Raw genomic sequence first — 57,671 nt, 5'->3', positions numbered from 1 at the left:
GCCTTTCACGCCAGTTTCAATGGCATGTAACCAGCGCCAAGATTCTTTGATCGCAAGTTCTGGTTTGTAGTAGCTTGGGTCATACACTTGGTAGAAACGTTGTGCACGGCCTTCTTGAGAGACAACTGTACCATCACCTTCAGCAAATGAAGCAGCAGAAAGTACGATGTTGGCTTTTTTCACAGTTTCAGTTTCAGAATGATCAAGTACGATCACTTCTTTACCAGAAAGTGCAGCATTCACCTGCGCGGCTGGTAAGCGACGATAAAGGTCATTTTCCACCACGATCACGGTATCGTAATCTTGTGCAAATGCTTGTTCTAGACTTTGACCACCAAAGATCGCTAAGCCCATTGAGTTCACTTCAGGAACAGTCAATGTTAAGCCCGCATTACCAAGGTTCTGTGCAACTTGTGCAGCAGCTTCCATGATTGATGCGTCTTGCAAGCTTGTACCCGAAATCACAAGTGGTTTCTTCGCAGCTTTTAAAGTGTCGGCAATGGTTTGTGCAAATGCTTTTGCATCGTCATCCAAACCTAAGATCACTTCACCTTTGACAGCAGCAGCGACCGCAAAACCTAAACGTGCAATGTCGTTAGGTGATGCAACAACTTCACCTGTTGCAACATCAGCTAAACGTGTTTGAGTTGCAGCAAGGATGTAAATCGGAGATTTCGCATCTTGAGCAATACGTTGTACAGGCTCAGCCAACCACTCTTGCGTACGGCGCTCTGCAGCCATTTCTTTGGCTTTATTTTTCGCAGCTTGGCGAACAGATAGAGCCATACGTGGTGCAGTTTGAGTTAAGTCTTCACCCAAAATCAACACAGCATCGTAGCTTTCGATTTCACGCATACCTGGGTTATAAACACCTTCGGTTTGCATAATAGAAGCTGCAAGTTCAACAAGTTTTTGCTCTTTTTGAGCCATACCGGTTGAGAAGTTGTCTTGACCTACAAGTTCGCGAAGCGCGAAGTTTGATTCAAGTGACGCACGTGGTGAACCGATACCCAATACTTTTTTGCCTTGGATATTTTCAATTACGGTATCCAATGCTTGGTCTACAGAAACTGTAGTCACATTTGCACCAGAGCGGAATTGTGGTTGACGTGGACGATCTTCACGGTTCACATAACCTGTACCGAAACGACCTTTATCGCAAAGGAAGTATTGGTTCACGTCACCGTTAAAGCGGTTTTCTACACGACGTAGTTCACCATAACGTTCACCCGGAGAGATGTTACAACCTGAAGAACAGCCTTGGCATACGCTTGGCGCATACTGCATGTCCCATTTACGGTTATAGCGTTCAGAGTGAGTTTTATCTGTGAATACACCTGTTGGGCACACTTCAGTCAAGTTACCAGAGAATTCAGATTCTAAAGTACCTGATTCTGGACGACCAAAGTAAACACGTGAAGCGTTTGCATACACACCAAAGTCCGTACCACCTGCATAATCTTTGTAGTAACGCACACAACGGTAGCACGCGATACAACGGTTCATTTCATGAGAAATGAAAGAGCCTAGCTCTTGGTTGTAATGCGTACGTTTTGTGAAGCGGTAACGACGACGGTCATGCTGAGTCATTACAGTCATATCTTGTAAATGACAGTGACCACCCTCTTCACACACTGGACAGTCGTGTGGGTGGTTGGTCATCAAGAATTCAACAACAGAAGCACGGAAATTCTTTGCTTCGTTATCTTCAATCGAGATGTAGGTATTGTCAGATGCAGGCGTCATACATGACATAACTAAACGACCGCGAGTATCTTCAGGATTCGCGTATTGAGTCACAGCACATTGACGGCAAGAACCGACAGAACCTAAGGATGGATGCCAACAAAAGTATGGGATGTCGATGCCAAGGCTAAGACATGCTTGTAGCAAGTTCTCTGAGCCGTTGACTTCATACGATTTTCCATCGACATGAATTGTAGCCATAGTCGAATTCCTTAAGCTTGTTCTACGTTGCTAGTTTGAGCTGCCGCATTTACGACTTTAGCTTCAAATTCGCCACGGAAATGTTTGAGTGCGCCCATTAACGGTTCCATCGCACCTGGAGCATGCGCACAGAAAGTTTTACCAATCCAAAGCTTACGAGTAAGTTCTTGTAAGTGATCGATATCTTCTTTCTTACCTGTGCCATCTTCCAAGGCTTTAAGCGCTTTAACCGCCCAAGGTAAGCCATCACGGCATGGTGTACACCAACCGCAAGATTCACGCGCAAAGAATTCTTCTAAGTTACGTGTCGCAGAAACCATACACTGAGTTTCATCGACTACCATGAGCAAACACGTACCTAAACGTGAACCTGCTTTCATGATGCTTTCAGCATCCATAGGAAGGTCAATATGTTCAGCAGCAAGGAAGTCTGTAGAAGCACCACCCGGTAACCATGCTTTGAGTTTTAAACCATCACGCATACCACCCGCATGATCTTCAATCACTTCACGCGCAGTTGTACCAAATGGAAGTTCCCAAAGACCTGGGAATTTTACTTTGCCTGAAGCGCCATAAATTTTAGTACCTGGATCTTTCGACTTACCTTCAGATAAACCGATATACCATTCAGGACCACGAAGCATAATTGCGGGTAAGTTGTTGTAAGTCTCTACGTTGTTAACAATCGTAGGACGACCCCAAGCACCTGCAACTTGTGGGAATGGCGGTTTAGTACGAGGGTTCGCACGGCGACCTTCAAGCGAGTTAATCAATGCAGTTTCTTCACCACAGATATAACGACCTGCACCAGTATGCACGTGTAACTCGAAGTTCCAACCTGTACCTAAGATGTTTTCACCCAAGTAACCTTTGGCACGAATTTGGTCCAATGCTTCATTTAAGTATTGAGCCGCTTCGATGTATTCACCACGGATGAAGATATAACCCTGTGTTGCTTCTAATGTATAAGCAGCAATCAACATACCTTCGATCAACTGATGAGGAAGTTTTTCCATCAACAGACGGTCTTTAAAGGTACCTGGTTCCATTTCATCGGCATTACAGATAAGGTAACGAGGGCCTGAGTTATCATTTGGCGCCATAAGCGACCATTTGATCCCTGCAGGGAAGCCCGCACCACCACGACCTTTTACAGTCGCAGCTTTGATCACTTCAAGCACTTCTTTCGGTTGCATGCCAACAGCTTTCTTAAAGCCAGCATAACCTTCAAGTGCTTCGTAATCATCTGCACTGCGTACGTGTTCCTGTTTGCTCAAACGCCAAGTTAATGGGTGAGTTTCTGGGTTACCGTCGCCATAAATTGGTTTTGGTTCAGTATTCATACATACTTCTCCAATAACTGTTTAATTGAAGTCACTTCAACTAGACCGTGAGTGTCTTCGTCAATCATTAACGTCGGACCTTTGTCACAGTTACCTAGGCAGCAAATTGGCAATAAAGTAAAGCGACCATCTGCAGTCGTTTGACCAAATGAAATGCCTAATTCACGCTGGAATGCTTCAGCAAGTGTTTCCGCGCCCATCAAGAAGCAAGCAATCGAGTCACATAATAAAATTACGTGGCGACCAACTGGTTGACGGTAAATACGGTTATAGAAAGTAGCAACACCTTCTAGGTCTGCAAGGCTCATGCTAAGCAATTGAGCAATAGCATTCATCTGTGCATCATCTACCCAGCCATTACGGCGTTGTACACACTTCAACGCATCAAGACATGCTGCGCGTGGGTACGGATAGTGACCAATGTGATGTTCGATATCGTGGATTTCTTCCGCAGTTAAAATCCCTTCAACGTTCACACGTGGTTTTTTGTCAGTCAAAATCATCATAATGCGATTACCCCTTAGCGATCCACGTCAGCCATTACGACGTCAATTGTCGCTAAATAAATGATTAAGTCAGACATTAAGCTGCCGTTAATCACAGAAGGCATTTGCTGTAAGTGCGTGAAGGTTGGTGTACGGATACGTGTACGGTAACTCATCGTTGACTTGTCTGAAGTCAAGTAGTAGTTCGACGCACCTTTTACCACTTCCGCCATTACAGAGCTTTCGCCTGCTGGCATTACAGGACCCCATGACACGCTCAAGAAGTGCGTAATCAATGTTTCGATGTCTTGTAAAGTTTTATCTTTTGGTGGTGGAACAGCCAGTGGATGGTCTGCTTTGTATGCACCAGAAGGCATGTTGTCTAAACATTGCTTGATGATTTTCAGCGATTCTTCAATTTCACGGAAGTGAACAAGAACACGTGCATAAGCATCGCCTTCGTACTCTAAAGGCACATCAAAGTCGTAGTTTTCGTAGCCGCTATAAGGACGGTATTTACGAACGTCGAAATCAATACCTGTAGCCCGTAGACCAGTACCCGTTACACCCCAAGCCAATGCTGATTTTGCATCGTACTGAGCAACGTTACGTGTACGACCGATAAACACTGAGTTTTTCAGTGCTGCAGTGTAGTACTCGTTCATACGCTTCGGCATCCAATCGAGGATTTCGCGAATGAGGTGCTGCCAGTTGTTTGGCAAGTCGTGCGCTGTACCACCGATACGGAACCATGCTGGGTGCATACGGTAACCCGTGATCGCTTCGATCGCGTCATAAATTTTTTGACGGTCAGCGAACATATAGAATACTGGGGTCATACCGCCGGCATCCTGAATCGCAGTACCAATGAACAACAAGTGGTTATTGATACGGAACAATTCAGACATCATGACACGGATACATTGTGCACGATCAGGAACCGTAATCCCTGCCATTTGCTCTACGCCAAGAACGTAAGGCATGTTTTGCGCACAACCACCTAAGTAGTCAACACGGTCTGTATACGGAATGAATGAGTGCCATGTTTGACGCTCAGCCATTTTTTCCACACCACGGTGGTGATAGCCAATGTCAGGTACACAGTCTTTCACTTCTTCACCGTCCAACTGCAAGATCACACGGAAGGCACCGTGCGCAGATGGATGGTTAGGACCCAAGTTTAGGAACATGAAGTCTTCATCATCGTTCCCACGCTTCATACCCCAATCTTCAGGTACGAAACGAAGATGTTCTTGTTCGTAATCCTGTTTCGCTTGGTTTTGGCGATAAGGCGTGTATTCGGTCGCACGTGCAGAATATTCTTTACGTAATGGATGACCTTCCCAATATGTTGGCAACAAGATACGACGGAGCATTGGATGCCCTTCGAAGTTGATACCAAACATGTCGTAAGCTTCACGTTCGTACCAGTTGGCATTCGGCCAAATATTGGTTGCCGTTGGAATGTTTACATCATTCTCAGCTAATGCAACCTTGATACGAATATCACTGTTACGCTCTAACGATAACAAGTGATAGAACACAGTGAAGTCAGATGCAGGCAGACCATCGCGGTGTGTACGTAAACGCTCATCAACCGCAGACAAGTCAAACAGCATCACGTATGGACGTGACACCGTACGCAAGAACATTAAAACTTCTTGTACACGTGCGCGCTCAACCCAGACTGTTGGAAAGTCTTCAAAAGTCGTTTGCACGTAGAAGTTCTCACCAAATTTGGTTTTGAGCTCTTCTACAATTGCAAATGCAGGGCGGGAATCAACTGGAGTTGATTCTGGCATAGCAATGTCAGTTTCAGCCATTGGCTTGGCTTCCTATTTAATACAAATTCAGTCAATCAAAACGACAATTACACCCAGTCCGGGTGTATCAATATTTCGTCGCAGTGATTATTTAATTTCATCCATTGAGCGTAAGTTTTTCACTGCAATACGCTGTGCGTTCTTACGGTCACGTTCTGGCATCATCTTTGGCTTATACACTGGCTTAAGATCATCACCAATCACGGCCGATAAAGGACGGCGCTCAAGTTGAATCTGGTCTTGCAATAACATCAATGCCTGAATTAAAGCTTCAGGACGTGGTGGGCAACCCGGGATATACACATCGACAGGGATGATTTTATCCACACCTTGTACAACTGAATAAATGTCGTACATACCACCAGAGTTTGCACATGCGCCCATTGAGATTACCCATTTAGGCTCAAGCATTTGCTCGTACAAACGTTGAATTACAGGCGCCATTTTCATGAAGCATGTACCTGCAACAATCATCAAGTCAGCCTGACGTGGTGAAGCACGAATAACCTCGGCACCGAAACGTGACAAGTCATGCACGCCTGTTAAAGTCGTTGCATACTCTACGTAGCAGCAAGATGTACCAAAGTTAAACGGCCAAACTGAGTTTTTACGACCCCAGTTTACTGCTGTATGTGCAACATCCTCTAAACGAGTCATGAACACATTTTTATTCACTTCTTCTTCAAGCGGATCGGTAACGATTTGACGCTCTTGAAGTGGATATTGATCAGCATCCGGATTCGCACGGGTTAATGTATATTTCATCCCGTCTTACTCCTTGTCAGATGATGCAGTCGGTGACTTAGATTTCACACGACCAGATGATTGAGCTGGAATTTGACCTGTAGGGTCCATAACCAACTCTTCAATAGAGTTAAAGCGTGTGATTTCTGCGATATCCATATTTGGCGAACCAATTTTAGGTTTAATTCCCGCCGCTTTACGCTTGTCAGAAGGTGACCAATTCAAACCACCAGAAGACAATTCATAAACCAAACCAGCAAGTAAAACTAAAATAAAGACTGCTGCAGCTGCAAAACCAACCCACCCAGTTTCACGAACAGAAGATGCCCATGCATAAAGGTAAAGTGCTTCGATATCGAACACCACGAAGAAGATCGCAACTAAATAGAATTTCGCAGACAAGCGAATACGTGCACCACCAGCACCTACTACACCTGACTCAAACTGCTCTTGCTTAGCACGACCCCATGATTTACCCCCAAGGAGTAAAGGGACGGTCAGCATAAAGACGCAAAGGAATGTAACGCCGATCACGAAGGCAATAATTGCCCAATCGTATGGAGTAATGGCACTCATGCGGGGATAACTCCTGGCAGGCCTATTTATTAACAAAGAATGTATGTATTGGCCTTCAAATACACCAAACACAAAATTAATCCCGCCAATTGTACCTGATTGAGGAGGCTTCTTGCTAGCTTATCGGTATTCGTCTTTAGGATGATTTTTTAATCATTTCAGCATTTAAATTGGGTTTACTCCCTTAAAATTAGGATTAATCGCTTAATTAGATTAGATTGCATTTTTTTATTAATTATTACATTTATGTGATTTTATCAGAAAATTATGACTGTTCAGTTTCATCAACAAACCCTTCATTTCTCAGCATACACGTTCAAATTGGCGTATTTTTATCAACTGTGTCATTTATTAAATAAATACTCCCCCACCTCAACTTTGTTGTTTCTTTATTCACTTCTTTTGCTTTTGATCTTTTCTTCAAATGAAAAGCCAGCTGTATTGGTTCTATGTAAAAAGACATTTTTTTAGCTTCTTGTGGCTTTTTTGCAATTCTTTGACACGACCTATAAAGAGTGTGATATTTGTAGTTAAAACACAAAAAGCAATCACAACGGAGAGACAATAATGACTTTAGAATTTACGCATAAACCTGATTATTTTCTATCTGCGCAATTGGTGATTCACCATATTAAAAACTACTTAGATAAGCACCCTGATGCTCAAAATGCCATTTTTGATTTACGTGATATCTATGAGTTATTACGTCAAGATTTAGCTTCTGCAACCACCAACCTTAGCGGGATTATGAATATTGTAGATGAATATAAAATTGAGACTCTAAACGGCGACCAAAAACTCATTAGCAATTATTCTATCGATGCTAAAAACAACTCTTTACTCATCGATTTCAATGCAGATGCCCTTGCTGCTCTGAAAAATGGCAAACCCATTATTGAACCTGATGCAACGATTACCGAATAAATAAAAACCTGATGTAAAAAAGCCATTCAAATTGAATGGCTTTTTATATGTACCACTCGCTAAATACAGCTGAGTTAGATTTCTTAGGCTGTTTAGCTTTCATTGGCACTAAGCTCTTTACCATCTAGCTTCGGCTTATTCTTCTTAAAACGTGTCGCAGGCCATGTCATGGTAAAACGCGCCCCACCCAATGTTGGACTTCCATCAATACCAACTGTTCCACCAAACCAATAAGCAATACGGCTAACAATCGATAAACCTAAACCATAGCCCCCTGAAGCACGGGTACGACTATCATCTAAGCGTGCAAAGGCATCAAAAATACGCTTACGATCTTCTTCTGGAATGCCGGGGCCATCATCTTCAACACAGATATAAGCCATACCTTCATCATTCACACCACCACTAATCAGCACTTTATCATCACAATATCGCACTGCATTCCCCACCAAGTTTTGTACAACACGGTGTAAATAGCGACGCTCGGTTTCCACAACCACTCCAATTGGTGGTGCTTGCAATTCCAAGGTTTTCCCAGTCTTTAAGGCTTCAGTTTCAATCAGGACCTGATCTAAAACTTCAAACAAGCTGACATCTTCAAACTCTAAAGATGGCATGCCTTGTTCGAGCTTGGCATAAGTCATGATTTCATCAATTAAGGTATTGAGGGCTTCGATATCTTTGTCGATTTGTTCAACTTGCTGCTGACGGTAGTCATAGTCATCTTCATCCGCCATCATTTCTACACCAAAGCGAATCCGCGCCACAGGTGTTCGCAGCTCATGCGATACCGCGCGCATCAACTCACGCTGTGCTTCAATTAAACGCTCAATATGATCTGACATGGAGTTATAGCTCGATGCTAAAGTACCAAATTCATCGGTACTTTCAACAGGCAGACGTACAGATAAGTCCCCACCCTTCATTTTATTTAAAGCATAATTTACTGCACGCAGCTTACGTTGCATCGGCACCAATAGGCCATAAACACCCAAGCTCAAGACAAATAAGCTCAGTAGCGTAATACCTGCTGCCAACTGGAAAGGCATCCAATTGAATAGCGGTACCGGCCCCATGACCAAAACTTCTGAAGTTGAGCTTGGAATTGGCGATACGATCGAAATGGTCGTGCCGCGCTCAGTCGCACTATCACGATACAAAATAATGCTGTGATCTAAGCGTAATCGGCCGATTTGCTCAGGATCTAAAGGCAAACTCTGAACATTTTGAATTGAAATTGGGTAAGAAAAATGATGCTGGATTTTTTCAAGATATTGTTTTTCTTGACCAGGGTAATAAACCAAATAATCCAGTATAAAGACAGGCAACGCCTTCATTTGGCGTTCTGAAATATTATCGGCTTTAATATACAGCAGATGTGCAGGGTCATCTTTTAAGCCAATAATAATGTAGGCTGCCGTCGTTTGTGCGTCCCAACGCACTACAGCTTTACGCTCTTCTATACGTTTTGTTTCCGCTCGGGTTAAATCAACCTGATTAGCTCTTACATAATAAATAGGCAACTCAAGTAGATCGGATGCATCTGACACCCAATCTGACTTTTGTTGTTCATTTGGCTGACGTGCAATACCTTCACTTATAATGAAAGCCAAACCGTCAGTAAGCGACTCACGATATTCTTGCGCGCGCTGGTAGTTGATGATCTGTACCAGCAAATAGCCAAATGTAGCGACTAAGAAGACTAATATCAGTAGTCCCGCGTAGACGCGCAAAAATATACTGTGTTTAAACACGTAAAAAGTGTCCTACTTTGCCAAACTGAGGGACGGTATTTTACATCAAATCCCGTTGGTTTCTTTTACGAATAGATAACCTTTACTACGTACGGTCTTAATACGTTTCGGGTTTTCAGGATCATCGCCAATTTTTGGACGAATACGTGAAATACGCACATCAATTGAACGATCTTGACCATCGTATTCAATACCACGCAGACGCTCAAAAATATCTTCACGAGAAAGAATGCGACCCGCATTAGATGCCAACAACCATAAAAGGTCATATTCTGCACTGGTAAAGTCAACCAACTCATTATTGAGTGTGACAGAACGACCACCATTATCAATTACAAGATCATCAAATTCGATGCGCTGTGCAACCTCATCTTCTGGTGCTTTGTCTGTACGACGTAATAATGCACGAATACGCGCAAGTAAAACGCGAGGTTGAACAGGTTTTGCAACATAGTCATCTGCACCCATTTCTAGACCCAACACTTGGTCCATGTCTTCGGTACGTGCAGTCAACATTAAAATTGGTTGATGGTAGTGTGGACGAACTTCACGACAAATGGTTAAACCATCTGCACCCGGAAGCATCACGTCGAGTAATACCATATCTGGTTGTTCAGCGATAATACGGCGAATCGCACGATTACCGTCTGGTTCTACCCCAACTTCAAGTCCGTTACGGATTAAGTATTCTTGAGTTAAACGAGCAAGACGCTCATCATCTTCAACAATTAAAATTTTAGGTAACTTTTCTTCTTGGCTCATTGATTGCCCCTTATTTGATTGGGCGTATCCTATTTGAAATCCGATAGATACGCTTAAACATAGTTTGCAATATACACACGTTTACATTGTAAACAAGATGGCATTCACCAAACTGATACATCAATATCGTATTTTGTAATAAATTTTAACCTGCTACATTTTTGCAGCCGTATTTACCAATCATTTCCATGCCCTATTGCTCACAATACCAACAATTATAAATTTGGATACATTTTCATCGAATAAAAACTGACTGATTAATTCACAACTTTTTAGGCTTTCTGAAGTTATCCACAATGTTATCTATAAGCACTCTTTTTCGACTTTGCTATGCTATGCCCTTGTCGGATAAGGCATATATAACAAAGATAAAAAATAGGGATTTTTTGAGATGGATTTCTGCCAGAAAAGTTCAAAGCATTTAGTAAAATGTCAATATTGATATACCCTGAATTTTCCCGTATCTTGTGTTCAATAAATTTTTAAACCACTAGGTCTTGTGTTTAAACCTCAAACACTGTGGCATAAAAATTGCCCAGTTCAAACGGTCCTAACATAAAAATAGATGACAAATGGAGCTATGCTAGCATGAGCGTAACGAATTCAACCCCTGGTCAAATTCAGGTGATTAAACGCACCGGTGACGTTGCACCTTTTGATGCAGAAAAAATCTCTGTGGCGATTGGTAAAGCGTTCTTGGCCGTTGAAGGCCAGCAAAGCGCTGACTCCAGCCGTATTCATGACCGTATCTCTCAATTAACTGAGATGGTATTGAATACCTTTAACCGTCGCTTACCTTCTGGCGGTACCATTCATATTGAAGAAATTCAGGATCAGGTTGAACTTGCGCTTATGCGTACAGGTGAGCAAAAAGTTGCTCGCTCTTACGTGATTTACCGCGAACAACGTGCCGAAGCTCGTAAACAAACTGGTGCTCACCACCACCCTACTTTACAAGTGACAGGTTCAAACGGTCAGCTTAAACCGCTTGATCTTGGCGCACTTGAGGCAAATATTGTTAAAGCAGCTGAAGGTTTAGAAGGCATCGATGTTCGAGCGATTATCGATGAGACTGTAAAAAACCTTTATAACGGCGTAAAAGAGTCAGACATCTCAACGACCATGATGATGGCTACTCGTACACGTATCGAACAAGAACCAAACTATACATATGTGACTGCGCGTTTATTGCGTAATGACCTTGTTGCTACAGGTTTAGAGTTCTTAGGTTTAGATACTGACACGAATGAAGGCGACGCTTTAGAAACTTTCTTGAAGAAAGGTATCGAGCTTGATCTTCTTTCTCCAGAACTACTTAACTTTGACCTTGCAAAATTGGCTGCTGCGATTCAACCAGAACGCTCAAACCAATTTACTTATTTAGGTCTACAAACCTTATTTGACCGTTACTTCATCCACTCAGATGGCGTACGTTTCGAATTACCACAATTATTCTTCATGCGTGTTTCAATGGGTCTTTCATTGAACGAAGAAAATCGTGAAGAACGTGCAATCGAATTCTATAACTTATTGTCTAGCTTCGATTACATGGCGTCTACGCCTACTCTATTTAACTCTGGTACTTTACGTCCACAGTTATCTAGCTGTTACTTAACAACGATTTCAGATGACCTTTACAACATTTATGGCGCAATGCGTGATAACGCAATGTTGTCTAAATGGGCGGGTGGTTTAGGTAATGACTGGACGCCAGTTCGTGCGCTTAACTCGTACATCAAAGGTACGAATGGTAAGTCACAAGGTGTTGTACCGTTCCTTAAAGTTGCCAACGATACTGCTGTTGCAGTAAACCAAGGTGGTAAACGTAAAGGTGCAGTATGTGCATACCTTGAAACTTGGCACTTGGACATCGAAGAATTCCTAGAACTTCGTAAGAACACAGGTGATGACCGTCGTCGTACCCATGACATGAACACAGCGAACTGGGTTCCTGACTTGTTTATGCAACGTGTATTCGAAGATGCTGAATGGACTCTGTTCACACCATCTGAAACACCTGATTTGCATGACCTAACAGGTGCAGAATTTGCTGAACGCTATGCTTACTACGAAGGCATTGCGAAAGAAACCAACATGCTACATAAGAAAGTCCGTGCGAAAGACTTATGGCGCAAAATGTTGTCTATGTTGTTTGAAACTGGTCACCCTTGGATCACATTCAAAGACGTATGTAACTTACGTTCACCACAACAACACGTTGGTGTAGTTCACTCTTCTAACTTGTGTACAGAAATTACGCTGAACACGAACGAAGATGAAATCGCAGTATGTAACTTAGGTTCAATTAACCTTGTACAACACGTGCAAGGCGGTGTGTTAGATCGTGAAAAACTTGCTCGTACAGTAAAAACTGCTGTTCGTATGCTCGACAACGTGATTGACATCAACTACTACGCTGTTCCTCAAGCGCGTAACTCGAACTTGAAACACCGTCCAGTGGGTATGGGTATCATGGGCTTCCAAGATGCTTTATACGAAATGAAATTGGCTTATGGTTCTGATGCTGCGGTTGAGTTCGCTGACGAATCTATGGAAGTGATTTCTTACTACGCAATCCAAACGTCTAGCGACTTGGCACTTGAACGTGGTACTTACGAGACATTTAAAGGTTCACTTTGGGATCAAGGTATCTTGCCAATTGACTCTTTAGATATCGTACAAAAAGCACGTCCTGACCGTATGTTCGAAGTTGACCGTACAACACGTTTGGACTGGGATACTTTACGTACTAAAGTTCAAAAAGACGGTATGCGTAACTCAAACGTGATGGCGATTGCACCGACTGCAACCATTTCGAACATTTGTGGCGTGTCTCAATCAATCGAACCAACTTTCCAAAACTTGTATGTGAAATCTAACCTTTCTGGTGAATTCACAGTGATCAACCCGTACCTAGTACGTGCGTTAAAAGATCGCGGTCTTTGGGATTCTGTAATGGTGAACGACCTGAAACACTTCGAAGGTTCGGTTCAAAAAATTGCACGTATTCCTGAAGAGCTTAAAGCAATCTTCGCGACTGCGTTCGAAGTTGAGCCACGTTGGATTGTTGATGCTGCATCACGTCGTCAAAAATGGATCGACCAAGCTCAGTCTCTTAACCTTTACATCTCTGGTGCAAACGGTAAGAAACTCGACATGACGTACAAAATGGCATGGTTACGTGGTCTTAAGACGACTTATTACCTACGTGCATTGGGTGCGACTTCTGCTGAGAAATCAACCATTAACACTGGCGCATTGAACGCAGTTAAGCCTGCTACTGTTGCAGCACCTGTAACTGCTGTTGCGAAAGAAGAACCTAAAGCTGAAGTTGCTGCTGAAGAAGAAGGTTTTGGTCAAGCAGCTCCAGTGCCAATGGCATGTTCAATTGACAACCCTGATTGTGAGGCTTGTCAATAATGCAAAAAGTTTCTATGGGTGAGCTAATAATATTCATGATTTTACTACTACTAATTGTAGTAGCAATCAAAGGATAAAAATATGCTAGAACATTAGCCTCTGCATTAGAGGCTTTTGTTCAACCCATAGATTTTTGCCAAAATCACAGATCTTAAAGGAAAACTCCATGCCACATATGACGCATAACTATCAGTTAGGGCTTATTGCTTTGGTAGTTTCCTTTATTTTGACTTTTTATGTCCCGATCGCCTATTTCTGGTTCAAGGCATATAAATCGCGTAATCAAAATAAGTAGTTTTATAGACAGAATTACTTCTTTTGATAATGTAGAAATACACAATCAAACCTAGATCAAAGATTATGAAAGATAGAAAGTAATTGGAGATTTAGAAAGGATTTGGGGAAAATGTTGGGGATATTGGCGTATCCCCTCCATAAATCTCAGATAACCGAGAATACGGTTGACTGAAAGCTTTCGTCTAAGAAAGTAACGAAATCTTCGTTCACTTTGGGCTTTGAGTCAACTGTTAATTATCACTTTTAAACTAAACCTATGTTTTTAGGAGTTTTAAAAATGAGTATCAAACTACAGTTAATCATTAACAAAGTTACAGGAGATTTTTATGAGCCAATGGTGCTTAAGCTACGATCTTAAAAACAAACCAAGTTCAAATTATTCAAGAATTTACCAAACTCTTGGACAATATGAACACACTCGATTACAACAGTCGATTTGGTTGCTAAATACAACTAAATCTTCTGATGAAATCATAAATGATTTTAGGCATTGCGTTGATCAAGATGACCGTTTTGCGGTTTTCCCAATTGACCAAAATTTATTAAACATTTTAAAGGAGTAAATACCCCGACCATTTATTGTTCACAATAAATGGTTTTGAAATAGAGAGAGGTTTATAATCTCTTCTCTATTTCAGTGGGGTTCATTGCTTTTTAAATAAAGTGAGGAGAATCCCATGTCTATCCTAAGTTGGGACGATTTCGAAGATGATGAACCGAAACAAGCTGCACAAGCTCACCAGCCTGCGCCCGTCGAACCGCAAAAAACGACTGATTCGCAAGTGGTATCTAATGCACAGCACTCATCGCCGAATTTGGCAGCTGCACAACCCGCTCGAACCAGTACAAATCGACCAACAGATCCAACCGATCCGTTGGCAAGAGCATCTAACGCTCTAGAAAATCTAGACGTTGCACCTGGCTTAGAAGAGCTAGAAATGGGTGCTCAGCGTGTTCAAGTTGACGATAAAGCGATGATCAACTGCCGCGCTGACTTAAACCAACTTGTACCGTTCAAATACGAATGGGCTTGGCAAAAATATCTAGACGGTTGTGCAAACCACTGGATGCCGCAAGAAGTGAACATGAACCATGACATCGCACTTTGGAAGTCTGAAAATGGCTTAACCGAAGATGAGCGTACCATTGTTATGCGTTCTTTAGGTTTCTTCTCGACTGCGGATTCATTGGTTGCAAACAACTTGGTTCTTGCAATCTACCGTCACATCACCAACCCTGAATGCCGTCAGTACATCTTACGTCAATCATTTGAAGAAGCGATTCACACGCACGCTTACCAATACTGTATCGAATCTTTAGGTATGGACGAAGGCGAAGTCTTCAACATGTACCGTGAAATTCCTTCAGTGGCTCGTAAAGCAGCTTGGGGTCTGAAATATACACAATCTTTAAGTGATCCTACGTTCAAAACAGGTACACCTGAAAACGACCAAATCTTGCTTCGCAACTTGATCGCGTTCTACTGCGTACTTGAAGGTATCTTCTTCTACTGTGGTTTCAGCCAAATCTTGTCTATGGGTCGTCGTAACAAGATGAATGGTGTTGCTGAGCAATTCCAATACATCTTACGTGATGAATCTATGCACTTGAACTTTGGTATCGACATGATCAACCAAATCAAGATCGAAAACCCTCACCTATGGACTGCTGAGTTCCAAGAAGAAATCATTCAAATGATTCTTGAAGGTACTATGCTTGAAATCGAATATGCTCGTGACACTATGCCACGCGGTGTATTGGGTATGAATGCAGGCATGATGGAAGAATACTTGAAGTTCATCTGTAACCGTCGTTTGAGCCAATTAGGTTTACCTGAACAATTTGCTGGTGTGAATAACCCATTCCAGTGGATGTCAGAAATGATGGACTTACGTAAAGAGAAGAACTTCTTTGAAACTCGCGTAACGGATTACCAAACTGGTGGTGCGTTAAGCTGGTAATAAATTTTTCAGCGAAATATCAAAAGCGGAACCAAGTGTTCCGCTTTTTTTATGAAGAATTTCATTCACCCAAGCAAATCTATGCATTTAATTTAATTCATATTCTGCTAATATAAAACGGTATAAAAATACATCAATTAATAAAAATCACATAATAAAAGAGGACAGAATGAAAGGTCAGATTTTAGATTATTCAGTACAAACCAATTCAGGCATCATCACTGGAGATGATCAAAACCGTTATGAGTTTACAGGTGCAGAATGGCGTGGCCAAAACTCACCTAAACGCGGCGATCATGTAGATTTCGATATCAGTCCAGAAGGTCAAGCTGTTCAAGTATTCAATGCTCTTGGCAGCAGTAATCCTATTCAACAAATTTCAAAGCAACTCGATAAAATTTCAAACCAAGACCAAGCTGAATCAAAATTCAACATGATTGATTGGTTTGTCAAATGTCTAAAAAATTATGCCAACTTTACTGGACGTGCACGCCGTAAAGAATATTGGTTTTTTGTATTGGTCTATCTTATCGCAATGATTATTACTCTGATTGTCGATTCAGTGCTTAGAACCAAAGGAATATTCACAGGTATTTTCATCTTAGCAATGGTTATTCCGTCCCTTTCCGTTGCAGTACGTCGTTTACATGATATTAATAAATCTGGTTGGTATTGGTTAATACAAATGATTCCACTCGTTGGGCCAATTCTGGTTCTAATTTGGCTTGCAACGGAAACTAAACCTGAAGTAAACCAATGGGGACAACCTGCAAAATAAATAAAAAATCGTGGCTACTATCTATGTAGTCGCCCTATCAATAGCACATCAACTCAGGAAAAATATGAAAGGACAAATACTAGATTTTTCGATTCAAGCTAATACTGGGGTGATTAGTGCTGAAGATGGAAAACACTATCAATTTGCTGGTCATGAATGGCGCGGTCAAAGACCACCTACACGTGGAGAACAGGTTGATTTTGCCTTGGATGAAAGTGGGCAAGCGATTCAAGTCTACATTGCATTACACCAACAAAGTTTTTCCACGAATACGCGAACAAACTACAGTGAAGAAGAGGAAAACTATGACTTTTTCGCGTGGTCATTCAAACCACTGAAAAAGTTTGCTGAATTTGAAGGACGTGCTCGACGTAAAGAGTTCTGGTTCTTTTGGCTATTTTGTATATTGGTCACTATACTTGCCTCTGTTTGCGATTTCATTATTGGCAGTGAACCTTGGCTAGAAAATATTACCAATATCGTTTTACTTATTCCTAGCTTAGCTGTTGGCGCACGTCGACTACATGACACGGGACGTTCGGGTTGGTGGCAACTTTTAATGCTCACAATCATCGGAATCATTCCACTGATTATATGGTGGGCTACAGACACCAAAGCCGAGAACAACCAATGGGGTCAACCCGCTAGAGATCTGCAACAATAAAATAAGGCGCACAATGCGCCTTATCTTTTAACACAAAAATTTAGCCATATTTACGTGCAAAATCTTCATCTGAAGTGCATAGATAAATAATAAATTCAATAAAAGCAACAATGGATGGAATAAAGGTCCAACAGAATAGCAGATACACAATCCCCCATCCAATACGACCCAAATAGAATTTATGTATACCAAATCCACCAAGGAAGAATGCTAAGAGTGCAGCAACAATACGACTCTTTTGACCGTATTGCGTGCCTAAAGCATTCGGCACAGCGACTAAGTAAATATCGGTTGCGTAACCCAATCCACTTGTCTCAAAATCAACAAATTGTCCACGAGCAGGAACAGTTTGTCCTTTCCAATCGCTTCCAGAAAATTGATAACGATTCTGATCATCTCCACTGATGATGCCTGTATTATTTTGAACAGAAAAATCGAGTATTTGCCCTTTCATATAATCCTCTATGTTTTATCTTTATTTGATGATTCTTGGACGTTATTTTCATCAGCAATATAACGAATTATTGATGAATATCATATCATTAACTTATCTTGCCAAATAGCATTTTGTAAACATCAATCTCAATGCATATACCACTGCCATCGCAAATATTGCATAACCCGCAGGAGTAATAAACAACGGAATACACAAAACAATCACCACGGCTAAAGGATATAAAAGTTTTCTAAAGCCACTTTGATGATGCAATTCATGGAGTAAATATAAACTTGTCGTATAAATCACAAGGCTGATCGCCACAAAGTAGCTTTCTTTTTCAGAACTAATCAGTACCTCATGCGAAACCATATTGACTGCGGCAGCTAAACTAGCACCAATCGCCGCAATACTAATAAAGACAAAGAAATGTCCATAACCCCAAGTAAATGCCATTTTGCGGCTATTTAAACGCTCTGCAATACTGGTATCAAAATAAGACCACCACATGGTGAACATCATCATCAGGCCGCCCACCATCAGAAAAATCAGTTCAGTACTAAAACGCTGATTTGTTAATGCATCGGTTATGGCAATCGAGCATCCGACAATAGATTCGCCTAAAACGATAATGGTAAGCAGTGAATATCGCTCTGCTATATGATGCGCATGCCACGGTGTACGGCTTGCAGCCTCAGCAAAAATGGGAACAGACAGTTCAGCAATTGCGAGCAAAATGAAAAGATAAACTGTGAAATGCAGCGGTGAAAAATGAAAGAACAGCCACCCCACTTGTACCAGTATGATGCCAAACGCATAGCGTAATGCAGTTTTCCGACGGGACAGATCGTGCTTAGCAACACGTAACCACTGCGTAACTAAGCCCAGACGCATAATGGCATAACCAATCACAATTACGTCAAAATCCTGCTTTTGAAAAGCGCTTGGAATACCAGCAGCAATGACCAAAGAGCCAATAATCTGAACAAAAGTTAAGATTCGATAGAGCGCATCATCATTATCATATGCCGAGGCAAACCAACTAAAGTTCATCCACGCCTACCACAAAGCAAAAAACACCATGCCATACAGCGTTAAACCCTGAGCCAAATGATTTTCAACAATGGCATGATGCAGTTGCTGCCCTGCTGTTGCGATCGCAACGACAAAGATCAAGTCAAAAAGCAATTCTAAAGAGGTCGCGACACGATGATGCTCATATGGATCACGTGGGTGCAATGGTTTGAGCCACTGACTAGGGAATAAAAATGATTTGGACATAGCATTCAGCTTTATTATTTTCTGTCTGAATTTTTTCAAAACCCTGAAACAGTTACAAGGTCGATTACATAAATCAGATGAGAAACAGTTTTCTAGAAAAGGGATAATGGCTTTAAAAACACACTTAAGATTTAGATATTTCAATTGTAGAAGTTAAAAATTCAAAGTGACAAAACTGCGAAAGACGTTTTAAGACAAAAACTCGATAGATCGATGTTTTTTTATCTCAGCTATATTTTTCTCTAAATTTTAATGACATACTGCTAGCAATTAAAAAAATAATGAAATCTCAAAGTGATGTTAAAAGAAAAATTAGCGTCTTTTCCTGACGCAGTTTGGGTACAGATCCATTATGATCAAATGCAAGTTTTAACGCGCGATCATCAAATTGTAGCTGAACAAAACTGCCCTCTGGCGTTTATAGAACGCGGAAGTTTTGTCCGAAACTATCATGTTGCAGAACAGTGCTTCAACCAACTCATACAACAGATCCACTTCAAGTGGTATGAGTTTGGACAGCCGGTTATTTTTATTCAGTTAAAAGAACGCTTAAGTGAAGAAGTCAGCGCACTCGAGCTACAAGCCATTCAAGAAATGGCTCTAAGCGCAAATGCACATTTTGTATTTGTCTACGATAAACATGGCATCGCACTCGAAGCAGAAACCATCAAAAATGATGAGTCACCTTTGCTCAAATGGTTTTTCTGTGGGCTGATCTTGCTCATTTTGCTGATTATCTTCAAATAATCAGCATCATTCGCTAGGTTAGGTGCAACTACGACACTTTCTGTTGCTGCAATTGCTCAATACTCGAAATCAAATCGTTAAAACGATCAATCACCAAAGCCGGTGCCGCCGTTTGAATTTCTTCTGCACTACCATAACCATAGCTCACCGCAATACTCGGCACTGCATTACGGCGTGCGCCTAAAATATCGTACTCACGGTCTCCCACCATCACACATTCTTTTGCATCTAACTGTTCTTGTTGCAAAATGTATTCAATTAAATCGCCTTTGTTGGTGCGCTCGCCATTTAGTTCACTGCCATAGATCACAGTAAAATATTGTGCCAAATCAAAATGTTCTAAAATTTGTCGGGCATAGACCGTCGGCTTTGCTGTAGCGACATACAAGCGAAAGCCTTGCTGTTGTAGATTTGCTAGAGTTTCGGCAACGGCAGGATAGACTTTATTTTCAAATAAGCCGGTCACTGCAAAGCGCTCGCGATAGCCTAGTAAAGCCTGATCTGCAAGTACATTATGCACATCAACATTGAGGATTTTGGCCAAAGAGGCTTTCAAAGGTGGCCCAATGATCCAATCGATATTAGTCTCATCCGAAATGGGATGTCCAATTTTCGCCAGTCCATAGCGTGCTGAAGTGGTAATGCCAACTTTTGGATCTGTTAATGTTCCATCGAGATCGATCAATATATTCTTAATCACAGCTTTTACCTTATCCATTCACTTCTGCAAAAATACTATCGAGTGTTCGCTCAAAGTTGCCTATACTATCGCAAATTTTGTGTAATAAGGACATCATTGTGCGCCCTACTGTACTGTGCTTTTCAGGTCTTGACCCTTCAGGTGGTGCAGGACTGCAAGCGGACATTGAAGCCATTGGTCAAAGTGGCGCACATGCTGCCATTGCGTGTACAGCATTAACCGTTCAAAACTCACAACAAGTGTATTCGTTTGAAGCAACCTCTCGTGAGTTATTGCTGGCTCAAGCACATGCCGTCGTCGGTGACCTCCCTATTCGCTGTGTAAAATCAGGAATGTTAGGAACGACTGAAAATATCGCGGCTCTCGCTGAGTTTTTACGTGAACATCCCGAATATCATTATGTTCTCGACCCCGTTTTAGTTGCCAATAGTGGTGGCTCTTTGGGCGATCAAGCAACTTTGGTCAAAGCCTTTGCAGAACTAATTCCACTTGCCACTGTGCTTACACCCAATACCGTAGAATTACGTGCGCTCACAGGTGAAGAGGATATTTCTAAAGCAACTGCGCAACTTTTTGCGATGGGTGCTCAAGCGGTATTAGTAAAAGGTGGGCATGAAAATACGCCTGACTATATTCAAAACTCGTTATATGTTCAGGGTGAATTAGTCTCTGAAACCCGTTGTCCACGACTGGATGGGGAATATCATGGTTCGGGCTGTTCATTGGCGAGTTTTATTGCAGGGCGTTTAGCCTTAGGTGATGAGCTCAAAACGGCTGTTCATCATGCCGAAACATGGTTATTTGGTGTGTTGAAAATCGCTGAATCACCGGTTGTCGGTGGACAAAAAATACCAAAACGTTTTTAAAGTACTCGGTTATTTATTTAAACCCCATAGAATAAAACGCTATATCATTTAAAGCCCTGAATATCAGGGCTTTTTCAAATTAAGAGTCGAGTTGAACGCGATAGACCAAGGTTGGAATTTCCCATGCACCACCAGCAAATCCTTTGCACTGTGTGGTTTTTGCCATATAGGTTTGGATAAAACGCTGACCATTCCATGACCACTCCCCCGTACTATGACAGTCGCCAATGCCTCGTCCACGTTGATTGGAGAAAATCTGCCCTTCGCTAAAACCACTTCCGGAAAAGGTCACGGATTGTTTGATTTGCTTTAAATTTCGATCCATCAGCCAATAGCCATTACCACTATTATATGCCCCACGCCAACATGGCACTTCGACCAAGGCATTTTTCCCATTGATTGGAAACACCACGACCCGATCATCCTCTAAGAAATTTGCATCAAAGAGTTGAGGACAATCTTCTACTTTCGTTTTCTTCTTTATCAATCCAAACAATTGTTTGGCTGTGGGCGCATTGACGGCATACCGTGTTTGTAAGCCCTTACTGTAATTTTGAATATTCACTTTCGGAATACTTTTCGGTTTGAGTACATTGGCCGAACTACTATTGGCTTTACGCAATAATGCCGAATTTGTCCCTATGCGCTTTTGAAAATCATCCATACGGAGTAAAACTGCACTAGCGCCCTGCACGGACAATATCCATGTTTTGTTGTTGCCTTTCCACACAATTGGTTGGTTGGCTTGTAAGGCTTGAATCAGTTTTTGAGTTTGAGCTGCACTTAACTGACCTTCCGCAGTTTTGGCATCAAGCTGCACAGTTCCCTGATTTTTACCTAAAATGTAAAGTTGAAGTGGTTGATTTGCCGCATTGAAGGTTTCAGGATCGAGTTTCACTCGTGCGCTGACTTGCGCTTGAGCTCCCGCAGCACGTTGTAATAACACAGAAATAGCTGGCTGATTGCCCTCCGCTTGATAACCTGCAACGCGACACGTCCCTGTATTATCACAAGCGATTTCCCAATCCTTATGTGAAAAATAGTTTCCTTGAATTTGAGCAAAGCTCACACTACAACCCAATGCAGCAACGTAGCCTAATAGAAGTTGCCAGATGACATTATTTTTGTTCATGTCTTTGGCTCAAAATAATTATATTAGAACCATCTTAAAATGCTTTTCACTGAAACTCCAGCCTAAAAAGATCTGCTGCATCATTTGAAATTATAAAGACGAATCATTCAGTTGCTGTATCTCCTCACATTTTTTGCGCTTCACATTTTCATCACTGAGCGTATTCATCAAATCTGCAGCAAGGCCTTTTAACAGACTCATATCATCATCGGTCATTTGATTCGGCTGCCGATCTAAAACACAAAAACTTCCCAACGCCACCCCATTACAGTCTCTAAGTACAACGCCTGCATAAAAGCGAATGCGGTTATGCATCACTTCAGGTAAATGCGCAAAGCGTGGGTCACGTTGTAGGTCTTCAATAATCAAACGTTCACTTTGATACACCAAATGACTGCAGATCGAATCTTGCTTCGACTGACGTATCTGCATCGGTTGCTCGGTAGCCTCAGCCAAAGGGCTACCTGGGGTATAGACCCAGTCTTGCTTGACCCAAGAAATTTGTGCATATTTCACATCGAAGGCTTGTCTGGCTTCTTCAATATATTGTTCATAGATCGGTAAATTCCGCTCATCCAAAACATTCAGTTCTTCTAATGCTTTTAAGCGCTGCGCTTCAACGCTAGGATCAGGCTCATCCAACCAAGATTCACCCTGCTTCAATTGAAAAGCTTCAATGGTTAATAACAAGTCATTCATATTATTGACCACTGCATCGACGGTGAAATTTTCTTTGATCGCATCTAATTGGGATATCTCATCACAGCTCCACAGTGCAAAAATCAGTTTTATATCTGGAAACTGTGCCTTAAAAACTTGGCTTAAAAGGCGAATTTGAGCTTCTGGTGCTATATGGAAAATCGAAATACATACGATCTGAATATCCTCTTGGATATCATCTATACTTTGATGCTGATTTTGTATCAATACGTCGCTAAAAGCCTGAGCCGGAATACCGCTTAAGCTTAGGCTATGCGCCAACATAGCCGATACTTGAACATCAATTTCCCAACGTGCCCCGATACATAACACCGCTGCTTTCTGATCCTGCTGTGCAACTGGATATGCCCGTTGAAAACTATGATTAAACAGTTTTAATCCCTGATGTAAACGTAGTCGATGCTCTGCACTAGCCTCGGTGTTGTGGCCTCTCGAAAAAATCCGTATGGCTGGAATCGCGACTTTGGCATAAAACGCATTAACCCGACGTGCCTTGATTTCATCCGTCGCATCCTTCGGTAACTTTTCAGCAATAAAATTTTGTGCGACATCCACGGCATCTTGCACATCATCAGCGACCAATCGCTGATAAAAGCGCTCATGCGGTGCCAATGCAGGTGTACTACCGATCAGGGTTTTAATAAAACCTAAGGATGGTACATAGCTCGAAAGCACCAATAAACATGCGGTTAAAGGCGTCGATAAAATTAAACCAATCGGCCCCCACACAGCCGTCCAAAACATGGCGGCAATAATAATGGCTAAGGTTGAAAGTCCGGTACTTTCCCCATATAACCAAGGCTCAATAATATTATTACTGACCAATTCCAAGAGCAAAATTAAACCCACTGTCCATAGCACCATATTCCATGTGGGATCTACCGCAAAAGCCAATGCAATGGGGAAAATCGCAGAAATCATTGGGCCGACATAGGGAACAAAGCGCATCACTATCGCCACCATTCCCCACATAATTGCTGCCGGCACCCCAATAAACCAAAGTCCCAAGGCCATCGGAATACCGTAGGTCACATTGACCATCAGCTGCATACGTAAATATTTACCGATACGATTGGCGGCTTCATCTAGTGCGTCTGTTCCGATATTTAAATTGCCGCCCAGCAGCTTAAGGAAACGGTCATGCAAATCTTTCCGATTGACCAAAATCAGAATCACAAATAAAAATACAATACCTGCGGTTGCCAAAGGATTGAGCACCCGCTCACTCCAAGCCATGACCGCTTCAGCCGTGGTTTGTTGTTGTCCCACCACTTCCACTTGCTGCACTTTAGGATTTTTCTCTTCAGGCACCACATCATCTATCGAGTTTTCAACGGTATCTATGGTGGTTTTTGCACCATCCCAAACACTCGGGCCGCGTGCAAATTGACGAATAGAATCCATTTTCTTTTGAATCGTACCGTGATATTGCGGTAACTCTTGGCTTAATTGCCCCAGTTGATAACCTAAATAAGAGGCCGCACCGGATAAAATCGCCAAAGCCAAACCGACCACAATAAAAATCGATGGCATCTGTGGTAGTCCCCAACCACGGAGTTTCATCACCAAAGGATCAACTAAAAAAGCCAATAAAATTGCGAGTGCCAATGGAATAAAAATATCTTTGCCAAGATATAAGGCGGCAATCAGCAAACTACCGATGATAAATCCTGCCGTGATTCGAATCACTTTATGTAAATCTGCAGGGGGCATTTGCTTCGATGCGTTCAGATCTTGCAAGCCTTGCTTTTGACCTGATGGTGATGATTCAAAATCTTGCGCTAATTTATTATTTTTATGATCCATTTTCTTATCCTGAACGATGGTCATTATTTTTTAATTTAGGCTTAAGTTTTAGGGCTGCATACGCATTTCATGTAATGATTTGCAAAGAAAAAAACAGAGCTTTATAGCTCTGTTTTCATACTGTGTTTTCAGATGAATTAAAAGGTAATCACTTTACTTTGATGAGTCACAATATCCACGGGAACAGAAATATGTTGATGAACGATCTTCCATTGAGACTGCGTTTTTTTCATCCCAATGGTGTTACGACACCACGAGATCCCTGGCGTTGGTATTCCACTCTTATCATCAATTTTGGAATAACAGTGCAGAAAGGCAATATCAGGATCTGCATGGATGACCAATTCCCGCCTAAATACCTTTAAGCCTTCACGAAAATACTCCCGATAAAATTCCCACATTTTTTGATATGCCATTAAGCCACGCATTTCACAACTGGCATCAAAAAAGTACACATCTGCTGCGCAGGATTCAGCAATATTTTCAATTTTCAATTGGCAGATGACCTCATCCCAATTGGCTAAAAATTGCAGAATTTCGTCAGCGGCCTGTTGGTCACCAACTATTTTGATTTTATCTTGCATCTCTGGCACCTATTTATTTTATTTTTTATGAAGCATTGTTCTGGGCGGCGTTTGGAAGTTGAATTTTAACGATCTTCCAGCTCCAACCGCGGCGTTGCATACTAAATACGGTATATTTTTCTTCGCTTAGGCCTTGGAGCGGCACATACAGATCAAATCGATTCCAAGCGCTATAGCTGGCTTTGGGTTCAAGTGGCTGGCTTTGCTTTAAAGCAACAGCGGTTGCAGTTTCGTCATTTTTGGATAGTGTTGACGCATAAGGTTGTTCTGCGACCTTATTTTCAGCATGCGTGAATAGTTCAATCCCTGGGCTAATCATGCTCGGATTGGTTAATTGGGTTATTTCTGGTAGTTGGATCGACTCTTTTAATGCTTTGCCTTGTAAAAGCAGCATGATACTGGTTGGATTGACCAGACTGTCGACTAGCGTTGCACTGAGGACTGTGCTGAGCTGCCCACCCCAAGACTGGGCAAATTCGGGTAAATGCTGTAGCCCAGTTTTCTGTTGTATGAGGTCTTCAACTTGTGGTTTTAGACTCGATTTGACTGCCGCAAAATCGATATATTGAGCAATTTTTTCAGGTTGATTGTGCTCATAGGCTTGACGTATTTGATACAACACCCAATACGGAGACGCAATCATCCAACCCATGACGATGATCAAAATCGTAATGAGCCCATAATACAAAATATGATTCTGCTTATTCATCGTTCACCACTCTAGCCAGTGAAGTTGTGGTACTTCCTTGTACCGTCAAATAAGCCTGATCTAGGTTGAGCGTCTAACCCAACAGCGCTTATCTGAGAACCATATTGCTTTTGATCTTGTGATTTTGACCAGTTTTCAGGTTTTGTTCATCCTGCTAAGACTGTCTCGATCAGGTTGTTTCAAATTTAAGCAGTTAGATCTTTAATTTGGGTACTTGCACCATTGGTTTTAACTGATTCAATGCCTTTATCTCGCGATTGCTCACTGGCATAAAATTGGCTGGTCCCAATAATTTGATGGTTTGCCGCTTTCAAATTGAAATATGGTTTGCCATTTTTGGCCGTCAGTCGTTCAAAACGGCTGTCATCTGCACTATTCTTTTGTACAGATTCAATCCCGTTTTGTGCTGATGCTTTCGCTTTATATAATTCACTCGTTAAAATGATTTCACCGTTCCCTGCTTTTAATACAAAACGAAACTGCTGATCATTAGAATGACTGATCTCGTACCATCCCGACATATGTTACCCCTTCATTTTCATTGTTTTATCTATTATTCGATCAGGATTTGTTGTTGGAAATTCAACCTGATCTACAGAATATAAATGAACTCGGTCACATTTTTCAATGTCTTTTTTGATCAGAGTAAAGGCTTAAAATTTAATCACTAAGAAAATGATTTTCAATAAATAATTCCAATAAAAAATAATCCGACCGAAGTCGGATTTCATCATTCTTTCATCATGCTGTATTTGTGAATAGATATGCTTTACTCAACGCATTGAAAAAAGGCCTTAAGGACTGAGGATCTGCTTTGAATACGTCGCTTTATTCATTTCTAATATTTCCACACAAAGTTGCACTTCTATTGCTGAAGCTGTGACATGTTGTTTCAACACGTCCAATAACAACAATGAAATTTGCTTTTGAACTTCAACCGTTCGACCCGTCAATAATGAAACTTTGGCATGCATATACGCATGTTGAGCGTGTTCATCAAAACCCACAACAAAATCTTGTTGAGCGACAGCACGGCTCTTAATATCATTGATGGCACTTACATGACCCGATTCAAATAAGGCAGCGTTCAGCGCTTTAAGTAAAGGACGAGCCTCAAGCTCAAGGTTATTGGAATATTCCAAATGAATATGCGGCATAGTAAAGACATTTCAAACCTGTAATGCGTCTATTATGCAGGCTGAAAAATAAAATCTATAGCGGATTAGTTATCTATTTCATCTTTAAGTAGACATCCTAAGCCAAGTGTGGCCTTCGCTTAGGATGATTGAAAGTTGCTTTGGAGCGAACAAAAACGAAACTTAAACTTTTTTCACGTATTCAGATTTGAGCTTCATTGCCCCGATACCATCAATTTTACAATCAATGTCATGACCATCTGTTGCATCGACTAAAAGACGGATATTTTTAACTTTGGTGCCAACTTTCACCACTGAAGATGAACCTTTAATTTTAAGATCTTTCACCACAGTAACCGTGTCACCATCGGCCAATACATTGCCATTGGCATCTTTAATCAGCACCTGTTCATCTGCAGCGCTTTCGCCTTCACGCCATTCGTGTGAGCATTCAGGACAAATCAGTAAGTCACCATCATTATAGGTATATTCAGAATTACATTGGGGACAATTGGGTAAAGACATAAAAGACCTCAAAAAAGATGGATGTAAAAATCCATAAAAACTTAATATAACATTTTTATGTATTTCATAAACTTAAAAACCATAAATATCTTATGGTTTAGTGAAGTTATGACGATGTAAATAACACAACGCCACAGCACTTAGCGGTTTAAATTTTAGATCTCTAATGAGGTATTTAATATCAACGCTTTTAAAATATGCGCATGATTTTTATCCATATGTTTGGCCGCTGTGAGTAAGGTCAGTGGCTCCTCTTTTTCCCATGCGCGCAGTTGTTCTAACTCGGCTTGATTGGGTTGTATTTCTTGCAAATAGCGCTGTTTAAATTCGTCCCAACGAGAAGCCATTGCCTCGTCTTGATGATACCAACGACGTAAATCTGTCGATGGCGTCAATGCCTTCGGCCACAAATCTAGCTCTGCGCTCACTTTACTGATACCACGCGGCCACAAGCGATCGACTAATATGCGTTTACCGTCGTCTGGGCTTATCTCATCATAAATACGTTTAATGTGTACAGTCATTAAGCCCTCCTTCGCCTATTTATAGTTTTCGATCATTCTTCAAATTATTCATCGGGGATCGCTGGATTCACTAAAAAAGCCAGTAACTGTAAAGATTCCTGCCAACCCAAATAACAGGCATCAGGTGGAATAACGCTCGGCAACCCTGCCTGTACAATCGTCACTTCGGTTCCTACTGATAACCGCTTTAAACTCAACAGTGACCTCGATTTCACCAGCTAACTCTGGCATATCAAATTGGTCTGTATAACGCAGTATATGATTCGGCACGACTTCATGATAATCGCCATGAAAAGCGTGTGTGGTTCCTGTTGAAAAATTTTGAAACGACATGCGGTACGAGCCACCTACACGCACATCCGAATGTTCCACATGGGCCGTAAATCCATGCGGTGCCATCCATTTCACCAAAGCATCTGGCTCCACAAAGGCACGATAAACGCGCTCTACAGGCGCACTAAAAACACGATGTAATCGAACAGTATTGCTCATGATGATGTCCTTGTGTCATTGTTTTCACTGAATCATCCACATGCATTCACCCTCGCTTTATCGTCCATTTTTATCACACTGAAACGTTCTAAATGAGACAGCTTTGAGTCGTGCGAGAAAGGTCATTGCTGTTCAATACTATAGCGAATCCTACAGATTGATCCCATCACTTTAACGCAATGCCGTGTTATGTTTTGTGAGCTGCTTTCATATTGATTTTGATTAAAAATATTGAAAAATCAAAATTTTACACAATTTTTATAAAATTTAAATAATAAAAAACCCAGTTAAATCACTGGGTTCTTATTGCTAAAGACGCAATAGTGAGACTTAGCTCAATTGTGCTTCATCTTCATCCAGATCATCATCTTCATAGATATAAGCCATACAACCCCAACCGTCATATTCGCCCGAATGTTGTTCCGCAATTTTAATAAACCACTGCTCTAAATCAACGATATCTTCATAATCAGGTTCCATATAAACATAGACCGTGATAATCCATTCCACGCGATCTGATTCTTCATCTTGGAACAATGAAATTTTTTGCTCTTCTTTCAATAAATACAATGCACACTGTTCAGCCTGCGCTTCGTTCGAAAAGGCAATTGAATATTCGATTTCGTGCGGCACAGATAAATCATCACCATCTTGCTGCATCTGCCACAGCACATTGCCATTATCATCATCTGGAAATTGTTTAAAATCACGAGTCATTGTGCGTTTCCTTATCGTTTATGAATTTTATTCTGTTGACTTAGATTAACGGATAATTGTTGCAATTTGCATTAGCTAAATCTCTTTAATCAGAAATAGACCGCCGAAGTGATCTTTCTGATAACAATTCAAATTAAACCACAACATCCATGTGGGCCTGAGTTTCTTTAAGATGTAAAACCAAAGCTGCCATTTTCAATTCTTCTAAGCGTAATTGTAGATAACTGTCGAGTACCCGTGCCTGACTAAAATGTACACCATGCGCATTGAGCAAGGTGAAATCATCCGCCAAAGCCTGCAATAGCTCACCTAAGTTTTTGGTATTTAATTGGGCTAAATACAAATCAGCACGACTATTAAACACCAATGTAAATAATTGCATCGCAGCCAAACGACGTTCTTCATCAACATAATTACATTTTGCAGTCGATTGCTGCTCCATTGCATCAATCATTTTGCAACGTACCGCAGTCAAATTTTGCTTTGCCGCAGATTCATTCATGCCATCCATCAGCTGATCTAAAATACTCTGTAAAGGTAAAAAGAATGCTGACTGATAGCCCCGTATTTTGTTGTCCAAAGCACGGTTGATGTTTTCCAAATGCTGCTGATCCAGCGCTTGGCTATATAAACCTTTTAACTCGGCACGGGCTTGTTCCTGTATTTGTGATTTGGCTCTTTCTTGATATTTGCTCAAATACTGACGCACTTGTTCGATCTGTGCGCGAATATCATTCAACATGATATCGGCATTGGCTTTGGTGACTTCCACCAAACCATCTGCCTGTAAAGTTCGATACTCAACATATTGTTCAATATCCACAATATGTTGATATTTCGCTACTTTATCGACTTGGATTTTTAAGCCACTGTTTTGAATGCGTAATTGACTGATTTCATAATTCAGTTCATCTTGTTGCGACTCTGTTTCAGCCAGTTTTAACCGTGCACGATCGAAGTTTTCCTGCAGTGAACGTAGGGTTTTATCATTTTTCAATTTGCGGTTATAAACAAAAAGGAGAGCCACAATTAATAGGATGATAAGGACGATTAAAGCAATATTGATCATTTGCCAATCCTCAAAATAAGCTTCAATAATTTAAGTTTATTCCCCAAAACAAACCTAAGTTACAAAAGTTAAAATCAATAATTCATTTCATATTAGCAGAATAAATGCAAAAAAATGTATTTATCTGACCAAATACACACTTGCACACAATTTAACTAAAATACTGTTTTAAATAAATTTAATAAAATATTTTTCATATTAAAAAATAATCAATCAATATTCATTAGAAAATATAATAAAACTTTAGAAATGGTATTTATTTACTAAAAGATACAAATGAATTTAATATCAATCTTTCTAAATTTTTCACACACTTTATAGAGATATTTAAATTATTTATATATCCCCAGAATTTGGGATATGGCGTATATCATGTTTCATTTTTAAGCAGAAAAACTAATTTAAAGCTGTAGATATTCTGCGCTTTTTACATACCCTAAAAGTTTCAATGCAACACAGCAGGTTTTATGAACAATGAGCATTCACATGAATATGCTTTAAAATTCTGCCGCGCAATGAATATTAACAGCTTGTTGGGTTAAGGGCTGGGTAAATGCCAGATCGCAAGCATGTAAAGCCATCCGTCCGAGTGAGCTCTGTTTGGCATTCGGATGATACAGTTGATCCCCAGTAATTGGGTGCCCAATATGCATCATGTGTACACGTAGCTGATGTGAACGCCCTGTCACTGGTGTTAATAATACTCGGCTAATGTCTTTGCTTGCGTCATAGCTAATGGCTTGATACAAGGTTTTTGAAGGTTTGCCCAATTCAAAATGCACCATCTGTCGTGGGCGATTTTCCCAGTCCGTAATGAGGGGCACTTCAACACTACCCTCACCTTCGAGTTTGCCTTGAACCAAAGCCACATATTGCTTTTGAACCGTCCTCGCTTGGAACATTTTACTCACCGCCACTTCTGCATCGCGGTGTTTCGCAAACATCAAAATGCCTGATGTTGCCATGTCTAAACGATGGGTAATTTTTGCAGCAGGATACTGCTCCAAAACACGAAGATAGGCACTGTCATGATGCTCAGGCAAACGTCCCGGAACCGACAACAATTCCGCTGGTTTTTCGATGACAACCAAGTCTGCATCTTCATACAAAATACGTAGAGGACCTTGAGGCGGCGCATAGACAAAGCTGGGATCTAAAGGCATGGACAGACTGTGTACTGGGAGAATGTCGGCAAAATAACAACTGACTAATTCGCTGTCAATCGACTTTGACCGATCAGGTTCTACCCTAACGATTATTGGTCCCCAATTTACCAAAGGCAGGTGCTAATGAATGAGATAAATCATCCTCCAGTAATTGTAAGATGCTTGAACTCGTGGTTGATGGATACTGATGTAGTGTGATGCGATATTCGCCCTGAAACCACTGCGACAAATGCAAGGCATAGGTTTGTTTAGGCCCAAGACCTAAATGTTGTTTTAAACGGCTCTTTATCCCTGTCCGTGATGATCCGACATACAAAATGTGATTGGGTTGATTTAACTTGGCACAGGCATGGGTTTTCAATGCCTTAAATGCGGCATAGTCCTGATATGTCTGCTGTATATCGCCACCGACCTGCTCTATTACATAAATATAATGTGCGTGTTGAGCAAGAGCATCAAAACTTGAAAACTCAAATATACATTCCGCTTTAGTCTGCTGTGCCTGCAGACAATCCTGTATCAATTGATCCAGATAACCCATAACAAAATTATTTAAAATTTAGACAGTTAAGCATAACAACTTTGTTGAAAAGGACAATCTGAAGCTTAGATTAAGTTTAAGATCTTCTGCGTGATATTTATTACATCAGCAATGATCAAAGTGTGTTGGGAATACATGCGAAGTTTGGAATTTTGAAAAAGATGGAAGGATTTATTATTCGTTTGAATTCTTTAAAATTTTTTAGGGTGTAAGAGAAAACAGTGTTGTTTACTTCAACTATCATCACTTTGTAAGTCATGATCTTATAGCCTATAAACTTCTGGTTTATAGCGTCCTAAGCTGAATCGAGACCTTTTGGGTGAGTACTGTACACGTGTTTTGCACCACTGACAGCATGCTACTCTTTTCAATCTCTGTAACACCCTTGAGATATATAGTAGTGATATCGAAGAGGGATTGTTTCCCTGAAAATTACTGTTTTTGGCTTATTTTAAAAATATTTTTCACATTTAAAGATATATTGAAAATATTTTCTCCTTGTATCATTTTTTAGCATTTTTTCCATCTTATAAATGACTTTTTCCGAGAATTTCCGCCACAACTTAGTACTCAAACAACAATTATTTATGCTGTTCAAAGCAAACTATTACTTCTTTTTACTCATTTCAGACAGCAAATCCAGCTGAATTTCCTGAATCTTGGCAAGACGATCCCATTGATGCATCAACAAATGATCTATCTTTTCATGTAAATGGCGAATTTCTAATTCAGCTTTTAAATTCACCTGATAATCATTCTCCGAACGCATGCGGTCTTTAGCTTCTTGACGGTTCTGGCTCATCATAATAATGGGCGCTTGTATGGCAGCGAGGCAAGACAACATCAAATTCAGCAAAATAAAAGGATAAGGATCAGCAGGATGCTTCACCATCACCACAGTATTGACTAAAATCCACACCGCTAAAAACAATGTAAAACAAATAAGAAATGCCCAGCTACCGCCAAATGTTGCAATTTTATCCGCTAGCCTTTCGCCAAAACTCCACTGCTGATCCAGCTTTTCTTCAACATTTTTGCTAATCAGATCATGCTGCTGCATGCTGTTCAGCACCTCATATTCTAAATTGGAGACTTCGCCTTGTTCGGAGTTCAGAATTGACTGCACATACTGCATACGGTATTTGGTTAAATCAGTTTGGCATATATAGTCCTGAGCACCAGATTCAGGAAAATCCTGAGCAATTTCTTCTGTAATGACTTTACGCACGGTTCCCATTGGAATCATATTTTTCAGTGGGAAACTTTTTTTGCACACCAAACAAGTACGGCATTCTACTTTCCCGTTCATTCTTGCCTTGCCCAATTGAATTTTATGTTCTTTTGAGCATACTGTTTTGCCTAAATTTAATGCAAGCAGCTTGTGCTTTTACACCCAATATTTTTTATGATTTAAGCTTATTTTAGATAGTGCAATGCAATGTAGGGGGTTAAATTCAAAAGTAAAATACCAATTTTATAGACAGCCATTCCACCATAATGAATAGCGTCAAACTGCTGATCGCTCAACTTAAACCACTGCCCATGCAGGCGTTTCATCCAATCTTTAGCAAAGACAAATACCACAAACCAAATGATTAAAATCAGATAGTTAATCACTAAGCTATACAGCAAGAAATCGCTTAAATGACTCAAGTTCATGGCAAATCTCCTAAGCGTATTTTTATCCTTAGTTTATGCCCCTTTCGAGCAATTGAATATTGCTTTTAAATTTCCGCTTAGATTTGGACTATTTTTAAGAGAGATGCCTGACGATCTTTGAGCTTGTGCTGATTTCACTGGTGTGGTTTGTTTTGTGCGGATTAAAGGAGTAATGATTCATTATTCTTTTTTATTTTGGCTTAAATTTTTGGGGTGGTATAAGAGAAAACAATGTTGTTTACTTCAACTATCATCACTTTGTAAGTCATGATCTTATAGCCTATAAACTTCTGGTTTATAGCGTCCTAAGCTGAATCGAGACCTTTTGGGTGAGTACTGTACGCGTGTTTTGCACCACTGACAGCATGCTACTCTTTTCAATCTCTATCACACCCTTGAGATATACTTTAACCAAAGGGCATCGGGATTAATTTCCTAAGTTTTTCTAATTTTCTGCAAATTCAGCAAATTTTTTCAGCCATTTTAGGTTTGGCAGGATATTTTATCTTTTCAGCTCATTTCAGCGTTTTTTATCTGCAGATTTGCCCAATTATAAGAAAATTTTCTTTCACAACAGACCAAACGTCCAAACACAGCGTCAAATTTTAAAATATATCGCCGCTGAACATTCCCCCTCCGCTTCAATTATCTACATTGATTATGACTCACAAAACACCGCTCAGTGAGTAACTAATGATCTAGATCTATCTTTGTTCTACTTATTGAACTGATGTTACGCAGTAACATCAGAAGCGCAATTTGCTTCAAATAAATGAACGATACGCGGTAACGTCATTCGCAAGTGTTTTAGACAGGGCTACTTTTAATCAAAAATGTTTTTGCGATACTGTGAATAATTTGACGGTAATGAGCGAGTTTTGTCGGTGAGGTGCATTGCACCGCAAGATGGTTTCCTTGCGAAGCTTTGCTTCTCATTTTGCCGAATGAGAAACAATGTTTCGTAAGAGTACCTCCAGCCGAAGGCTAATCCTTTTATTCAATCCCTAGATATAAGACACCGTCGAATAGAATTAAAAATCATTTTAAAAATGCAAAACTACTTTTAAGTGTGTAACATCTGTTATTTAATGGATGATCTATTCAACGCATTATTGGTCAATGAACTAAATAGCTTTGTATCCACTGTGCGCTAAACCACCAACCACTACATGCCGCCATACCACAGAGTAAATTGGCCAAAATTTTATTCATTCGGCTGAGGTCTGATGCATATATTTTGAGATTGATCTGATATGCAATCACGGCATATACCAGTCCAATCGCACCACCAATGATGATCAAGATCAAAGGCCATGCTGAATAGGCATGTGCCTGTGCTGGATATTTTGTAGAGCGGATGGTTTCTGTAGTCATGCTGTATATCCTATTCATAACGCGATTACCTGTTTTAGTTAGCAATTTCTGCGCCATTTTTCTTGGATATACAGCTTTATTTCAAGGTTAATGCATGTTGAATTTCTAGCTTTGACTACAGCATTTATCGCAACCGACAACTTTTTCTGTTGGCCAGCTCATTCGTGCACGCTTATAAGCGAGTTCGAAATTGGCAAAATAACCAATCAATATTTGCTGGTCAAATTGCGGCATGTCTACACATCCTTGCGAACCATTGTGAATTAAATGCGAGCCATTCGTTAAGGCATTTTCATCGACTATAAATTTAATCATCTACCATTCCCCTCATTATTTTTTATAAAATTCAAAGATTAATAAATCCATATAAAAATTATGTGATTTATAATCACATAATAAAATTATGCCTTTATTGTTCAAAAATCAATCGAATTTTAAAGATTTTTTTAGGCGTCTCTTGGATGACTTAAACGCATAATGATGTGCTCTTTTAGGACGGATAGGTGCGATTGCTCGATTGCATTTTTTGCGCTTAAGCCGAGTGCTTGGAATGTTGAATAAAGGTATTTTTCACCCGAACTGGCATTAACAAATACGGCGTCCAAATCAGACAACCTATATTACTCGTCGCTAATTGTATGAAGGTCTGTGTATCAAATGTACTTCTTATAATTTTTATAATCTTTAGCAAACGCTGAAAAACTCAGTTTCGGATTTTTATTTCTATATTTATTAAACAAAACGCAGATCACTCACACAAAAAGATGGATTCATTTTAGAGTGACATCTTGACTGGTTTATAAAGGGGTATCGACCTGTACAGTTCGTTTTTGGCGAATGCGGCGAAACAACCAGATCACGATTGCAATTACTAAGATCACCACAAAAAATGGAACTAAAAAGGCCAATACTGACAAGACAGCCGCGCCAATCCATTCCCCTGTAGATAAGATCGGATTTGCAACGCCACCGGTGGTTGCGGTAGATACACCACGCGCAGCGACGGTACTCATTTGGACTGCTGTTGCTGTACCACCACCGACGATAATTGCTGCCGCCCAACTGGCAAACTGTGACATTTCACCTGAGCTTACTGCCATTGTGGCGATGGTCCCTGCAATCATGGCTGCAGGTGTTGAAATGGTGTCGAGGGCATTATCTACCCAAGGAATATAGTACGCGGCGATTTCACAGACAGTCGCAATTGCTAAGCCAATACAAACTGCAGGCATAGACAACCATTCGAATCCTTTCATTGGTTCGAATAGTCCTAAAATGGAAGCAACACTCATCACCAATAAAGGTACAAAGACACGGAAGCCACAGGCAGCACTTAAGCCAATACCAATACACAGTCCTAATATTGTTTCCATGGGCTTCTCCGAATGGTCAAACGTACAATTTGTTTTTATATATGCTGTGTTATACGTTAGCAAAAAGCCCTATCGAGTGATAGGGCTTTTCTTTCTAAACAGCGGATAACTGTTAGTGTTTTGCAGCTTAGGCATTCTTATTGTTAAATTGATTGCCTTGGCATTTGGTACACGGTGGTAAACGATCAGTACCAATTTCTAAGTAGACGCGGTGTCCGCATTGAACACAAAAATAGAAGCCTGTTCCGGGTTTTTGACCAGCAGTAACCATTTTTGTTCTCCATGTGTTTTTAGAAATGGTAGATTCAGTATAACCCTCTTGTGATGAATGTCTATTGGTCATTTCGACAATTGATAATGGCATTTAGGCAAAGCATAATTTCGAATGGAAATTTTGGTGTTTTTTGATTTCCAACCTCCACAAAATTAAATAAATACTATAATTCAATATCTTATTTATAATTAATCACATCTAGATTCTTATCTTCATCTATTTTGATGCCTCGCTCCATCAATTTTTTATATGCTGCATGATGAACGACATCGCGCTTACTAACTTTAGCTTCTAATAATCTGACTAATGTCGCGTCACTGACATATGGATGATTTACGACCTCAATGCGAACTGCCCCCCAAATTTGTCGTTTGCAAAGCGGTCGGATATTTCAGCGTCTGCATCAGGGTTCATAGCAGTGTAGCTTTATTGTATTGAATGAGATTTATCGTTTTATTAGCAAAGTGTAGGGATTGAGCGAAGAAGGACTATATTGAAACTGGATAAATAGAATACAACTTCTCTTTTATTTCTTGCTCTGTTATCTCCTTACGTTCATATACAATTTTCTTTTCTGCTGAATCTCTAGCTAATACACGTGGAACTAACCTTTCTGTATCTTCTGTATAAAGAATCGTGAATGTTTTATCTTGTATTGTTCTTGTTTTATGAAGTACTCCAGCTTTCATATTATAGGACTGACCATTTTCATATACTTGTACATTTTTTTCTAAGATTTTTATAGACTCTGTCGTCTTTTTTAAAATAGAACAGTTTTTCTCGTAAAAAGTTGAATACAAATGATAAACCTGCCCTTTTTCATCAATTTCATATTCAATATTCTCAATTGATCCGGATAAAATCCAACTTTTAAAGTCAAAAATATGATCGTGTATCATTAACTCTGGTGATTGTAGTTCATTACTATTAGATAAATCCCAGTAATGCAATCTAATTTTACGCGAGTGTTCCTCGAATAATGTACAAGCATAAAAACCTAAAGGATGTCGTTTAAAAGGCTTTTTTAATTTTTCCCTTAGCTTAAGAATATGAATTAATGATAATTCTTTGTTATCTAGTAGTTCTAAAAATTCATTAATAGTATTAGCAATCATCAATAAGGATCCTTAGGATCATTGATTTTTAACAAAATGCTTTGAATACTTTCTGGTGACAGCATTGAAAAATCAAAGAAACCTGTATGTGACAAAGTTTCTCTTAACTTACTTTCATCCACATTCTCATTGAAAACTAAGTCAGGAAAATGACCTAAACTCTTAGATTGTCTCTCTGTTAAACGAACATCATCTTTGTAAGAATCATAAAAATATGTTCCAGCATCAGCCTTTAAAGCGGAAGCCTCTTTATCTTCTTTAGTAACAATAACGTATGAATCTGATATGTCCAATCTGAAAGCTGAAAAATGATCTACAAAATACACATTAATACGCAGTAAAGGCTGTAAATATGTATATTTAAGAACTACTACTACAGTAGCTATAATTTCCTCTTGTACAGTTTTTTTAGTCCAAGGATTTAAAGCATTAGCAGATTTTAAACTTTTTCTATAAATTGCATATTCATTACATAGCTTTTCATTGCTTGGATTTAATAAACAAATTGTTATATCTCTACCAAAACTTGAGTTTCTCGCAGCTTCTGCTAGCTTAGGAATTGTAGTTGCTCTTGTATAACGCCCACAAGTACCTTTATAAATCCAGCATTTTGTAGATGCTAATACAGACTTAAGAGTAGGATTTATTTCTTTAGCTTCTATTACCTCCATCTTAGCTCTAAAGGCATTTTTAGGTGTTAACCAAAAAATAAAACTACCAATAAAAACTGTGATGATAAGTGTCACAATAAAATTATCAAAGAACGATGTGAAAAATGTAGACCAAGAAACTGACGACCCAGCTAAATATGGGATAACAAATAATCTTACAATGATAGAGAATAAAAGAATTACCCCAATCAAAATATAAAATGTCTTTCTATAGTGTCCCTTTTGCAGAATGTTATCCATTTTAAAATTTTATTAATAAAAATATGATTTTATCATAAGAATAATACTGATTTGCTAGCTTGTTATATACAAACAAGCTAGCAAATAAGGAAATTAAATACTTCCCTCCAAGAAATCCTGTGCAAAGCGTTGTAACACACCACCCGCTTCATACACATGCACTTCTTCTTCGGTATCCAAACGGCAAGTCACAGGCACTTTAATGATTTCATTTTTGCCGTCTGCTGTTGAACGCTCAACCACCAAAGTCAGGTCAGAACGCGGTGCAATATTGCCAATCACGCTATACAACTCAGTACCGTCTAGCTTCAAGGTTTTACGGTCAGTCCCTGCTTTAAACTCAAGCGGCAACACGCCCATACCCACCAAGTTGGTACGGTGAATGCGCTCAAAACCTTCCGCTACAATCACTTCTACACCTGCAAGACGCACACCTTTGGCAGCCCAGTCACGGCTCGAACCCTGACCGTAATCTTTACCTGCAATGATGATCAGCGGCTGCTTACGGTTCATATAAGTTTCAATTGCTTCCCACATACGCATCACTTCGCCTTCTGGCTCTACACGCGCTTTTGAACCTTGCTTGATGGTACCGTCAGAACGCACCACCATTTCATTGAACAATTTCGGGTTCGCAAATGTTGCACGCTGTGCCGTCAAATGGTCGCCACGGTGAGTTGCGTATGAGTTAAAGTCTTCTTCAGGCACGCCCATTTTATGTAAGTACTCACCTGCAGCCGAATCCATCATGATCGCATTTGAAGGCGATAAATGGTCTGTGGTGATATTGTCAGGCAAGATCGCAAGCGGACGCATATTTGACAAGGTACGCGGTGCAGCCAAAGCCCCTTCCCAATACGGCGGACGGCGGATATAAGTACTTTGCGGACGCCAGTCGTATAACGGGCTTGCCGCTTTTTCACGCTCACCCAAGTCAAACATTGGGATATACACTTTCTTAAACTGTTCAGGTTTAACCGCTTCTTTTACCAGTGCATCAATTTCAGCATCAGACGGCCAAATGTCTTTTAAGTAAATTGGATTACCGTCTTTGTCATTACCCAGTGAATCGGTTTCGATATCAAAACGAATCGTCCCTGCAATGGCATACGCCACAACGAGTGGAGGCGAAGCCAAGAACGCTTGTTTTGCGTATGGATGGATACGACCATCGAAGTTACGGTTACCTGAAAGTACCGCAGTTGCGTACAAATCACGATCAATAATTTCTTGTTGAATCGCTGGGTCTAATGCACCAGACATACCGTTACAAGTAGTACATGCATAAGCGACAATACCAAAACCAAGTTTTTCTAAGTCTTTCAGTACGCCTGCTTCTTCCAAATACAATGCAGCCGCTTTAGAACCTGGTGCAAATGATGATTTCACCCAAGGCTTACGCACTAAACCTAACTCATTGGCTTTACGTGCCAACAAACCTGCTGCTACAGTATTACGCGGGTTTGAGGTATTAGTACAAGAGGTAATGGCAGCAATAATCACCGCGCCATCTGGCATTAAACCTTCTGCTTCTTGCGCACGTGCTGCTTCTAAGTTTCCTGCAATGCCTTTGGCTTTTAAGTCAGCCGTCGATACACGCGCATGCGGGTTCGATGGACCTGCAATATTACGAGTGACTTGTGATAAATCAAAACGTAGTACACGCGGGTATTCTGCCGCTGTCATATCCGACGCCCAAAGACCAATTTCTTTGGCATAAGTTTCAACCAATTTCACTTGATCCGCTTCACGGCCTGTCAAAGTCAGGTAATCAATGGTGTTTTGGTCGATGTAGAACATCGCAGCCGTTGCGCCATATTCAGGGGTCATATTCGAGATCGTTGCACGGTCACCTACAGACATGCTGTCTGCACCTTCACCAAAGAATTCTAAATAAGCACCGACGACACGTTCTTTACGCAAGAATTCTGTAAGCGCTAACACGATATCAGTTGCCGTAATGCCTGCTTGACGCTGGCCCACCAGTTCTACACCAATGATGTCGGGTAGACGCATCCAAGATGCACGGCCGAGCATGACATTTTCAGCTTCGAGTCCTCCGACACCAACAGAAATCACACCCAATGCATCAGTATGCGGTGTATGTGAGTCTGTACCCACACAGGTATCAGGGAATGCTAAACCATCACGGTTTTGAATCACTGGAGACATTTTCTCCAAGTTGATTTGGTGCATGATGCCGTTGCCCGCAGGGATCACATCAACATTTTCAAATGCTGTTTTGGTCCATTCAATGAAATGGAAACGGTCTTCGTTACGACGGTCTTCAATCGCGCGGTTTTTCTCAAATGCATCAGGATCAAAACCACCAAACTCTACAGCAAGAGAATGGTCAACAATCAGCTGCGTTGGAACAACAGGATTGACTTTTGACGGGTCGCCGCCTTGGTCTGCAATCGCATCACGTAAACCTGCAAGGTCAACCAATGCGGTTTGGCCTAAGATGTCATGGCACACCACACGTGCAGGGTACCAAGGGAAATCGTGGTCTTGTTTACGGTTAATCAGTTCTTTTAAAGACTGTTCTAAGATTGCAGGGTCGCATTTACGAACCAACTGCTCTGCAAGGACTTTAGATGTATATGGGAGTTTTGCGTATGCGCCTGGCTGAATATCTTCTACGGCTTGGCGTACATCGAAGTATTCTAGCTGGGTGCCTTGCAGCGGTTTACGGTAGTTGTTGTTCATAGCGTTCCTGCCCTCGGTCTTTCATTTTTTTGCGTTGTCTTTTTCATAGACAATTCATCTTTGTTCGATAGGCATACTACACTGCCGAAAACCCATTTCCCAAATCTCATATATTTCATATAGTTAAATATAAAAATAGGGGTTTTTGAAATATTTAGTTACACTAACTTTGGAATATTCGCTCTAAATATGAATTTTTTTGAAAAATAGCTGCAAATCCGCCTCATTCTTTAGTCTAAGGTAAATTGCACTGCATAATATTTAATCTAAATATCAACCAAATTGATTAAAAATCAGTCTTATCAATTTTAGTATTTAATAATCAAGGCATTAAATTACTTCATTAGCTCATTGCGCCTCAAAGCCACAATGTGAATCAAAACACAGTTTTATTATTTATTTTATCTTAATTCTCAATTTATCCCTATTTGCAGGGATAGCGTCGAATCCCCCCTCTCTCAGATAATAAAAGCACGACATACAAGAACAGTAATTCGCTGTACTCGCCAAAATAATCACAATATTTACAAAATCTTAGCTAAATAAATCAGCGATTACTGTTCTACCGTCATTATGCTTTGGGGAAAGATCATGACAAAATTTAAAACCATCATTGGGGCTGGCTGCCTCTTAAGCTGTCTTAGCTTCATTGCCTGTGGCGACAACGACCAATCGACAACGGATTCGACGATTCAAGAAGAGGAAGTAGACTCACCGACTGTCGTCTCGAATCCACCACGTTTGAAAGCCAATGCACAAGGTGAGCATGAACTGCTGATTGCCTATAAACGCCAAGCCTTATACGACCCTGAAACGGGTGAGAATGATCTATTACAAGTCAGAGGCTATCTGACTAAACCTGAACTCTGGAACTCAAAAAATACCGATGGCAGTGTTTCTGATGTACTGGTTGGCCCACAAATTCGTGCGAAACAAGGTGACAATTTAAAAATCCATCTGGTCAATCATCTCCCTGTTGAATCGACAGAGACCTGCCCAAGTCCAGTGACCAATATTAACCAAGGGAACTGTTTTAACACCACAAATTTACATACACATGGTCTTTGGGTTAGCCCGCAAGGAAATAGTGACAACGTATTTTTGAGCTTAAAACCTCAGCAAGATTTTCATTACGAATTTAAGATCGAACCGAATCATCCTGCGGGAACATTTTGGTATCACTCTCATGTGCATGGTTCAACCGCGATTCAGGTCTCAAGCGGCATGGCTGGCCCTTTGATTATTGAGGGAGAGCGAAAACCCGTCATTCGACAGGGGCAAATTCAGCAGACTGGAGATTTGGACATCTTATGGAAAAATCAAAAAACCCAGCAGTATGACCATGAAAAAATCATGCTGTTCCAGCAGATTCAATACAATGAAGATTGCGACAGCAATTTAAGCCAAGTGAATGGTACACCCTGCATCTATAGCTTAGAAGATTATTCAAAACTCGATATACCCACCTCATGGGCGGATGAAAATCGTTTTACCAGTATCAATGGCAAAATGTTTGGTGAAATTAAGGTAGATCAAAACCAATACCACCGCTGGCGCATGATTCACGGCGGTATCCGTGACACCATTGGTTTGACCATCAAAGAACTACCTGATTCTGCGCTCTTTACCGCAGAGCAAACCCTGAGTGAATGTCAAAAATATCAAAGTAAGTCGATGTCTTCACAGTTTAAAACGCTGAAAACATTACCGTTGTATACCCTTGCACAAGACGGCTTGACCATGGGAAAAATCCAAAAGCAAGGGATTGAAATTTTTCAGCCGGGTTATCGCTTTGATGCCATGCTCTCTTTCCCGACCACCAATAAATACTGTGTATACGATGCCAAGCTGAATCTGGAAGATGAAATTAATGCGCCTGAATCAAGTCCATTACTTCGTCGCGCACCAGAAGAAAAACTCAATACACAGCTCCTCGGTTGGGTCAATGTGCAAGCAACTCAACTACCGCAGCAAACGCCATTTAACTTCTTAAAAATTCAGGCCACCCAACTAAAACTGGCACCAGAAGTGATTGCACAGCTCGAACAGGGTGATTTATCAGCCTTTATCTCTCATGCGAGTTTAATGACTGCTGAAGTCGATGAAATGCTCAAAACGATGGCGAAGCAAATCACCAACTTTGACATTCTGTTCAATGCAGATGGCAGCTTTAAATTTGGTATTCGTCATGCCGAAGAAGGTACCTTGATCAGCTTTGGCGATGCCTACCACGATGAAGACCATACCCACCATAGCTATGTCCGCAAGCTTCCAATCGGGCAAACCCAAGAGTGGGAGTTGAGCAGTAATGTTGCAAGTCATCCCTTCCATATTCATGTCAATCCATTCCAAGTCGTGAAAATATTGAATGAAAATGGTGTCGATGTCAGTGCCATCGGCAGCTCAGATAAAGATGGTGCAGGAAATATTGACTCGCAATATCATGGAATGAAAGGCGTTTGGAAAGATACGCTCTTCGTCAAACAGGGCTATAAAATCTTTGTGCGCAGCAAGTACGAAAAATTTGAAGGCGACTTCGTGCTGCACTGCCATATTTTAGACCATGAAGATCAAGGTATGATGGAAACCGTGCGTATTTGTGGCGACCAATATGATTGTAATAGTGAACCGCCTTCACATCATTCCACTATAGATATGACTGCAAGCGATATGCCGACACACAGTCACTAAGACCGATCTATGCTGTACAAAAGCCCATATCAATATGGGCTTTTTGTTTGCCTAACACTGCGGCTTGCTGCAAAATAACATGATTAATGATATCTAAAATTTATACTGAGGCTGGTCATGACAACGTCTATGGCATTCACATCTTTTTCTCTCAACGGTGTCGATGCACAAAAATTTCTACAAGGGCAAGTGACTTTGCATGTTAAACGCCTTGAAGAAAATGCAACACGTTATACTGCAATCTGCGACCTCAAAGGCCGTATTCACTTTGGTTTATGGCTCACCAAACACAGTGCTGAAAGTTTTTCTATTGTCACTACGGCAGATCAAGCCGAAGAATTTGCCAAACATATTAAAAAATTTGGTGCATTTTCTAAAATGAAACTTGAAGAAACTGGTGCAGTTTTTCCGAGTTTAGTCGATGATAAAACGACATTTGCTTCGGAACCGACGGATGTTGCAGCTTGGGAAATTCAAGCGATTCAAGCGGGTCAGGCCTATATTGACCAAGCGATTGAACATGTGTTCCAACCGCAAGAGTTACGTCTACATCAGCGTGAAGGCGTCCACTATGACAAAGGTTGTTATTTGGGTCAGGAAGTGATTGCACGTTTATGGTTTAAAGCAAAACCAAAAGCTTGGTTGCATGCAATTTCAGGCACAGGAACTGCGCCTGCACAAGGCGAACAGCTGAATAAAGGCGTACAAGTGGTCAATAGCGCGGCTGTAGAAAATGGTTATGTAGCTTTAGTTGTGGCACGTCCAGAAGCTTTAGAAGAGTTAGATGTGACAGTTTTAGCCTTGCCTGAAGCATTGAATGGTGATGTGGCACGTCCTGCTTAAGTCTATAAATTTTAGAATGTTGTGGTACATTAGCCTCTAAGTTTAGGGGCTTTTTTATGACTGAAAAATTATAGAAATATAAAGATTAAATTTTTTTTATAGGAAAATAATGTCAGCTAAAATGACAGTTATTTACTATTTTAATTCAATAACTTAAACCAATAAAATTAAAAAAAATGTCAGTAAAAATGTCATCTATATTGTTTTATATGTATGGATAATACAATTTCCCTTCTAATTCATTCAAAAATCCAGCTTTCACAATTCCTTCTATATCTCGATAGTAAGTTCGTTCTGTTTTGCCTTTAAATAATATCTGAACAATAGGTCGTTTATAAAGTTCAGTAGGTGAAACAATAATTGCTTCAGCCATATAAATTTCAATCAATTGAATTTGTCTTTCAGATAACCTTTTGTTTTTACGAGCATCATTCAATGCATTTTTATAAAGAAGAAAACGAATAAGGTCATCTCCTTGATCATGTAAGTTTTCAATGGTTTTAAACATACCTTCTATCATAAATCTGACAAAACCTTGATGAGCATCATCTTGTTTTTTATCGGCTAACTTGCGACATTGATTAAAAAGTGCAAAATATTGGTGAATATTTTCCTGATAGTATTTCCATACAGCAGAAGAACTAAAATGATAACCTGATTGTTCCAAAATCAGCATTTCAATCAATCGCCCTGTACGCCCATTACCATCCCAAAATGGATGAATTAATTCAAAATAATAGTGTGCAAGACTTGCTCGAATCAACACAGCTTGTTGCATAATGACAGGGGCATTTAACCATTCAAGCCAAGCTAACATCAGATATTCAATATCTGCTAAGCATTTCGGTGGACGATATGTCCCTCCATGTTCTGCATCACCTACGATCGTTTTTTGTGTAGGTTGATTATTTCTGAATTGAGCAGGTGGATTATTTTTTTCATCAACATCTTGAGAAACAAGGCGATGCAATGTCAATACATCATCCAAACTTATATTTTTTCCCAAATTAGGAGTAAGTGTTGTGTGTTTATGTTGATTAATCCAATCTATCGCCTGCTTTAGGTTGGTTAATCTTTTTTCTGCTGTATTTTGGATTTGAGCTGGATCAATTTTTAAAATTTGCGCTGTTTCTTCTTGGCTGAACTCACCACCTTCTATAGTATTCGTACTGTAAATACTACTTGCAAGAATTTTTTCTTGCATCTGGTCGATAATTTGAGGAAGTCCTGGCATTTTATTAAAGCGCTTTTGTGCATCATTTACTCGGTCAATTGCCCCTTGTAAACGTTCGTAGTCTAAACTCAGACTAAATGTGAATGAACCAGATTTATAGGTCATCACACGTAGTGTAGTTTCATTCAACCACTCTTTGCTTTGCTCAGGCATTTTTTTCCTTAAATTTTGTCAGCAAAAATGTCAGTTATTTTCCAATATATCTCAAAGTATTACAGCATTTCAATATATTTATATGTCAGTAAAAATGTCAGAATATTTAAAGTGATCAACCCTCTCTTTATTTTATACTTAGACTTTTTTTATTGGATTTTCACAAAATCAGAAAATATCTCTCCACCTCACAAAATAAACCACCCCACCCCGATCATCCGAAAAATAAAAGGAATTTGCATCAATTCGGTAAATATCCGCAGGTCGCCCATGCACCGTTTTACCGACTAAAAAACCATCCATAAAGGTTTCAAGTTTTTGTCCTTTACGCATCATTGCAATTTGATAGCCATGACCAATCGCCTCGTCGGTAGAGCCATGCAAGGCCACTAAAAATGCATTTTTAATGGTGGCATCAGTATGAGGGTCATCAAAATAATCAAAACCTAATGCAGAGGAATGCGAAGGGAAATAAGCATAGGGCGATGGAACATTTTTACAGCCTGATGCACGTTTAAATTTAGCATCCGCCAAGACTTTGCCCTGCCATGAATAACATGCGGGCCAGCCATAATCGGTATCATGCTTTAACGCATAAAAAGTTTCATCTGGCTTTTTATTTCCCAAATGATCAGAACCTTGATTAGTTGCAAATAGAAATCTACCGATCCATTTTAGACCAACTGCATTACGCAAACCTGTCGCATAAATCCGTTGCTCTGAACCATTAGGATTCATCTCGATGACGGATGCTCGCACTTTTTCTTTTTCTACACAGGCGTTACAACTCGAGCCAACCGACACATAAATCTTTCCATTTCCACCGACTGCAATCGTCCGCGTCAGATGCCAACCGCCGTATTTATAACTCAAACCATAATCAGGAAATGTCGCTAAAACTTCAGCCTTACTCGAAGGCTGAGTTTCACCTCTGTTGAATTTTTGCCGTGTCAGTTGGTGCGTTTCCGCCAAATAGAGCCAATCCTGTCCTTGAGCATCGGTATAAAACTGAACTGAATTTGGATTTCTCAAACCGGTCAGATAAGGAATGATTTTGCCAAATTTACCTGTGTCAGCATTCCAATCATCCAATATATATACAGTACCTTTTTTATTATCTGTTAGATCATACATATCCGAGACAAATATTCTCCGATCAGGTGCTTGCGCAAAAAAACGAACACGTTTGAGACCTTCGGCAGCAGGAATAATTTCATACTGCGCAGGCAAATTTAATGAAAACTGCTTGCCATTTTTTAAATGGATTGGATGCGGAACAAGCTTGGGTTGTTGAGCCCAACTGGTCATTGAACAGACGAAACCAAGGATCAAGATGGCGCTTATTTTTATCATATTTAAATACATCTCAATGAATCATGTATATCTGTATTCATCATAGATGCTTTGTATCTATTTTATTCAATTTATATTTTTAGAAAATATTATACTTTTGAAAATTAAGGTTTTTTAAATCACATACGCTGGTGCAGTACACAACAAACAAAAATAAGGAGGAACTTTATTCCCCCTCACGTTTTCGTTTTTAAATCATGATTTTAATCAAAATCCATGAAATAACTTATTCATATCTTTGCATACATATTCTTTAAAATGATAGGTGCGCGCATGTTTAGCATCAAATTTAGCTTCCAAATCGCCTTTTTTGAAAATATAAACACGATCCTCTTTACTGACTAAAAACTCTGCACCCAGTTTCATCAAAAGCGCATCAATTTTATCTTCATCTGCAATCGATTCATCTGCATTAATTTTATCGTAATTGCGTTTAATGCCTTTAATAAACATCGCGCTGCCTCAGAGAAAATAACAATGCGCGATTAAATCAGAGTCCTGCTTTTTTGCAAAGGCTTTTGATGCAATAAAGTCATGGCATTTAAAGTGCTAACGGCAATCAACATTATTTTATAAAAACGCTTTAAATCACAATTCCTCACTTTACATTTACGTAAATCTACCTATGATGTAAAAACCGACAAAAATAACCACCAAAACACATAAACGGAATTATGTGCATGATTTACAAAAGGTTTTAAGATGAAAAAAATCCTACTTGCAAGCATTTTGGCAATGAGCACTCAATTCGCTTTTGCTGAAACTAAAACAGATGCCGTCGATCCTGAATTTGCTAAAGTGGAAGCCATGGTCAAGGCCAAAGATATGAATGGCGCCTACCAAACACTGAGCAAACTTGCAGCAAAAGGTAATGCTCAGGCTATTTATAATTTGGGCTATCTTACTCAAACAGGTCAAGGCGTAGCGAAGGATGAGAAAAAAGCCATCCAACTCTATGAACAGGCTGCAGCCAAAGGTTACCCTGTTGCTAACTATGTTTTAGGTAAAAATTATGCAACGGGCACACTGGGCTTAAAACAAGATACCAATAAGGCCAAACAATATTTAGAACGCGCATCTTCGGCTCGTTTTGATGATGCCTCCATCGACTATGCCATTTTACTTTTTGCAGAAAATAAACCTGAGTCAGATAAATTGGCACTCAGCAAACTTGATCCGCTGATTAAAAAAGGCAACTACCCTGCGATTCATGCCAAAGCGCTTTATGACATCAGTGCCGGCTTTAAAGCTAAAAATGAAAAGCCTATTCAACAAGGTCTAAATAGCATTCAAGAGTTAGCGAAAAAAGGTTATGTCCCTGCATTGATGGCGGTGGGCAATATGTTTGTAAATGGCAATATCATCCCGCAGAATTTGCCTGAAGCTAAAAAAATATTTAGTGCATTAGCCAAAGAAAATATTCCGCAAGCCAAAGAATCTTTGGCAACCGTGGATAAAATGATTGCTGAACAAGCCAAAGCACCTAAAGCCAATGCGAAAAAGAGTTAATTAAGCATAAAAAAAAGCCCTGCACATGCAGGGCTTTTTCATGGGGTTAAGAAAATCTTGAGCTGATCAAAATCACGCCCACCACAGACTGATTAATACACCTGTTACGACAAAGCCCAAGATGGTACTCATCAACAAAGGCGTTAAGGTCTTTTCATTTAAGCCATAAACTTGTCCTAGCATGGCAAAAATCGTCGGCATCGGTAATGCGGCAATAATCGTCCCTGCATATAACATCTCTTGGCTGACATCAGTCAAATAGCGTAAGCCCAAATAAGTCAGTAAAGGCATCACCAAGTTGCTTGAAATCACCAAATAGAAGCTCTGAGCATTCACATACTTTAAGCTCATACCGACAATCCCACCACCAATTGCAAACAGCGCCAATGGTGAAGCCGTTTGACCGAACATCGCCAGTACATCATTGATTTGATGAGGTAAACGAATTTGGAAAATTGCAAACCCAATCCCTAGCATTACCCCTGCAAAGAGTGGATTTTTTAACAGGGTTAATAAGGTATTTTTGATGATGTCGCCAATATTGGCTTTTTGCTGTGAACTTCCTAATTGCGCAAGGACCAGCACCGTTGGAATCAGCAGCACACTTTCAATAATGACGATCAGTGAGGTATAGGTCATCGCATTTTGACCGACCAATAAGCTTAGGACTGCAGTGCCAATTAAGCCTGTATTTGACATGCCAGCGCCTAATGACAGTACCGCAGTTTGCGACATATTATTTTTAAAATGTGTCGACAATAGCCAATAGGCCATGCCATACAATAAAAATGTGACTCCGGTATAAACAAAGAAATAGCCGGGATACCAAATTTGATGCAAATCTTTAGAAGCTAATGACTGAAAAAACAAAGCCGGCAGTGCAATCTTAATCACAAATGCGCCAATGGTTCCAACTTGTTCTTTGCTCAATAAACTGCATTTTACAGACAGATATCCCAAGGCCAAAAGAAAAAAGATTGGACCAATCACCTCAAAGACCATACGAAATATCCTGTGTAATAGACTCTTCTATCCACACCCTCAACCTGAGAGTGTAGATCGGACCGCTATAAATTTTGAAAATTAGAAAGCCGTAAATTGACTTCTTTGTGCATGCGGCTGACAGCGTAAATACTGCGGAGAAATTTTTAGGTTTTCACCGAGTTCAGCAGCGGCATGCCATGGCCAACGCGGGTCATATTGAATTGCACGAGCAAGACCAATCGCATCTGCCATGCCATATTGTAAGATGCCTTCGGCTTGCATTGCTTCGGTAATTAAACCCACAGCAATTACGGGAACCTGAACGGCTTGCTTTATGGCTTCAGCAAAAGGCACTTGATAACTGGCTTGTAATTGAATTTTTTGGGCCACATCTAAGCCGCCACTAGAAACATGAATATAGGCTGTGCCTAGTTGTGCAAGCGCTTTTGACAAGCCAACAGCCGAGTCTAGATCCCAACTCGGTGCTTCAGTATATTCCATCCAGTCAGTTGCAGAAATACGTACCCCAATTGGATAATCTTCAGGAACGGCATTTTTCATGGCTTGGAACACTTCAAGCGTCAGCCGAATGCGATTTTCCAGACTGCCACCATATTCATCGCTACGTTGATTCGACAATGGTGACATAAATTGATGCAGCAAATAACCATGTGCGGCATGTAGCTCAATTAAGTCAAAGCCTGCATCTACCGCTCGTTTTGCTGAATCGGCAAAGTCTTGAATGATCTGCTGGATTTCATCTCGACTTAAAGCATGGGGTGCATGATCTGTGACATTAAAGGGCAACTCACTGGCTGAAACAGTTTGCCATCCTTGAGGGTGATCTGGGGGTAATTGTCCACGTCCTGCCCAAGGTTTATCTGTCGATGCCTTACGACCCGCATGTGCCAGTTGGATAGCAAATGGCATAGGTGAAAGTGATTTCACCTTGGCCAATAGTGCCTTCATCTGTGCACGTTGCATATCATTCCAAAGGCCGAGGTCTGCATAGCTAATGCGCCCCTCTGCCTGTACGGCCGTTGCCTCGATGATACATAGTCCGGCACCTGACAAGGCATAATTCGCCCATTGTTGCTCATGCCAATAGCTTAACTCCCCTTGCTCATTGGCAGAATATTGACACATGGGTGCAATCACGATTCGATTAGTCAGCCCCAATGTTCCAAACTGAATTGGTTGAAATAACAACGCCACATTACTCTCCTTTTAGAAGGCTTTGGTCACACTTAATCCTGCACTCCAATTCAAACCATCAGCGGGTTCAAAGAAGCGTCCATTTCCATCATTGACGATCACTGAACCGACATAGTTTTCATCAAACAAATTATCTACACGTACATAGGTTTTAACTTTCCAATCTGCTTGTTTCCACACATAACCAGCGTTGGCAGAAACCACGGTATAGCTCGACGCAGCATCACTGTTGGCATCATCGACATAGACTTTATCCATATAGCGAACATCTAGGCCGGCATTAAAGCCAATATCTGGCAGCCAATTCAGTGCGGCAAACGCTTGGTTTTTGGCAATACCCGGAATATAGGTGCCTTTGACGACATCACTGTCAGGAATTGCGGCATCAAAAGTGGCATCGATATAACTGTAACTTGCTTGCGCGCTTAAATCTCGCCATAGCTGTTTATTCCACGAAAGCTCCACACCTTCACGTAAGGTTTTATCGGCATTTTTATAGGTTGCACGACCATTGATACTTCCTGCAGAGACGATGTCATCTTGAGTTTTGCTTTGGAACACCGCTGCAGTGAAATTCCCCAATGCATTTTGTGATTTAAGCCCAAGCTCGTAGTTATCGCTACTGGCCGGTTTTAAATCAAAATTCATACCGTCATCTTTAGAATAGGCCATTTCTGTAAAGGTCGGTGTTTCAAAACCTTTGGCATAACTGGCATAGGCATTCAGTTGAGGCGCAATATTCCAACTTAATGCTGCTGAAGGTAAAACTTTGTCATAGTCGGTTTTACCGCTGTCATCCTTATTTAAACCCACGACATATTTATCGTCAGATTCATAATGAACATTGCTATATCGTAGCCCTGTATCTAAAGTCCAATTGGGTAAAAAATTCCACGAAGCTTGGACATAGGGATCTAAATTCCACAAGGTGTTATTTTCATTTCGACGAATATTGCCATTCTTGCCAAAATTTCCATTGGCATCAAAATTTTCATAGCCCTTACGGTCTTCATCCATATAATCAAAGGCAAGGCCTGCAGTAAAACGCGTATTCGGCAAAAGGTCTTTGCCTGTCCAGCGAATATCTGTTCCATAATAATCACGGCTAAAATCAATCACACCACCTGCATGGCGCGCATTATTTTGTGGATTTTTGGGGATGGACTGATACTGCACCACATCACGTTGCCCCATATACACCATTGCATTGAGTTCATGCTGCTCATTCAATGGTTTTTTCCACGTCAACCCAGTTTGAGTTTGGCTAATTTCCTTACGTACATCATAGGTATTATTGGCATCATTAACTTGTTTCGGATTTTGACGCAATTGCTCCCGATTCAGACCTTGTGGATCATCGGCATTGATATCCACATGATTCACAATCCAATTGACCTTGGAACCATCATCCAAATCCCACGTCAGTTTTGCATTGCTGAGTACCTTATTTGCAGCACTATGATCACGGTAGCCATCGGTTTCAAAATAAGAAGAACTCACAACATAGCTAGGTTCATTGGCCTGTTCTGAGCCACCTAGCAGCACAATATCAGCACGGCTTTTATTATGACTGCCGCCTGAATAGCCGAGTTCGATGGAGTCTTTTCCAGTACCTTGCTTGGTCGTTGTTAAAATCGCCCCACCCGAAGAGTTACCATATAAAGAGGAAAATGGCCCGCCCAATACCTCGATATGATTTAAGCTACTCATATCGATATTTGACGTCTGTCCCTGACCATCCGGCATGGTCGCAGGGATTCCATCAACATATAAACGGATACCACGCACACCAAATGTTGAACGTGCGCCAAAGCCTCGCATAGACAGTTGCAAGTCTTGTGCGTAGTTTTCACGGTTATTCAGTTGCAGGCCGGGCACACCTTTTAAGGTTTCGGACAGATTTACACCCGTATTGTTATTATTTTCAGCCTGCTGTACACGGTATACCGATGCAGGTGTTTTTAACCACGTGGTATTGGTTCGTGGTGCTTCAATGGTAATCTCAGGAAGTAAAACAGGTTCCGTAGAACCTGTTTCTGCATACAGCTGTTGGCTAATACATGCCGTCAGGCAAAGTAAATGTGTCTTAAATGATGTGACGTTAAATTTACTTTGCATAGAGCACCTATTTTGACATTAGAAGATTACCTTAGAGCTTAAACCAATTAGGAAAGCATCATCAACTCGATTTGTTGAGCCTGGGTTAATCACATATTGTAAACTAGGGCGAATCATCAACCATTTCGTCGGGTTATGGCTATAGTTCAACTCGACATTATATTCTGCACTTGCATCAAATTTCTCAGCAGAAAGTCGATCATTGACATGTACACGGTTCACGCCCAAGCCCACCATATCGTTAGGTAAACGATCGGCCAATCCAATGTATTTCAAACCCAACTGCTGTGAGTTATCAACTTTTGTGGTGACACGATCATGCCAAGTAAAATTGGCAAAGCTATGCAAACCACGTTTGCCTTCACCTGTAGACGTTAACTGTTGCTCAATCGCTACCCAACCACCAAAGGTACGATCTTCAGCTTCACCCGAAATAATGTCTTTTTGATTTTTTACATTATCTGCAGTGTTGTACATCGCACCAAAGCGGTAGCTGCCCGGTAAGCCATTCACCAATGCTTTCGGTGTCCAAATGATTTCTACAGGAATAGTTACACCATCGGCATCATCGGTATCCAAATTCCAACCATGGCGTTCCAAAGCATTTTCAGGGTTGTATTCATACACACCCGCTTGTACAGCAAGTTCTGGGCTAAGCTCTTGCTTCACACGTGCGCCCCACTGTGAAACTGGGGTATTCATCCAAATATTGCCTTGCCATTTACCCATTTGCGCAGCGCAAAACGCAGTACTGGCAAAGTCACAGCCCATCACGTTAAAGTCCATGCCCAAACCTAAACGGCCTGCTTTAATGCTTAAGCCTTGCTGTTTAAATTGCTTTTCAATAGACAGTTCAGATAAGCGAGTTTTCTGATTACCACGACCAAAATTGGCTTGTGCATTTGCCAATTGAGGAACATCCCCTTGCAAATCACGAACTGAGGTACTTTGACCTTGACGAGCAGTCATTACAGCACGCACAGTCACGCCATCCCAACCTGCAAGTTTTTCCATATCAAGCTGTGTACCTAACCACAATTGGCTGGCTACCGTTGCTGAATGTCCCGGATTACGACCGCCATCGGCAAGATAGGCAGCATCAGCAGCAATATTGGCCTCAAACTTCACACCTTGTTGTGCAAGTTCGTTACGTTTACCATCCCAATCCCCGAGCATGTACTGATCTTTAGTGTCGAATGCTTCTGCGGCGTGAACATGTGTCATGGCTGCTGCAACAAATGCAGGTAGAAGAGCTAGACTGTATTTTTTCATGGTAAAACCTAAATCTGGAGAGAGTCTCTAGACAAGCCACATGGCTTGAAATCTAATGTCACAAAAATTACATAATTTTTCACGTTCTATCTCAGCATTATTTTTATCATTCACAAAACTTTAATTTATCAATAAGTGACTTTAAATAAATCTATTGTTATGTAATATTTTTAGTGATTATTTTTCAATATCTTATATATCTATTAATTCAATTGTTTAACTTCTGATCGCTTTTTCAAACTCATTATTGTGACTTGTTAGTTTATTATTCTCACAATTAATAATCAATAACCTATTCATACACTCCCTTAGGCCGCGATGAAACTTGCATTATGTAGGGCTAGACCCAATAGTATGCATAACTTGAATGATCCATTGCTTCGACTTTTATGCCTGAATTACCAGAAGTAGAAACCACTAAAACCAGTTTATTGCCATTATTGAATGAAAAGGTTCTCAAAGTTGAGGTTTTTCAGTCGAGCCTGCGTTGGCCTATTCCTGACGACATTCAAAAACTCGTCGGACAAAAGCTGCTTCAGCTCAGCCGTCGATCAAAATATATTTTGGCTGAATTTGAACAGGACAGCATGTTGTGGCATTTGGGCATGTCTGGCAGTTTTCGGATTTGTGAAGGTCATGAAGCATTACGAAAGCATGATCATCTGGTGATTCATTTTGAAGATATGCAATTACGCTATCACGATCCACGCCGTTTTGGCTGTATTTTATGGTTAGATGCATCATCTCAAAGCAAACTGATTGACACGCTTGGCCCTGAACCGCTGAGTGATGACTTTAATGCTGAATACTTATTCCAAAAATTTAAAAATAAGCAGACCAGTATCAAAGTATCGATCATGGACAATCATATCGTAGTCGGTGTGGGCAATATTTATGCAACGGAAAGCCTGTTTAACCTCGGCATACATCCTGCGCAGCCAGCATCGAGTTTGAGTTTTGAACAAGTTGAAAAAATGGTCATCGAAATCAAACGTATTTTAAAACAGGCAATTGATTTAGGCGGTTCGACTTTACGCGATTACAGCAATGCGATGGGCGAAAATGGTTATTTCCAGCAAACCCTGCTCGCCTACGGACGTGCCGGTGAAATGTGCATCAACTGTGAAACCACGTTGCAAAATATCAAACTAGGGCAACGTGCATCGGTGTTTTGCCCTGAGTGCCAGCCTTTAAAAAAGGTTAAAATGCAGACTAAGAAAACCGTGAAAGGAAATAAAGCATGAAGTCTGCGATTGTTCGCCACATATTAGTCAAAGATAAAGAACTATGTGAGCAACTGAAAAAGAAAATCAAAGGCGGTGCGGACTTTGCCAAAATTGCAAAGCAGCATTCGACATGCCCTTCAGGTAAAAAAGGCGGTGAGCTTGGCGACATTAAAAAAGGCCAACTGGTTGGTCCAATTGATAAGGCAGTTTTTACTTTGCCCGAACGTGAACTACATGGCCCAATCAAAAGCCAGTTTGGCTGGCATTTACTGGAAATTAAATTCCGGATGGATTTTTAATCTCCTAAATTCCTCCTTTGAAAAGAAGGAATTCCCCTCCCTTTTTAAAAGGAAGGTCGGAAGGGATTCAATAAAAAACGGCACTTCAAAGTGCCGTTTTGAATGCTAAAGGATTAACCTTTACGTTTTAATTCATCACGAATTTCACGAAGTAATTCGATATCTTCTGGAGTCGCCTCTGGAGCTGGCTCTTCAACTTTTTGACGGCGCAATTTGTTCATCAATTTCACTAACCAGAATACGACCCATGCCAAAAGCAAGAAGTTGATTAAGATAGTTAAGAAGTTACCGTAAGCCAACACATTAAGGCCTGCATCCTGTGCTGCTTTTAGCGTGGTTAAATTGTTTGGGTTATCACCCAATACTAAGAACCAATTTGAATAATCAACGTCACCACCAAGGATCCAAGAAATAAAAGGCATGATAATGTCTTTTACCATGGAATCGATGATTTTACCGAAAGCACCACCAATGATGACACCTACAGCCAAGTCCATCACGTTGCCTTTTACGGCAAATTCTCTAAATTCTTGAATAATACTCATGTGATCTCCAGAAATTTTTTCAGCTTTAATTTTGTGACGAAGTATACATTATATCTGTATAACTATTTCCACCTAATTTACTTGGTTTTTATTGGATTCTAAATGCCATGTATAAAAATTCACACAAAACATTTTTGATTTTGGTAATACATTCTATTAAAAAGGATTTATCAAAATTATACATG

The 57,671-nt window shown here is 40.5% G+C and carries 53 protein-coding genes and 2 pseudogenes (1 of these 55 only partly in view); 13 read left to right on the top strand and 42 right to left on the bottom strand.

From position 1 onward, the window contains the following. From nuoG to ndhC, 6 genes are all read right to left on the bottom strand, one after another. On the bottom strand, positions 1-1,947 hold the 5' portion of the coding sequence (gene nuoG / locus FTV04_RS08030; RefSeq protein ID WP_180089201.1) for an NADH-quinone oxidoreductase subunit NuoG. Its footprint begins 732 nt before the window's first position; 1,947 of the gene's 2,679 nt are visible here — the first part of the coding sequence; it begins with the start codon at positions 1,945-1,947; its stop codon lies beyond the left edge, outside the window. Positions 1,948-1,958: 11 nt separating this feature from the next. Continuing rightward, a complete protein-coding gene (gene nuoF / locus FTV04_RS08025) occupies positions 1,959-3,290 on the bottom strand; it encodes an NADH-quinone oxidoreductase subunit NuoF (protein ID WP_111884890.1) in 1,332 nt (443 codons plus the stop codon). Continuing rightward, positions 3,287-3,796, bottom strand: a complete 510-nt coding sequence (gene nuoE / locus FTV04_RS08020; RefSeq protein WP_078191103.1) for an NADH-quinone oxidoreductase subunit NuoE — start codon at positions 3,794-3,796, stop codon at positions 3,287-3,289. Before nuoE ends, nuoF begins: the two co-directional genes overlap by 4 nt. 14 nt (positions 3,797-3,810) lie before the next feature. Then, the gene (gene nuoC, locus FTV04_RS08015; RefSeq protein WP_078191104.1) at positions 3,811-5,598 is read right to left on the bottom strand and encodes an NADH-quinone oxidoreductase subunit C/D; all 1,788 of its coding nucleotides are present in this window, start codon (positions 5,596-5,598) and stop codon (positions 3,811-3,813) included. A gap of 87 nt (positions 5,599-5,685) precedes the next feature. Next, positions 5,686-6,363, bottom strand: coding sequence for an NADH-quinone oxidoreductase subunit B family protein (locus tag FTV04_RS08010; RefSeq protein WP_078191105.1), 678 nt, complete (start codon positions 6,361-6,363; stop codon positions 5,686-5,688). A gap of 6 nt (positions 6,364-6,369) precedes the next feature. After that, on the bottom strand, positions 6,370-6,918 hold the full coding sequence (gene ndhC / locus FTV04_RS08005; protein ID WP_078192295.1) for an NADH-quinone oxidoreductase subunit A: 549 nt from the start codon (positions 6,916-6,918) through the stop codon (positions 6,370-6,372). Between the two features lie 567 nt (positions 6,919-7,485). On the opposite strand from ndhC, the gene FTV04_RS08000 reads away from it, so the two are divergent. Beyond that, positions 7,486-7,842, top strand: a complete 357-nt coding sequence (locus FTV04_RS08000; RefSeq protein WP_180009319.1) for a hypothetical protein — start codon at positions 7,486-7,488, stop codon at positions 7,840-7,842. 92 nt (positions 7,843-7,934) lie between these two features. On the opposite strand, the gene bfmS is transcribed toward FTV04_RS08000, so the two are convergent. Next, positions 7,935-9,596 carry a sensor histidine kinase BfmS gene (gene bfmS, locus FTV04_RS07995; RefSeq protein WP_180089200.1) on the bottom strand — a complete coding sequence of 554 codons (1,662 nt, stop codon included), beginning with the start codon at positions 9,594-9,596 and terminating at the stop codon, positions 7,935-7,937. A 45-nt stretch (positions 9,597-9,641) separates the two neighbouring features. Then, complete coding sequence (gene bfmR / locus FTV04_RS07990; RefSeq protein WP_067764711.1) at positions 9,642-10,358, bottom strand: response regulator transcription factor BfmR; 717 nt, start codon at positions 10,356-10,358, stop codon at positions 9,642-9,644. Positions 10,359-10,946: 588 nt separating this feature from the next. Here bfmR and FTV04_RS07985 point away from each other — a divergent pair. The 5 genes from FTV04_RS07985 to FTV04_RS07965 all read left to right on the top strand — a co-directional run bounded on the left by FTV04_RS07985 (position 10,947) and on the right by FTV04_RS07965 (position 17,478). Next, entirely contained in the window at positions 10,947-13,778 is a 2,832-nt protein-coding gene (locus FTV04_RS07985) for a ribonucleoside-diphosphate reductase subunit alpha (RefSeq protein ID WP_180009314.1), read from the top strand. Between the two features lie 623 nt (positions 13,779-14,401). Next, positions 14,402-14,638, top strand: a complete 237-nt coding sequence (locus FTV04_RS07980) for a CRISPR-associated protein Cas2 (RefSeq protein ID WP_180055543.1) — start codon at positions 14,402-14,404, stop codon at positions 14,636-14,638. Between the two features lie 114 nt (positions 14,639-14,752). After that, positions 14,753-16,036 (top strand): ribonucleotide-diphosphate reductase subunit beta, encoded by a 1,284-nt coding sequence (locus FTV04_RS07975; RefSeq protein ID WP_078191110.1) that lies wholly within the window; start codon positions 14,753-14,755, stop codon positions 16,034-16,036. Between the two features lie 169 nt (positions 16,037-16,205). Further along, entirely contained in the window at positions 16,206-16,814 is a 609-nt protein-coding gene (locus FTV04_RS07970) for a DUF805 domain-containing protein (RefSeq protein WP_180089199.1), read from the top strand. A gap of 64 nt (positions 16,815-16,878) precedes the next feature. Next, positions 16,879-17,478: a DUF805 domain-containing protein gene (locus tag FTV04_RS07965; protein WP_180089198.1), complete on the top strand. Its 600-nt coding sequence runs from the start codon at positions 16,879-16,881 to the stop codon at positions 17,476-17,478. A gap of 40 nt (positions 17,479-17,518) precedes the next feature. Here FTV04_RS07965 and FTV04_RS16800 read toward each other — a convergent pair whose 3' ends face one another. Next, complete coding sequence (locus FTV04_RS16800) at positions 17,519-17,932, bottom strand: TM2 domain-containing protein (RefSeq protein WP_257220987.1); 414 nt, start codon at positions 17,930-17,932, stop codon at positions 17,519-17,521. 93 nt (positions 17,933-18,025) lie between these two features. Beyond that, positions 18,026-19,195, bottom strand: a pseudogene (locus FTV04_RS07955) (low temperature requirement protein A). A gap of 297 nt (positions 19,196-19,492) precedes the next feature. Here FTV04_RS07955 and FTV04_RS07950 point away from each other — a divergent pair. After that, on the top strand, positions 19,493-19,942 hold the full coding sequence (locus tag FTV04_RS07950) for a hypothetical protein (protein WP_180089197.1): 450 nt from the start codon (positions 19,493-19,495) through the stop codon (positions 19,940-19,942). A 28-nt stretch (positions 19,943-19,970) separates the two neighbouring features. Here the strand turns inward: FTV04_RS07950 and FTV04_RS07945 are convergent, their stop codons facing one another. Then, positions 19,971-20,642 (bottom strand): HAD-IA family hydrolase, encoded by a 672-nt coding sequence (locus FTV04_RS07945; protein ID WP_180089218.1) that lies wholly within the window; start codon positions 20,640-20,642, stop codon positions 19,971-19,973. Positions 20,643-20,740: 98 nt separating this feature from the next. Between FTV04_RS07945 and FTV04_RS07940 the strand changes: the two genes are divergently transcribed. Next, a complete protein-coding gene (locus tag FTV04_RS07940; RefSeq protein WP_078191115.1) occupies positions 20,741-21,508 on the top strand; it encodes a hydroxymethylpyrimidine/phosphomethylpyrimidine kinase in 768 nt (255 codons plus the stop codon). 79 nt (positions 21,509-21,587) lie between these two features. On the opposite strand, the gene FTV04_RS07935 is transcribed toward FTV04_RS07940, so the two are convergent. The 23 genes and pseudogenes from FTV04_RS07935 to acnD all read right to left on the bottom strand — a co-directional run bounded on the left by FTV04_RS07935 (position 21,588) and on the right by acnD (position 42,044). After that, positions 21,588-22,640, bottom strand: a complete 1,053-nt coding sequence (locus FTV04_RS07935) for a DUF1176 domain-containing protein (protein ID WP_180089196.1) — start codon at positions 22,638-22,640, stop codon at positions 21,588-21,590. Between the two features lie 90 nt (positions 22,641-22,730). Continuing rightward, on the bottom strand, positions 22,731-25,166 hold the full coding sequence (locus tag FTV04_RS07930) for an AI-2E family transporter (RefSeq protein ID WP_257220986.1): 2,436 nt from the start codon (positions 25,164-25,166) through the stop codon (positions 22,731-22,733). A gap of 137 nt (positions 25,167-25,303) precedes the next feature. Further along, positions 25,304-25,750 carry a nuclear transport factor 2 family protein gene (locus FTV04_RS07925; RefSeq protein ID WP_218949636.1) on the bottom strand — a complete coding sequence of 149 codons (447 nt, stop codon included), beginning with the start codon at positions 25,748-25,750 and terminating at the stop codon, positions 25,304-25,306. Between the two features lie 25 nt (positions 25,751-25,775). Further along, positions 25,776-26,459, bottom strand: a complete 684-nt coding sequence (locus tag FTV04_RS07920; RefSeq protein ID WP_180089195.1) for a DUF2939 domain-containing protein — start codon at positions 26,457-26,459, stop codon at positions 25,776-25,778. Positions 26,460-26,644: 185 nt separating this feature from the next. Beyond that, positions 26,645-26,980, bottom strand: coding sequence for a YegP family protein (locus FTV04_RS07915; RefSeq protein ID WP_078191118.1), 336 nt, complete (start codon positions 26,978-26,980; stop codon positions 26,645-26,647). A 273-nt stretch (positions 26,981-27,253) separates the two neighbouring features. Beyond that, the gene (locus FTV04_RS07910) at positions 27,254-27,616 is read right to left on the bottom strand and encodes a 5-carboxymethyl-2-hydroxymuconate Delta-isomerase (RefSeq protein WP_180089194.1); all 363 of its coding nucleotides are present in this window, start codon (positions 27,614-27,616) and stop codon (positions 27,254-27,256) included. A gap of 162 nt (positions 27,617-27,778) precedes the next feature. After that, on the bottom strand, positions 27,779-28,120 hold the full coding sequence (locus FTV04_RS07905) for a zinc ribbon domain-containing protein YjdM (protein WP_180089193.1): 342 nt from the start codon (positions 28,118-28,120) through the stop codon (positions 27,779-27,781). Between the two features lie 155 nt (positions 28,121-28,275). Next, positions 28,276-28,644: a DUF488 domain-containing protein gene (locus FTV04_RS07900; RefSeq protein WP_180055549.1), complete on the bottom strand. Its 369-nt coding sequence runs from the start codon at positions 28,642-28,644 to the stop codon at positions 28,276-28,278. A gap of 44 nt (positions 28,645-28,688) precedes the next feature. Continuing rightward, positions 28,689-29,136 (bottom strand): annotated as a pseudogene (locus FTV04_RS07895) (SRPBCC family protein). Positions 29,137-29,466: 330 nt separating this feature from the next. Further along, positions 29,467-29,853, bottom strand: a complete 387-nt coding sequence (locus tag FTV04_RS07890; protein WP_111884820.1) for a ribonuclease E inhibitor RraB — start codon at positions 29,851-29,853, stop codon at positions 29,467-29,469. Positions 29,854-29,986: 133 nt separating this feature from the next. Further along, complete coding sequence (locus tag FTV04_RS07885; protein ID WP_180089192.1) at positions 29,987-30,922, bottom strand: hypothetical protein; 936 nt, start codon at positions 30,920-30,922, stop codon at positions 29,987-29,989. A 497-nt stretch (positions 30,923-31,419) separates the two neighbouring features. Then, entirely contained in the window at positions 31,420-32,085 is a 666-nt protein-coding gene (locus FTV04_RS07880; RefSeq protein WP_180089191.1) for a pseudouridine synthase, read from the bottom strand. Between the two features lie 85 nt (positions 32,086-32,170). Continuing rightward, a complete protein-coding gene (locus FTV04_RS07875) occupies positions 32,171-32,629 on the bottom strand; it encodes a GIY-YIG nuclease family protein (RefSeq protein ID WP_180009875.1) in 459 nt (152 codons plus the stop codon). Between the two features lie 607 nt (positions 32,630-33,236). Continuing rightward, positions 33,237-33,938 carry a DUF1003 domain-containing protein gene (locus FTV04_RS07870; RefSeq protein ID WP_168378549.1) on the bottom strand — a complete coding sequence of 234 codons (702 nt, stop codon included), beginning with the start codon at positions 33,936-33,938 and terminating at the stop codon, positions 33,237-33,239. 107 nt (positions 33,939-34,045) lie between these two features. Further along, positions 34,046-34,288, bottom strand: coding sequence for a DUF6868 family protein (locus tag FTV04_RS07865; RefSeq protein WP_078191128.1), 243 nt, complete (start codon positions 34,286-34,288; stop codon positions 34,046-34,048). Positions 34,289-35,404: 1,116 nt separating this feature from the next. Next, positions 35,405-35,662 carry a hypothetical protein gene (locus tag FTV04_RS07860; protein WP_180055554.1) on the bottom strand — a complete coding sequence of 86 codons (258 nt, stop codon included), beginning with the start codon at positions 35,660-35,662 and terminating at the stop codon, positions 35,405-35,407. 105 nt (positions 35,663-35,767) lie between these two features. Beyond that, positions 35,768-35,977: a hypothetical protein gene (locus tag FTV04_RS07855; protein ID WP_180004724.1), complete on the bottom strand. Its 210-nt coding sequence runs from the start codon at positions 35,975-35,977 to the stop codon at positions 35,768-35,770. Between the two features lie 217 nt (positions 35,978-36,194). After that, positions 36,195-36,353 (bottom strand): DUF2569 family protein, encoded by a 159-nt coding sequence (locus tag FTV04_RS16995; RefSeq protein WP_180089190.1) that lies wholly within the window; start codon positions 36,351-36,353, stop codon positions 36,195-36,197. Between the two features lie 106 nt (positions 36,354-36,459). Continuing rightward, positions 36,460-37,035: a DUF4126 domain-containing protein gene (locus FTV04_RS07845; RefSeq protein ID WP_180089189.1), complete on the bottom strand. Its 576-nt coding sequence runs from the start codon at positions 37,033-37,035 to the stop codon at positions 36,460-36,462. Positions 37,036-37,162: 127 nt separating this feature from the next. Next, a complete protein-coding gene (locus tag FTV04_RS07840) occupies positions 37,163-37,378 on the bottom strand; it encodes a hypothetical protein (RefSeq protein ID WP_111884814.1) in 216 nt (71 codons plus the stop codon). Between the two features lie 419 nt (positions 37,379-37,797). Beyond that, positions 37,798-38,424, bottom strand: coding sequence for a hypothetical protein (locus FTV04_RS07835; RefSeq protein ID WP_180089188.1), 627 nt, complete (start codon positions 38,422-38,424; stop codon positions 37,798-37,800). Continuing rightward, positions 38,424-39,335: a hypothetical protein gene (locus FTV04_RS07830; protein ID WP_180089187.1), complete on the bottom strand. Its 912-nt coding sequence runs from the start codon at positions 39,333-39,335 to the stop codon at positions 38,424-38,426. Before FTV04_RS07830 ends, FTV04_RS07835 begins: the two co-directional genes overlap by 1 nt. Before the next feature lie 93 nt (positions 39,336-39,428). After that, on the bottom strand, positions 39,429-42,044 hold the full coding sequence (gene acnD / locus FTV04_RS07825; RefSeq protein ID WP_180089186.1) for a Fe/S-dependent 2-methylisocitrate dehydratase AcnD: 2,616 nt from the start codon (positions 42,042-42,044) through the stop codon (positions 39,429-39,431). A 591-nt stretch (positions 42,045-42,635) separates the two neighbouring features. Between acnD and FTV04_RS07820 the strand changes: the two genes are divergently transcribed. Next, positions 42,636-44,735, top strand: coding sequence for a multicopper oxidase family protein (locus tag FTV04_RS07820; protein WP_180089185.1), 2,100 nt, complete (start codon positions 42,636-42,638; stop codon positions 44,733-44,735). 117 nt (positions 44,736-44,852) lie between these two features. Then, positions 44,853-45,578 carry a folate-binding protein YgfZ gene (locus tag FTV04_RS07815; RefSeq protein WP_257220985.1) on the top strand — a complete coding sequence of 242 codons (726 nt, stop codon included), beginning with the start codon at positions 44,853-44,855 and terminating at the stop codon, positions 45,576-45,578. Positions 45,579-45,783: 205 nt separating this feature from the next. Here FTV04_RS07815 and FTV04_RS07810 read toward each other — a convergent pair whose 3' ends face one another. From FTV04_RS07810 to FTV04_RS07800, 3 genes are all read right to left on the bottom strand, one after another. Continuing rightward, the gene (locus tag FTV04_RS07810) at positions 45,784-46,965 is read right to left on the bottom strand and encodes a Fic family protein (RefSeq protein WP_180089184.1); all 1,182 of its coding nucleotides are present in this window, start codon (positions 46,963-46,965) and stop codon (positions 45,784-45,786) included. A 168-nt stretch (positions 46,966-47,133) separates the two neighbouring features. Then, positions 47,134-48,318: a sorbosone dehydrogenase family protein gene (locus FTV04_RS07805; protein ID WP_180089183.1), complete on the bottom strand. Its 1,185-nt coding sequence runs from the start codon at positions 48,316-48,318 to the stop codon at positions 47,134-47,136. Between the two features lie 207 nt (positions 48,319-48,525). Beyond that, the gene (locus FTV04_RS07800) at positions 48,526-48,771 is read right to left on the bottom strand and encodes a hypothetical protein (protein ID WP_180055561.1); all 246 of its coding nucleotides are present in this window, start codon (positions 48,769-48,771) and stop codon (positions 48,526-48,528) included. Positions 48,772-49,020: 249 nt separating this feature from the next. Between FTV04_RS07800 and FTV04_RS07795 the strand changes: the two genes are divergently transcribed. Next, the gene (locus FTV04_RS07795; protein ID WP_180089182.1) at positions 49,021-49,827 is read left to right on the top strand and encodes a tetratricopeptide repeat protein; all 807 of its coding nucleotides are present in this window, start codon (positions 49,021-49,023) and stop codon (positions 49,825-49,827) included. Positions 49,828-49,899: 72 nt separating this feature from the next. Here FTV04_RS07795 and FTV04_RS07790 read toward each other — a convergent pair whose 3' ends face one another. The 4 genes from FTV04_RS07790 to FTV04_RS07775 all read right to left on the bottom strand — a co-directional run bounded on the left by FTV04_RS07790 (position 49,900) and on the right by FTV04_RS07775 (position 55,416). Beyond that, complete coding sequence (locus FTV04_RS07790) at positions 49,900-50,829, bottom strand: AEC family transporter (protein WP_180089181.1); 930 nt, start codon at positions 50,827-50,829, stop codon at positions 49,900-49,902. Positions 50,830-50,910: 81 nt separating this feature from the next. Beyond that, entirely contained in the window at positions 50,911-52,026 is a 1,116-nt protein-coding gene (locus tag FTV04_RS07785; protein WP_180089180.1) for an NADH:flavin oxidoreductase/NADH oxidase, read from the bottom strand. 12 nt (positions 52,027-52,038) lie between these two features. After that, positions 52,039-54,144 carry a TonB-dependent receptor gene (locus FTV04_RS07780; protein WP_180089179.1) on the bottom strand — a complete coding sequence of 702 codons (2,106 nt, stop codon included), beginning with the start codon at positions 54,142-54,144 and terminating at the stop codon, positions 52,039-52,041. Positions 54,145-54,162: 18 nt separating this feature from the next. Continuing rightward, positions 54,163-55,416 (bottom strand): carbohydrate porin, encoded by a 1,254-nt coding sequence (locus FTV04_RS07775; protein ID WP_180008494.1) that lies wholly within the window; start codon positions 55,414-55,416, stop codon positions 54,163-54,165. Between the two features lie 389 nt (positions 55,417-55,805). Between FTV04_RS07775 and mutM the strand changes: the two genes are divergently transcribed. Together mutM and FTV04_RS07765 are read left to right on the top strand one after the other, a co-directional pair. Further along, positions 55,806-56,660 (top strand): bifunctional DNA-formamidopyrimidine glycosylase/DNA-(apurinic or apyrimidinic site) lyase, encoded by an 855-nt coding sequence (gene mutM / locus FTV04_RS07770; RefSeq protein ID WP_180089178.1) that lies wholly within the window; start codon positions 55,806-55,808, stop codon positions 56,658-56,660. Continuing rightward, the gene (locus FTV04_RS07765) at positions 56,657-56,941 is read left to right on the top strand and encodes a peptidylprolyl isomerase (protein ID WP_086198859.1); all 285 of its coding nucleotides are present in this window, start codon (positions 56,657-56,659) and stop codon (positions 56,939-56,941) included. The genes mutM and FTV04_RS07765 overlap by 4 nt, the downstream gene beginning before the upstream one ends. A gap of 113 nt (positions 56,942-57,054) precedes the next feature. Here FTV04_RS07765 and mscL read toward each other — a convergent pair whose 3' ends face one another. After that, entirely contained in the window at positions 57,055-57,486 is a 432-nt protein-coding gene (mscL, locus tag FTV04_RS07760) for a large conductance mechanosensitive channel protein MscL (RefSeq protein ID WP_078192339.1), read from the bottom strand. Between the last annotated feature and the right edge of the window lie 185 nt (positions 57,487-57,671).

Origin of the sequence: Acinetobacter sp. YH12219, assembly GCF_013417875.1 — a bacterium.
Classification (GTDB): Bacteria; Pseudomonadota; Gammaproteobacteria; order Pseudomonadales; family Moraxellaceae; genus Acinetobacter; species Acinetobacter amyesii.
Note: the sequence above shows the minus strand (reverse complement) of the source record. Positions and strands in the feature narration are given on the sequence as shown.

Excerpts from the sequence above, each read along its gene's own strand:
- nuoF (WP_111884890.1), bottom strand. The coding sequence starts at position 3,290 with ATGAATACTGAACCAAAACCAATTTATGGCGACGGTAACCCAGAAACT.
- nuoE (WP_078191103.1), bottom strand. The coding sequence starts at position 3,796 with ATGATGATTTTGACTGACAAAAAACCACGTGTGAACGTTGAAGGGATT.
- nuoC (WP_078191104.1), bottom strand. The coding sequence starts at position 5,598 with ATGGCTGAAACTGACATTGCTATGCCAGAATCAACTCCAGTTGATTCC.
- FTV04_RS08010 (WP_078191105.1), bottom strand. The coding sequence starts at position 6,363 with ATGAAATATACATTAACCCGTGCGAATCCGGATGCTGATCAATATCCA.
- ndhC (WP_078192295.1), bottom strand. The coding sequence starts at position 6,918 with ATGAGTGCCATTACTCCATACGATTGGGCAATTATTGCCTTCGTGATC.
- FTV04_RS08000 (WP_180009319.1), top strand. The coding sequence starts at position 7,486 with ATGACTTTAGAATTTACGCATAAACCTGATTATTTTCTATCTGCGCAA.
- bfmR (WP_067764711.1), bottom strand. The coding sequence starts at position 10,358 with ATGAGCCAAGAAGAAAAGTTACCTAAAATTTTAATTGTTGAAGATGAT.
- FTV04_RS07985 (WP_180009314.1), top strand. The coding sequence starts at position 10,947 with ATGAGCGTAACGAATTCAACCCCTGGTCAAATTCAGGTGATTAAACGC.
- FTV04_RS07980 (WP_180055543.1), top strand. The coding sequence starts at position 14,402 with ATGAGCCAATGGTGCTTAAGCTACGATCTTAAAAACAAACCAAGTTCA.
- FTV04_RS07975 (WP_078191110.1), top strand. The coding sequence starts at position 14,753 with ATGTCTATCCTAAGTTGGGACGATTTCGAAGATGATGAACCGAAACAA.
- FTV04_RS07970 (WP_180089199.1), top strand. The coding sequence starts at position 16,206 with ATGAAAGGTCAGATTTTAGATTATTCAGTACAAACCAATTCAGGCATC.
- FTV04_RS07965 (WP_180089198.1), top strand. The coding sequence starts at position 16,879 with ATGAAAGGACAAATACTAGATTTTTCGATTCAAGCTAATACTGGGGTG.
- FTV04_RS16800 (WP_257220987.1), bottom strand. The coding sequence starts at position 17,932 with ATGAAAGGGCAAATACTCGATTTTTCTGTTCAAAATAATACAGGCATC.
- FTV04_RS07950 (WP_180089197.1), top strand. The coding sequence starts at position 19,493 with ATGTTAAAAGAAAAATTAGCGTCTTTTCCTGACGCAGTTTGGGTACAG.
- FTV04_RS07935 (WP_180089196.1), bottom strand. The coding sequence starts at position 22,640 with ATGAACAAAAATAATGTCATCTGGCAACTTCTATTAGGCTACGTTGCT.
- FTV04_RS07930 (WP_257220986.1), bottom strand. The coding sequence starts at position 25,166 with ATGGATCATAAAAATAATAAATTAGCGCAAGATTTTGAATCATCACCA.
- FTV04_RS07925 (WP_218949636.1), bottom strand. The coding sequence starts at position 25,750 with ATGCAAGATAAAATCAAAATAGTTGGTGACCAACAGGCCGCTGACGAA.
- FTV04_RS07920 (WP_180089195.1), bottom strand. The coding sequence starts at position 26,459 with ATGAATAAGCAGAATCATATTTTGTATTATGGGCTCATTACGATTTTG.
- FTV04_RS07915 (WP_078191118.1), bottom strand. The coding sequence starts at position 26,980 with ATGTCGGGATGGTACGAGATCAGTCATTCTAATGATCAGCAGTTTCGT.
- FTV04_RS07910 (WP_180089194.1), bottom strand. The coding sequence starts at position 27,616 with ATGCCGCATATTCATTTGGAATATTCCAATAACCTTGAGCTTGAGGCT.
- FTV04_RS07905 (WP_180089193.1), bottom strand. The coding sequence starts at position 28,120 with ATGTCTTTACCCAATTGTCCCCAATGTAATTCTGAATATACCTATAAT.
- FTV04_RS07900 (WP_180055549.1), bottom strand. The coding sequence starts at position 28,644 with ATGACTGTACACATTAAACGTATTTATGATGAGATAAGCCCAGACGAC.
- FTV04_RS07890 (WP_111884820.1), bottom strand. The coding sequence starts at position 29,853 with ATGACTCGTGATTTTAAACAATTTCCAGATGATGATAATGGCAATGTG.
- FTV04_RS07885 (WP_180089192.1), bottom strand. The coding sequence starts at position 30,922 with ATGATCAATATTGCTTTAATCGTCCTTATCATCCTATTAATTGTGGCT.
- FTV04_RS07880 (WP_180089191.1), bottom strand. The coding sequence starts at position 32,085 with ATGCCTTTAGATCCCAGCTTTGTCTATGCGCCGCCTCAAGGTCCTCTA.
- FTV04_RS07875 (WP_180009875.1), bottom strand. The coding sequence starts at position 32,629 with ATGGGTTATCTGGATCAATTGATACAGGATTGTCTGCAGGCACAGCAG.
- FTV04_RS07870 (WP_168378549.1), bottom strand. The coding sequence starts at position 33,938 with ATGAACGGGAAAGTAGAATGCCGTACTTGTTTGGTGTGCAAAAAAAGT.
- FTV04_RS07865 (WP_078191128.1), bottom strand. The coding sequence starts at position 34,288 with ATGAACTTGAGTCATTTAAGCGATTTCTTGCTGTATAGCTTAGTGATT.
- FTV04_RS07860 (WP_180055554.1), bottom strand. The coding sequence starts at position 35,662 with ATGACTACAGAAACCATCCGCTCTACAAAATATCCAGCACAGGCACAT.
- FTV04_RS07855 (WP_180004724.1), bottom strand. The coding sequence starts at position 35,977 with ATGATTAAATTTATAGTCGATGAAAATGCCTTAACGAATGGCTCGCAT.
- FTV04_RS07845 (WP_180089189.1), bottom strand. The coding sequence starts at position 37,035 with ATGGAAACAATATTAGGACTGTGTATTGGTATTGGCTTAAGTGCTGCC.
- FTV04_RS07840 (WP_111884814.1), bottom strand. The coding sequence starts at position 37,378 with ATGACCAATAGACATTCATCACAAGAGGGTTATACTGAATCTACCATT.
- FTV04_RS07835 (WP_180089188.1), bottom strand. The coding sequence starts at position 38,424 with ATGATTGCTAATACTATTAATGAATTTTTAGAACTACTAGATAACAAA.
- FTV04_RS07830 (WP_180089187.1), bottom strand. The coding sequence starts at position 39,335 with ATGGATAACATTCTGCAAAAGGGACACTATAGAAAGACATTTTATATT.
- acnD (WP_180089186.1), bottom strand. The coding sequence starts at position 42,044 with ATGAACAACAACTACCGTAAACCGCTGCAAGGCACCCAGCTAGAATAC.
- FTV04_RS07820 (WP_180089185.1), top strand. The coding sequence starts at position 42,636 with ATGACAAAATTTAAAACCATCATTGGGGCTGGCTGCCTCTTAAGCTGT.
- FTV04_RS07815 (WP_257220985.1), top strand. The coding sequence starts at position 44,853 with ATGACAACGTCTATGGCATTCACATCTTTTTCTCTCAACGGTGTCGAT.
- FTV04_RS07810 (WP_180089184.1), bottom strand. The coding sequence starts at position 46,965 with ATGCCTGAGCAAAGCAAAGAGTGGTTGAATGAAACTACACTACGTGTG.
- FTV04_RS07805 (WP_180089183.1), bottom strand. The coding sequence starts at position 48,318 with ATGATAAAAATAAGCGCCATCTTGATCCTTGGTTTCGTCTGTTCAATG.
- FTV04_RS07800 (WP_180055561.1), bottom strand. The coding sequence starts at position 48,771 with ATGTTTATTAAAGGCATTAAACGCAATTACGATAAAATTAATGCAGAT.
- FTV04_RS07795 (WP_180089182.1), top strand. The coding sequence starts at position 49,021 with ATGAAAAAAATCCTACTTGCAAGCATTTTGGCAATGAGCACTCAATTC.
- FTV04_RS07790 (WP_180089181.1), bottom strand. The coding sequence starts at position 50,829 with ATGGTCTTTGAGGTGATTGGTCCAATCTTTTTTCTTTTGGCCTTGGGA.
- FTV04_RS07780 (WP_180089179.1), bottom strand. The coding sequence starts at position 54,144 with ATGCAAAGTAAATTTAACGTCACATCATTTAAGACACATTTACTTTGC.
- FTV04_RS07775 (WP_180008494.1), bottom strand. The coding sequence starts at position 55,416 with ATGAAAAAATACAGTCTAGCTCTTCTACCTGCATTTGTTGCAGCAGCC.
- mutM (WP_180089178.1), top strand. The coding sequence starts at position 55,806 with ATGCCTGAATTACCAGAAGTAGAAACCACTAAAACCAGTTTATTGCCA.
- FTV04_RS07765 (WP_086198859.1), top strand. The coding sequence starts at position 56,657 with ATGAAGTCTGCGATTGTTCGCCACATATTAGTCAAAGATAAAGAACTA.
- mscL (WP_078192339.1), bottom strand. The coding sequence starts at position 57,486 with ATGAGTATTATTCAAGAATTTAGAGAATTTGCCGTAAAAGGCAACGTG.